General features: G+C 41.6%; 49 protein-coding genes and 1 pseudogene (2 of these 50 only partly in view). 18 read left to right on the top strand and 32 right to left on the bottom strand.

The genetic code is table 11. The features are described from left to right. Positions 1–572: the 5' portion of a DUF6268 family outer membrane beta-barrel protein gene (locus EGC82_RS07480; protein WP_124730208.1), read on the bottom strand. 376 nt of this gene lie to the left of the window's left edge; only the first 572 of its 948 coding nucleotides appear in the window; the start codon lies at positions 570–572; its stop codon lies off the left edge, out of view. 106 nt (positions 573–678) lie between these two features. After that, positions 679–1,329, bottom strand: coding sequence for a TetR/AcrR family transcriptional regulator (locus tag EGC82_RS07475; RefSeq protein ID WP_124730207.1), 651 nt, complete (start codon positions 1,327–1,329; stop codon positions 679–681). Positions 1,330–1,584: 255 nt separating this feature from the next. Between EGC82_RS07475 and EGC82_RS07470 the strand changes: the two genes are divergently transcribed. From EGC82_RS07470 to EGC82_RS07460, 3 genes are all read left to right on the top strand, one after another. Beyond that, positions 1,585–2,706: an efflux RND transporter periplasmic adaptor subunit gene (locus tag EGC82_RS07470; RefSeq protein ID WP_124730206.1), complete on the top strand. Its 1,122-nt coding sequence runs from the start codon at positions 1,585–1,587 to the stop codon at positions 2,704–2,706. Continuing rightward, positions 2,703–5,771, top strand: coding sequence for an efflux RND transporter permease subunit (locus EGC82_RS07465; protein ID WP_124730205.1), 3,069 nt, complete (start codon positions 2,703–2,705; stop codon positions 5,769–5,771). Before EGC82_RS07470 ends, EGC82_RS07465 begins: the two co-directional genes overlap by 4 nt. Positions 5,772–5,952: 181 nt before the next feature. After that, positions 5,953–7,977, top strand: a complete 2,025-nt coding sequence (locus tag EGC82_RS07460) for a methyl-accepting chemotaxis protein (RefSeq protein WP_124730204.1) — start codon at positions 5,953–5,955, stop codon at positions 7,975–7,977. A 467-nt stretch (positions 7,978–8,444) separates the two neighbouring features. On the opposite strand, the gene cydX is transcribed toward EGC82_RS07460, so the two are convergent. From cydX to purL, 4 genes are all read right to left on the bottom strand, one after another. Then, entirely contained in the window at positions 8,445–8,555 is a 111-nt protein-coding gene (gene cydX / locus EGC82_RS07455; RefSeq protein ID WP_124730203.1) for a cytochrome bd-I oxidase subunit CydX, read from the bottom strand. Positions 8,556–8,572: 17 nt separating this feature from the next. Then, positions 8,573–9,712 carry a cytochrome d ubiquinol oxidase subunit II gene (cydB, locus tag EGC82_RS07450; protein ID WP_124730202.1) on the bottom strand — a complete coding sequence of 380 codons (1,140 nt, stop codon included), beginning with the start codon at positions 9,710–9,712 and terminating at the stop codon, positions 8,573–8,575. A gap of 15 nt (positions 9,713–9,727) precedes the next feature. Next, on the bottom strand, positions 9,728–11,284 hold the full coding sequence (locus EGC82_RS07445) for a cytochrome ubiquinol oxidase subunit I (RefSeq protein ID WP_124730201.1): 1,557 nt from the start codon (positions 11,282–11,284) through the stop codon (positions 9,728–9,730). Between the two features lie 1,096 nt (positions 11,285–12,380). Further along, the gene (purL, locus tag EGC82_RS07440; RefSeq protein WP_124732586.1) at positions 12,381–16,262 is read right to left on the bottom strand and encodes a phosphoribosylformylglycinamidine synthase; all 3,882 of its coding nucleotides are present in this window, start codon (positions 16,260–16,262) and stop codon (positions 12,381–12,383) included. 357 nt (positions 16,263–16,619) lie between these two features. Between purL and mltF the strand changes: the two genes are divergently transcribed. After that, positions 16,620–18,050, top strand: a complete 1,431-nt coding sequence (gene mltF / locus EGC82_RS07435) for a membrane-bound lytic murein transglycosylase MltF (RefSeq protein ID WP_124730200.1) — start codon at positions 16,620–16,622, stop codon at positions 18,048–18,050. Positions 18,051–18,419: 369 nt separating this feature from the next. On the opposite strand, the gene tadA is transcribed toward mltF, so the two are convergent. The 5 genes from tadA to guaB form a co-directional block, all read right to left on the bottom strand. Then, a complete protein-coding gene (gene tadA, locus EGC82_RS07430) occupies positions 18,420–18,893 on the bottom strand; it encodes a tRNA adenosine(34) deaminase TadA (protein WP_244212580.1) in 474 nt (157 codons plus the stop codon). Positions 18,894–19,098: 205 nt separating this feature from the next. Beyond that, positions 19,099–19,434 (bottom strand): hypothetical protein, encoded by a 336-nt coding sequence (locus tag EGC82_RS07425; RefSeq protein WP_124730198.1) that lies wholly within the window; start codon positions 19,432–19,434, stop codon positions 19,099–19,101. A 17-nt stretch (positions 19,435–19,451) separates the two neighbouring features. Then, positions 19,452–19,973: a hypothetical protein gene (locus EGC82_RS07420; RefSeq protein WP_124730197.1), complete on the bottom strand. Its 522-nt coding sequence runs from the start codon at positions 19,971–19,973 to the stop codon at positions 19,452–19,454. Between the two features lie 104 nt (positions 19,974–20,077). Beyond that, positions 20,078–21,655, bottom strand: coding sequence for a glutamine-hydrolyzing GMP synthase (gene guaA, locus EGC82_RS07415; protein WP_124730196.1), 1,578 nt, complete (start codon positions 21,653–21,655; stop codon positions 20,078–20,080). A gap of 103 nt (positions 21,656–21,758) precedes the next feature. Beyond that, complete coding sequence (gene guaB, locus EGC82_RS07410) at positions 21,759–23,231, bottom strand: IMP dehydrogenase (protein WP_124730195.1); 1,473 nt, start codon at positions 23,229–23,231, stop codon at positions 21,759–21,761. A 118-nt stretch (positions 23,232–23,349) separates the two neighbouring features. Here guaB and xseA point away from each other — a divergent pair, with 118 nt between their 5' ends. Beyond that, entirely contained in the window at positions 23,350–24,678 is a 1,329-nt protein-coding gene (xseA, locus tag EGC82_RS07405) for an exodeoxyribonuclease VII large subunit (protein WP_124730194.1), read from the top strand. 448 nt (positions 24,679–25,126) lie between these two features. Here the strand turns inward: xseA and EGC82_RS07400 are convergent, their stop codons facing one another. Next, entirely contained in the window at positions 25,127–25,804 is a 678-nt protein-coding gene (locus EGC82_RS07400) for a YiaD family glycine zipper/OmpA-like lipoprotein (protein ID WP_124730193.1), read from the bottom strand. 113 nt (positions 25,805–25,917) lie between these two features. Further along, positions 25,918–26,799, bottom strand: coding sequence for a choice-of-anchor H family protein (locus tag EGC82_RS07395; protein WP_124730192.1), 882 nt, complete (start codon positions 26,797–26,799; stop codon positions 25,918–25,920). Between the two features lie 442 nt (positions 26,800–27,241). Here EGC82_RS07395 and EGC82_RS07390 point away from each other — a divergent pair, with 442 nt between their 5' ends. From EGC82_RS07390 to EGC82_RS07375, 4 genes are all read left to right on the top strand, one after another. After that, positions 27,242–27,595 carry a PepSY domain-containing protein gene (locus tag EGC82_RS07390; protein ID WP_244212550.1) on the top strand — a complete coding sequence of 118 codons (354 nt, stop codon included), beginning with the start codon at positions 27,242–27,244 and terminating at the stop codon, positions 27,593–27,595. A gap of 3 nt (positions 27,596–27,598) precedes the next feature. Next, positions 27,599–28,282, top strand: coding sequence for a response regulator transcription factor (locus EGC82_RS07385; protein WP_124730191.1), 684 nt, complete (start codon positions 27,599–27,601; stop codon positions 28,280–28,282). Beyond that, a complete protein-coding gene (locus EGC82_RS07380; protein ID WP_124730190.1) occupies positions 28,275–29,603 on the top strand; it encodes an ATP-binding protein in 1,329 nt (442 codons plus the stop codon). The genes EGC82_RS07385 and EGC82_RS07380 overlap by 8 nt, the downstream gene beginning before the upstream one ends. A 142-nt stretch (positions 29,604–29,745) precedes the next feature. Then, complete coding sequence (locus EGC82_RS07375) at positions 29,746–31,263, top strand: DUF3300 domain-containing protein (protein ID WP_124730189.1); 1,518 nt, start codon at positions 29,746–29,748, stop codon at positions 31,261–31,263. A 94-nt stretch (positions 31,264–31,357) separates the two neighbouring features. Here EGC82_RS07375 and EGC82_RS07370 read toward each other — a convergent pair whose 3' ends face one another. The 7 genes from EGC82_RS07370 to EGC82_RS07340 form a co-directional block, all read right to left on the bottom strand. Continuing rightward, positions 31,358–32,761 (bottom strand): ATP-binding protein, encoded by a 1,404-nt coding sequence (locus EGC82_RS07370; protein WP_124730188.1) that lies wholly within the window; start codon positions 32,759–32,761, stop codon positions 31,358–31,360. 209 nt (positions 32,762–32,970) lie between these two features. Continuing rightward, positions 32,971–33,630, bottom strand: coding sequence for a response regulator (locus EGC82_RS07365; protein WP_124730187.1), 660 nt, complete (start codon positions 33,628–33,630; stop codon positions 32,971–32,973). Between the two features lie 16 nt (positions 33,631–33,646). Further along, a complete protein-coding gene (locus tag EGC82_RS07360) occupies positions 33,647–34,522 on the bottom strand; it encodes an FAD:protein FMN transferase (protein ID WP_124732584.1) in 876 nt (291 codons plus the stop codon). 92 nt (positions 34,523–34,614) lie between these two features. Then, positions 34,615–35,913 carry a DUF3570 domain-containing protein gene (locus tag EGC82_RS07355; RefSeq protein ID WP_124730186.1) on the bottom strand — a complete coding sequence of 433 codons (1,299 nt, stop codon included), beginning with the start codon at positions 35,911–35,913 and terminating at the stop codon, positions 34,615–34,617. After that, positions 35,904–36,143 carry a DUF4266 domain-containing protein gene (locus EGC82_RS07350; RefSeq protein ID WP_124730185.1) on the bottom strand — a complete coding sequence of 80 codons (240 nt, stop codon included), beginning with the start codon at positions 36,141–36,143 and terminating at the stop codon, positions 35,904–35,906. The genes EGC82_RS07355 and EGC82_RS07350 overlap by 10 nt, the downstream gene beginning before the upstream one ends. Before the next feature lie 4 nt (positions 36,144–36,147). Beyond that, the gene (locus tag EGC82_RS07345) at positions 36,148–36,657 is read right to left on the bottom strand and encodes a TlpA disulfide reductase family protein (protein ID WP_124732583.1); all 510 of its coding nucleotides are present in this window, start codon (positions 36,655–36,657) and stop codon (positions 36,148–36,150) included. A 131-nt stretch (positions 36,658–36,788) separates the two neighbouring features. Then, the gene (locus EGC82_RS07340; RefSeq protein ID WP_124730184.1) at positions 36,789–37,355 is read right to left on the bottom strand and encodes a cytochrome b/b6 domain-containing protein; all 567 of its coding nucleotides are present in this window, start codon (positions 37,353–37,355) and stop codon (positions 36,789–36,791) included. Between the two features lie 136 nt (positions 37,356–37,491). Here EGC82_RS07340 and EGC82_RS07335 point away from each other — a divergent pair, with 136 nt between their 5' ends. Beyond that, complete coding sequence (locus tag EGC82_RS07335) at positions 37,492–37,893, top strand: hypothetical protein (RefSeq protein ID WP_124730183.1); 402 nt, start codon at positions 37,492–37,494, stop codon at positions 37,891–37,893. A 32-nt stretch (positions 37,894–37,925) separates the two neighbouring features. On the opposite strand, the gene EGC82_RS07330 is transcribed toward EGC82_RS07335, so the two are convergent. The 9 genes from EGC82_RS07330 to rlmN all read right to left on the bottom strand — a co-directional run bounded on the left by EGC82_RS07330 (position 37,926) and on the right by rlmN (position 47,197). Next, positions 37,926–38,135 carry a DUF3565 domain-containing protein gene (locus EGC82_RS07330; protein ID WP_124730182.1) on the bottom strand — a complete coding sequence of 70 codons (210 nt, stop codon included), beginning with the start codon at positions 38,133–38,135 and terminating at the stop codon, positions 37,926–37,928. Positions 38,136–38,290: 155 nt separating this feature from the next. Then, positions 38,291–39,757, bottom strand: a complete 1,467-nt coding sequence (gene der / locus EGC82_RS07325) for a ribosome biogenesis GTPase Der (protein ID WP_124730181.1) — start codon at positions 39,755–39,757, stop codon at positions 38,291–38,293. 103 nt (positions 39,758–39,860) lie between these two features. Beyond that, entirely contained in the window at positions 39,861–41,096 is a 1,236-nt protein-coding gene (gene bamB, locus EGC82_RS07320) for an outer membrane protein assembly factor BamB (RefSeq protein WP_124730180.1), read from the bottom strand. A gap of 12 nt (positions 41,097–41,108) precedes the next feature. Continuing rightward, positions 41,109–41,729: a tetratricopeptide repeat protein gene (locus tag EGC82_RS07315; RefSeq protein ID WP_124730179.1), complete on the bottom strand. Its 621-nt coding sequence runs from the start codon at positions 41,727–41,729 to the stop codon at positions 41,109–41,111. A 26-nt stretch (positions 41,730–41,755) separates the two neighbouring features. Then, entirely contained in the window at positions 41,756–43,030 is a 1,275-nt protein-coding gene (gene hisS, locus EGC82_RS07310; RefSeq protein ID WP_124730178.1) for a histidine--tRNA ligase, read from the bottom strand. A 95-nt stretch (positions 43,031–43,125) separates the two neighbouring features. Continuing rightward, a complete protein-coding gene (gene ispG / locus EGC82_RS07305) occupies positions 43,126–44,241 on the bottom strand; it encodes a flavodoxin-dependent (E)-4-hydroxy-3-methylbut-2-enyl-diphosphate synthase (RefSeq protein WP_124730177.1) in 1,116 nt (371 codons plus the stop codon). Between the two features lie 31 nt (positions 44,242–44,272). Then, a complete protein-coding gene (locus tag EGC82_RS07300; RefSeq protein WP_124730176.1) occupies positions 44,273–45,259 on the bottom strand; it encodes a RodZ domain-containing protein in 987 nt (328 codons plus the stop codon). Further along, positions 45,259–46,044, bottom strand: coding sequence for a type IV pilus biogenesis/stability protein PilW (gene pilW, locus EGC82_RS07295; protein ID WP_124730175.1), 786 nt, complete (start codon positions 46,042–46,044; stop codon positions 45,259–45,261). Before pilW ends, EGC82_RS07300 begins: the two co-directional genes overlap by 1 nt. Before the next feature lie 31 nt (positions 46,045–46,075). After that, positions 46,076–47,197 (bottom strand): dual-specificity RNA methyltransferase RlmN, encoded by a 1,122-nt coding sequence (gene rlmN, locus EGC82_RS07290; RefSeq protein WP_124730174.1) that lies wholly within the window; start codon positions 47,195–47,197, stop codon positions 46,076–46,078. 287 nt (positions 47,198–47,484) lie between these two features. On the opposite strand from rlmN, the gene EGC82_RS07285 reads away from it, so the two are divergent. The 4 genes from EGC82_RS07285 (at position 47,485) to EGC82_RS07270 (ending at position 51,490) form a co-directional block, all read left to right on the top strand. Next, complete coding sequence (locus EGC82_RS07285) at positions 47,485–48,543, top strand: CNNM domain-containing protein (protein WP_124730173.1); 1,059 nt, start codon at positions 47,485–47,487, stop codon at positions 48,541–48,543. A gap of 199 nt (positions 48,544–48,742) precedes the next feature. Next, the gene (locus EGC82_RS07280) at positions 48,743–50,479 is read left to right on the top strand and encodes a bifunctional metallophosphatase/5'-nucleotidase (RefSeq protein WP_124730172.1); all 1,737 of its coding nucleotides are present in this window, start codon (positions 48,743–48,745) and stop codon (positions 50,477–50,479) included. 147 nt (positions 50,480–50,626) lie between these two features. Then, entirely contained in the window at positions 50,627–50,929 is a 303-nt protein-coding gene (locus EGC82_RS07275) for an NrfJ (RefSeq protein WP_124730171.1), read from the top strand. A gap of 57 nt (positions 50,930–50,986) precedes the next feature. Continuing rightward, positions 50,987–51,490 carry a GNAT family N-acetyltransferase gene (locus EGC82_RS07270; RefSeq protein ID WP_124730170.1) on the top strand — a complete coding sequence of 168 codons (504 nt, stop codon included), beginning with the start codon at positions 50,987–50,989 and terminating at the stop codon, positions 51,488–51,490. A 157-nt stretch (positions 51,491–51,647) separates the two neighbouring features. Here EGC82_RS07270 and EGC82_RS07265 read toward each other — a convergent pair whose 3' ends face one another. Further along, a complete protein-coding gene (locus EGC82_RS07265; RefSeq protein ID WP_124730169.1) occupies positions 51,648–51,860 on the bottom strand; it encodes a DUF3820 family protein in 213 nt (70 codons plus the stop codon). Between the two features lie 430 nt (positions 51,861–52,290). Here EGC82_RS07265 and EGC82_RS07260 point away from each other — a divergent pair, with 430 nt between their 5' ends. The 4 genes from EGC82_RS07260 (at position 52,291) to EGC82_RS07245 (ending at position 55,231) form a co-directional block, all read left to right on the top strand. Further along, positions 52,291–53,037 carry an AAA family ATPase gene (locus EGC82_RS07260; protein ID WP_124730168.1) on the top strand — a complete coding sequence of 249 codons (747 nt, stop codon included), beginning with the start codon at positions 52,291–52,293 and terminating at the stop codon, positions 53,035–53,037. Next, on the top strand, positions 52,997–53,416 hold the full coding sequence (locus EGC82_RS07255; protein ID WP_124730167.1) for a ribbon-helix-helix domain-containing protein: 420 nt from the start codon (positions 52,997–52,999) through the stop codon (positions 53,414–53,416). The genes EGC82_RS07260 and EGC82_RS07255 overlap by 41 nt, the downstream gene beginning before the upstream one ends. Positions 53,417–53,744: 328 nt before the next feature. Further along, positions 53,745–54,569, top strand: coding sequence for a M90 family metallopeptidase (locus EGC82_RS07250; RefSeq protein ID WP_124730166.1), 825 nt, complete (start codon positions 53,745–53,747; stop codon positions 54,567–54,569). A gap of 56 nt (positions 54,570–54,625) precedes the next feature. Further along, positions 54,626–55,231, top strand: a complete 606-nt coding sequence (locus EGC82_RS07245) for a nuclear transport factor 2 family protein (RefSeq protein WP_124730165.1) — start codon at positions 54,626–54,628, stop codon at positions 55,229–55,231. A 108-nt stretch (positions 55,232–55,339) separates the two neighbouring features. Here EGC82_RS07245 and EGC82_RS07240 read toward each other — a convergent pair whose 3' ends face one another. Further along, the gene (locus tag EGC82_RS07240) at positions 55,340–56,794 is read right to left on the bottom strand and encodes an HDOD domain-containing protein (protein WP_124732582.1); all 1,455 of its coding nucleotides are present in this window, start codon (positions 56,792–56,794) and stop codon (positions 55,340–55,342) included. A gap of 542 nt (positions 56,795–57,336) precedes the next feature. Beyond that, a pseudogene (aceA, locus tag EGC82_RS07235) lies at positions 57,337–57,671 on the bottom strand (isocitrate lyase) (it continues 982 nt past the right edge of the window).

The following is a 57,671-nucleotide window of genomic DNA, read 5'->3' as shown; positions in this document are numbered from 1 at the left end:
GAAATATCATTTAAATAGGCGACACCAAAACCTAACATATTGCCCGAGTCAAAACGGTACATGCCCGAAGCCACTACGCCATAACTTTGTGCATTAGAAGATGATGCAGTATCGGCATAGGCATATTGTAATTTTGGCGCGATGAGAAACATCCAATGATTGTCTAGGCGATATGACAATGATAAACCTGCACTGTACTGATGGATGGTTGACCAAGGTTCAATACTGCTGCGTAACAGAGTGTTTTGGTTCATATCCCAGTCGTAATCGAGATTATCGTAACCTAAGTTTGCCCCAATGGACCACTGCCGATTGAGCGGCATGCTGGCCGAAAAACTGGTCTTCCAAGCATCACGCTGTAACTGATTAGGATTAGTACTATCAGTCCCTATATTAGCAGTGCCGGTTGATGTGCGAGCGACTGTAATTGAAAACGGTGAACGATCCGGTGCAGCTACCGCCTGTTGGCTTAATAGCAGGCCAGATGCACACATTAGCGACAGTACTGACAGATTCAGAGACTTAGAACTAATTACCTTAACATCATCTATCTTAGCGTTATAAAGCGTCATACTAATCTGCTTCCCTTCAAATAATGAGATAAACCGAATATTACCTTAGATTAATTGCACATGTAATACTGTTAAACAGCCAATTAAGTTCAACTTATGTTTGACGTTATTTTACGCCAACTTTGTGGGCGCGTAAAAACATCTCGGCTGTATCTTGCAAGTATTGCTGCCTGGTTGCATGTAAGTCTTCTATTTCTAGGCCTAGCTCTAAGCGCAACTTTAGTTCACCAAATAACATTAAACACAATCTAACGGCACTTTCATGAGGATTTTCAAAAAAGTATTCGCCCAACTCGTTAACCTTTTTTAAATAATTTCGAATCAGTCCTAATACATGCTTGGGCCCTGCATCATAAAATAACCTCGACACCTCAGGGTGAGTTTCGGCTTGCGCAACACAGGTTTTAAACACTGTCATGGCTTCTTTACTAACAATCATCTCACCAAATTGTTGCGCGAACAGTAACATAACCTGTTGTGGTCGGCTTGCGTCGATTAAGGCATTGTCGGTGAGTTGATGCACCACACATTTAGATTCAATCGCAGACACAAATAAATCATCTTTTGAGCCAAAATGAGCATACACAGTTTGTTTTGACACGCCGGCATGCTTGGCCACTTCATCCATGCTGGTATGAGGAAACCCCTGATGGCAAAAAAGCTCAATAGCCGACTCCAGTATTTGAGCTCGCTTTTGTTCACTGCGGCTCAACGGTATCTGTTCGTTGGTATTAAGCGGTGTGTGTTCTTTTGTCATGTTTGTTCCGTAAGTTTACTCATTAAACAACACCAAGACTCAACGTTAGGACTTAGTGTTAGGACTCAGCATTAATGCAATAGTAACCAAAAATAGACTGGACAGTCTAGTTTTATAAAATTAGACTACCGAGTCTAATTAACAATTAAGTTACATTTTGCAGTGTGCTGTTAATGTATGAGCTTATTGCCATTAAAGCCTGCTGAAAAACAAATCCACATTGACACAATATTTTGCTTTGTAAGGAATAAACTTATGTATGCGTCAAAGACATTCACCCCAATCATTCGATACTGGGCGCTAGGTTTAAGCTTACTCGTGTTAAGCAGTTGTGGCTCTGAGGTAAAAGAACATTCGCAAACGATTGCCTATCAAACAGTATTATCACAAACCTTAGTGCTAAAAGACCGCTATCAACACATGCAAACCTACACCGGCACAATTCGCTCGGCAAATACCACCGGCATAGGCTTTGAGCTTGCGGGTAAGCTCAATAATACTTTAGTCGACAGCGGCGATACGGTTAATAAAGGCCAAATACTCGCCCAGCTGGATACCGACTTATTAGTCGCAGAACAGCAACAACTGCAAGCCAGTTTATTACAAACCCAAGCCGATATAGATTTAGCTAAAAGCACCTTAGCGCGCACCCAAAAGTTGAAGCAACAAAACTATGTGTCTGAGCAGCAGCTTGATGAAACCCAGCAACAAGTTATTAGCCTACAAGCCAATCAAAAACGTATAGAAGCCAGCTTAAGTGCCAGCAATTTAAAAATTGAAAAATCGACATTACTGGCCCCTTTTAACGGAACAATTAGTCAACGCTTTCATAATGTTGGTGAAGTGATTGCACTAGGCAGTCCGGTTTTTACCTTAGTCGGTAATAGCCAACCTTTAGCTTATATTGGGGTACCAATTGATATTGCTCAGCAATTAACGGCGCAACAACGAGTAGATGTTCGGGTTGGTAAACAAACCTTTACCGCTAACATTGCCGGAATTAGTGCCGAAGTAAATACCATTAGTCGTACGGTTCAGTTACGTATTAATCTGCCCGACTCTGCTAACGTTATCAATGGTGAAATAGCTTATCTGGCTTATCAACAAGATGTACCCGCATCTGGTTATTGGGTACCGATGTCGGCATTAACCGATGGCGTACGCGGATTATGGAACGTGTTTGCCTTAGTTGAGGCTGAGCAGGGTTTTTATACCATTGAGCGTCGCGATGTAGAAATTATCTATACCAATGAACAACAAGCGTATATTCAGGGTGCTATTAAGCCAACCGATTTAATCGTATCGCAAGGATTACATAAGTTAGTGGTTAACCAAAAAGTAACTCTCGCTCAGGCTGAGCAAGCGGGGACATTATGATTAAAGCCTTTTTAGAAAATGGCCGCCTAACCAGTCTATTTATCGCATTATTAATTGTTGCAGGATTAGGTGCGATTTCAAGCCTACCGCGCACTGAAGATCCACATATTACTAACCGATTTTCATCTGTTATTACTCAATACCCTGGTGCATCTGCTGAGCGAGTTGAAGCGTTAGTGACCGAGGTGTTAGAGAATCAATTACGCCGCTTAGAAGACTTAAAGCTGGTGCAATCGACTTCTCGCCCGGGGATTTCGGTTATCCAGCTAGAATTAAAAGACACGGTAACAGAGACTGATCCGGTGTGGTCGCGCGCACGAGATCTTATTGCCGACAGTAAATCCTTGTTACCGATAGAGGCACAAAACAGTGTACTAGATGATCAGTTAGGATATGCCAACACCGCTATTTTAGGACTTGTTTGGGCCGATGACAGTCCAGTAAGAGCCGATATTCTTAATCGTTACGCCAAAGAATTACAAAGTCGCTTAAGGCTGCTCAGCGGTACTGACTTTGTAAAATTGTATGGTGCTCCTGAAGAAGAAATTTTAGTTGAATTAGATGGTAATAAAATCAGTCAACTGCATTTAACCCCCGCCAGTATCGCGGCTATTTTAAATAATGCCGACAGCAAAATTTCAGCTGGTGAAGTTAATAACAGCCAGTTTAGAGCCTTAGTAGAGGTTTCTGGTGAGTTAGATTCACAAAACCGTATCCGCCAAGTACCGCTCAAAGTAGACGATTATGGTCAAATTATTCGCTTAGGTGATGTCGCCAATATTACTCGCCAAGCTAAAACGCCAGCGTCGAGTATTGCCTTAATCGACAGCCAACAAGGCGTATTAGTGTCTGCGCGCATGCTCAACAATAATAGAGTCGATGTGTGGCAACAGCACGTAAGTAAAGCCATTGACGACTTTTCAGTAAATTTGCCTGCCAATATTAAAGTGCAATGGTTATTCGACCAGCAAAGCTATACCAGTGACCGCTTAGGCGACTTGGTCATTAATCTACTGCAAGGGTTTGTGATTATTTTACTGGTGTTAATGTTAACCTTAGGCCTGCGTAATGCGGTGATTGTGGCTATATCGTTACCGCTCACCGCACTATTTACTCTCACCTGCATGAAATACACTGGGCTACCCATTCATCAAATGTCGGTGACCGGTTTAGTGGTTGCGCTGGGGATTATGGTGGATAATGCTATTGTGGTCGTGGATGCCATTGCGCAGCGGCGCCAACAAGGCATGAGTAAACTGGAAGCCGTGACTAAAACATTGCATCATTTATGGCTGCCGCTTGCAGGCTCAACCATCACCACAATGTTAGCTTTCGCACCTATTGTGCTTATGCCTGGTGCTGCAGGAGAATTCGTTGGTGGTATTGCCATTTCAGTGATGTTCGCTTTACTAGGATCGTATCTTATTTCTCATACGATTATAGCAGGCCTCGCTGGACGTTTTAGTCGCAGTGAAAAGCCAACAGCTTGGTATCAACAAGGGATGGCATTTCCCAAAATAAGCCAAGCATATACTGCCAGCCTCCACTTTGCGTTAACCCGACCAATACTAACGGCGATTGTTATTGGTATATTACCTGTTGCTGGTTTTTTTGCTGCGGGCAAAATGACTGAACAATTTTTCCCACCGTCTGATCGTGATATGTTCCAAATAGAAGTCTACCTGGCACCGCATGTCAGTATTAATAACACTCTCGAGCAGGTCAAACTGATTGATAATAAGCTACAAAAGATTGACGATATTGTTGCAGCCACTTGGGTTGTTGGCGGTAACACGCCCTCTTTTTATTACAATTTAACTCAACGGCAGCAAGGGGCAACCAATTATGCCCAAGCGATGATTAAAGTGACCAACTTCTCTGCCGCCAATCGCTTAATTTTACAACTGCAAAAAGAGTTTGACGTAGCGTTCCCACAAGCGCAGATTCTGGTGCGAAAACTCGAACAAGGCCCGCCCTTTAACGCTCCGGTTGAGCTACGCATTTATGGCCCTAATCTTGATACCTTAAAAACACTGGGTGAACAAGTGCGTGGGATTTTAGTTGCCACACCTGATGTGATCCATACTCGCGCCACCCTCAGTTCAGGCGCGCCAAAAGTGTGGTTACAAGTGAATGAAGACGCCAGCTTAATGAGCGGCTTAAGCCTTAGCGATATTGCCAATCAAATTCAAATGGCAACGACCGGTATTATTGGTGGCAGCATTTTAGAACAAACTGAATCATTGCCAATTCGCGTACGTTTAGGCGATAACAGCCGAGAACAAGCGACGCGTTTAGCGGAGATAAATCTAGTTTCACCGTCGGGTTCAGGTATTCCACTTTCAGCACTATCGTATAATGAAATCAACGTCAGTCGCGGTGCAATACCCCGAAGAAATGGCGAACGAGTGAATACTATAGAAGCTTACATTACTAGTGGAGTACTGCCAGCACAGGTGTTGAACGACGTTAAAGATACCATTGCCCATTTATCTATTCCTGCGGGGTATCATCTTGAAATCGGCGGCGAAAGTGCAAAACGTAATGAAGCTGTGGGTAATTTACTGTCGAATGTGGTGTTAGTCGTTACCTTACTATTAGCCACTGTAGTGTTGTCGTTTAACTCGTTCAGATTAACCGCCATCATTTTATTGAGTGCATTTCAATCGGCAGGTTTAGGCTTGTTGTCTGTGTATGTATTTGGCTATCCGTTTGGGTTTACGGTAATTATCGGACTACTTGGATTGATGGGTTTAGCCATAAATGCTGCCATTGTTATTTTGGCAGAACTTGAGGATATTCCCGAAGCGCGTGATGGTAATTTAACACTAATCATTAGCACTGTGAGCAGTTGTGGACGCCATATTGGCTCAACCACCATTACCACTATAGGTGGTTTTTTACCGCTAATTATCGCCGGAGGCGGCTTTTGGCCACCGTTTGCGATTGCGATTGCCGGCGGCACACTATTGGCAACCATGCTGTCACTAATTTGGGTACCCGTAATGTATACCTTGTTGATGAAATCCAAGAAAAAGGTTAACTTACAACTTACGACTGCCTAATATAGTCCATGATTTATAGAAGGTTAATATTTCTTCATCCCAGCTTTTATGCTGTTTAATGGAGAATGGGTACACTTTATGCTTTCTAACTATGAATCAGTGCATTTCCCCCTGTACATTAAATAATGTCGATCGAACATAAATTATAGATTCATCATCACAACAATTATGAGAAAAGCATATGAACTATAAAAACTGGTCTATATCAAAACAAATAGGCTCTCTAGTTGTACTATCATCTATCGTTATCTATGCTGCTATGTCCTGGTTTTCCTATCTATCTGCAACCACTGTATTACGCGATAAAGCGATTGAAGCGGTCAAATCACAAATGCACAGTAATGCTCATTTAATTGAACTGCAATACGACAGCATGCAATTTTTAGCGAAACAAAATGCCGATATTCTCCGCAACTTATATCCAGGTGATTTTGCATTAACAGGAAGCACGGTTCAAGTAGCAGGTGTTAAAACTCCTGAACTCCTTCATGAAAATGATCAAGTTAATAATTTAAACGTTAATGTCGATCATTTTTCACAGCTCACTGGCGGCGTCGCAACAATATTTGCTCGTGATAACGATGATTTTGTTCGTGTCGCTACTTCACTGAAAAAAGCTGATGGTAACCGTGCATTAGGTACCTATTTAGGCTCTACACATCTAGGTTACAAGATGTTAATTAACGGTGGAGAGTACGAAGGATACTCTAAGCTTTTTGGCAAAGATTACATGACTGTTTATCAACCCGTTAAAGATACTGGTGGCAAAGTCATCGCGATCCTTTTTATTGGTTTCGATATCACTCAATCGGTTAAGCAAATACAAAATTCATTTAAACAAATGACGCTCGAAGAATCTGGTTCTTATGTGATTATCCGCAATGCAGATAAACAGGTTATTTCTCATCAAAAATTGGAAACAGAAGCTCCCTTTAGTGAAGCATTATTTGATGGGCTATCTCTTGAAAAAGCACTTACCGACAAAAGTAGTTGGGTTTATACCTCGCTTTCTAATCAAGTCATGTATTCTTATTCTGTCAATATTCCTGGTTGGGATTGGACTTTGGTCGGTTTTGTACCCGAAAGTGAATTGAGTAACGAAAGCATTGGAATGCTAAAAAATAACGCTATATTGGCCGTACTGGGTATAGTGCTTATTTCTATTTTACTTTTTATTGTTATTAATCGAGCAATTAAGCCATTAAAAGTTCTACAGGTTCAAATTGCTAATTTGGGCCGAGGAGATCTTTCACAGAATTTTGTCCCATGTCCCGAAGACAGTCTTAATGAAGTTGATAGTATCACTGTAAGTGTTACCAAGATGGCCGCTAATTTAGCCGGATTAATTGAATCCTTAAAGCAATCTGTCATCACCTTAGAAAACCAAGCAAACTTGAGTCAAGAAACATCAAGGTTAAATGGTCACGAGGCAAAAGCACTGCTAAACCAAACGGAACAAATTGCGACCGCTATTGAAGAGATGTCATCTTCTATTAAAGATGTGGCGCAAAATGCCAGTCAAGGAGCCCTACAAGCACAAGAAGTTGATAGTGCATCCCATCAAGGGCACACTCAATTAACTCAAGTGGTTATGGAGCTACAATCCTTGAGTGAGCAACTTATTCAAAGCGAAAAAAATATTGAGAGTGTGAGCAGTGAAACCCAAGCCATCAGCCAAGTTACGGAGGTCATCAATGGCATAGCTGACCAAACTAATTTACTGGCACTGAATGCTGCTATTGAAGCGGCTAGAGCGGGTGAACAAGGTCGAGGATTTGCGGTTGTGGCTGATGAAGTCCGCTCATTGGCGCAAAGAACACAAGATTCATTAAGTCAAATAAACTCAACAATTAATAAATTACAACAGCAAGTCAATCATACTTCTACACAAATGGTTCAGTGCCAGCAATTGGGTGTATCTTCAGCGGAACAAGCTGATACCGTCAATAATCAACTGAGTCAGATTAATCAAAATATTGCTGAAATGGCATTATTTTCATCCAGTATAGCCAGTGCTACCAAACAACAAAGCACCGTCGCAGATGAAGTCTCACACAGCTTACATACTATATCGACACTGGCGCAAAATAGTGATGAACGAGCCACAAAAGCGGTGACAGACGCAGAGCAATTAACCGCACTTGCCGTGAGTATTAAACAACAAATAGGTATATTTAACCTTCGTTCAGCTAAAGATGATAAATAGCTTGTAAGCACAGCCCATAGTCTGGTCATCACTTAATATCATCTTGCTAAAGCCAAGCGTGATATTGATGGCCGGAAATGGGCTTTTTACTATCAAAAAACTACCTTTTCTCACATCCTGAACTAGGCTCCAGCCACTAACCCTAACCAATTGAATTTATTACTTATTCCCAAGCCTGGCAATTGAGTTGGTTGGATTAATCATATCGCTTAGGTAAACTTCAATAATCGCTAATTGAACATTCTACCAAATATGAGTGACTAGCAAGTATCATGAATGTCTCATCATAAATCCTAGGTATGTTATTACTCTCACAACACCTTAATTCTTATTAGCAGGCTGTTTAATAGAAATTTAATTTACGATGACCTCCTTTACAGTATCTACATTGCCAATGCAGGAAGATTACAGCCAATAAAAAAACCGCCTTGTTACCAAGGCGGTTTTTTCTATTAGAGATGTCTCGACTAGTTGTCGTTATTTCGATCCATATTTTCAGTATTCTCAAGCCACAAAGCGTTGATAATTCCGAATGAACACGCTAACAATACCCCTAAAATCCACGCAAAATACCACATAGATGTTGCTCCTTAATTTAGTAAAGTGACGTCTTATTGTTTTCAATAAACTCACGATTTAAACGGCCAAACATCTTGTAATAAGTCCAAGCTGTATAACACAGTATTGTTGGTACAAAGATAGCGGCAACAAAGGTCATCACTGTTAAGGTCATTTTACTCGCGGTAGCATCCCACATGGTCAAGCTAATATTAGGCTCTAATGACGAAGGCATAACAAATGGGAACATTGCAGCACCACAAGTCAGAATAACGCCAGCTACAGCAAGTGAACTAAATAAGAATGCAAAACCACAACGATTTAAGCGACTGGCTAAAACCACTAATATTGGCATTAATAACCCTAATGCTGGAAACAGCATAGTAATAGGGTATTTGTCATAGTTAGTTAACCAAGCACCCGCTTCAATCGCAACTGTTTTAACGGCTGGATTTGACGGACCAGCAAGATCGAGTGTCGAGGTAATAACAAAACCATCAATACCATTAGCTAACCAAACGCCTGCTGCACCAAAGAATACAAATAATAAAGCGCCACAAATTTGCGATACCTTAACACTGCGTACCCTTAACTCGCCTTCGGTCTTCATTTGTAACCATGAAGCACCCTGCATAACAAACATAGTGACACTGACTAGACCGACTAATAAACCAAACGGATTTAATAAACCAAAAAATCCACCATGATAAGTCGCACGCAAGTATTCATCAAAGTTAAATGGAACACCTTGAAGCAAGTTGCCAAATGCTACACCAATGATTAATGGTGGTACAAAACTGCCGACAAATAATGCATAGTCCCATGATTTACGCCATCTTGGGTCTTCAATTTTAGAGCGGTAATCAAATCCAACTGGGCGTAAATACAATGCAAATAACACGAGCATCATCGCCACATAAAAGCCGGAAAACGATACCGCATACACCATAGGCCAAGCAGCAAACAATGCACCAGCAGCGGTAACCAACCATACTTGGTTGCCGTCCCAGTGCGGTGCGATAGTGTTAATCATAATACGGCGTTCAGTATCGTCTTTACCAATAATGGGTAATAGCATACCCACGCCCATGTCAAAACCATCAGCAACAGCAAAACCAATAAGTAGCACACCAATTAGTGCCCACCAGATAAATCTTAATACTTCATAATCAAACATAATCAGGTCCTCCGCTTAAGCATCTTGGTTTTCAAAATGGTAACGACCGGTTTTTAGACTGCTTGGGCCAAGACGAGCAAACTTGAACATCAAGTAAGCCTCTATCACCAACAGAATAGTGTAGAAAACCGTAATCGAAATAATACTGAACCATAAATCGCCAGGCGTTAAACTCGATGCAGACATAAAGGTGGGTAATACTTCTGAGATGGTCCACGGTTGGCGACCAAACTCTGACACAAACCAACCACATTCAATAGCAACCCAAGGTAAAGGCAAACTGTAAAGTGCTGCGCGCAGTACCCATTTTTTCTCAGCGATTTGATGACGTGTGCTTTGCCAAAAGGCAGCGGCAAATACAAATAACATAATCACCCCGGCACCAACCATAATACGGAAGGTCCAGAACATAGGTGCTACCGTTGGAATAGAGTCATAAGATGCAGCGATAATTTGCTCTTCAGTCGCATCAACCACTTTATCGGTATAACGCTTAAGCAAGAAGCCATAGCCTAAATCGTCTTTAGTTGCTTCAAATTGTGCTCTTACCTCTGGCGTTTCATCACCTGCGCGCAGTTTTTCAAGTAATCCATAAGCGACTATACCGTTACGAATACGCACTTCATGCTCTTTAATAAGATCTTTAAGGCCAGTCACTTCTTCATCTAAAGAACGTGTAGCAATAATCCCCATTAAATACGGTATTTTAACTGCGTAATCTGTATGCATGGTTTCTTGATTAGGAAAACCAATTGCAGTAAAGGCTGCTGGAGCAGGCTCTGTGTGCCACTCAGCTTCAATTGCAGCTAATTTAACGCGTTGAACTTCACCGACTTCATAGCCAGATTCATCACCCAGTACAATAACCGATAAGATTGAAGCTAAACCGAAACTGGCAGCAATCGCAAATGAGCGACGAGCAAACGGTAAATCACGACCTTTTAATATGTAATACGCGCTAATCGCAAGCACAAACATGGCGCCGGCTACATAGCCAGAAGCAACGGTATGAACAAACTTAACTTGCGCTACAGGGTTAAATACCAAGGCAGCAAAGTCGACCATTTCCATGCGCATGGTTTCATAGTTAAACACCGAACCTACAGGGTTTTGCATCCAACCGTTGGCGATCAAAATCCATAATGCAGACATATTAGAGCCAATGGCGACAAGCCATGTGACCGCTAAGTGTTGGCGCTTGCTGAAACGATCCCAACCAAAAAAGAACATCCCGACTAAGGTCGATTCAAGGAAGAAAGCCATCAAAGCTTCAATCGCCAGAGGTGCACCAAAAATGTCACCTACATAATGAGAATAGTAAGACCAGTTAGTACCAAACTGGAACTCCATTGCTAAACCCGTTGCGACACCTAATGCAAAGTTAATCCCGAAAAGTTTACCCCAGAATTTAGTCATGTCTTTATATATCTGATTATTTGTCATCACATACAGTGATTCCATAATCGCCAGAATAAAGGCTAACCCCAGGGTAAGTGGAACAAATAGAAAATGGTACATAGCTGTAAACGCAAATTGATAACGCGATAGCTCAACGACCTCTTCGATAATCATTGGCGACTCCTTACTTCAGTACAACCAAATACGACATAGCAACACTCGGTTACCATAATGATGATGTTATACCTGAAAACGGTAATATTGAAGCAGTGGACAACTCACCAAAGTGTAAAAAATGATAAATTAATCTATTTGCCTGTGTTTTCAAGTCCAGTCCTAAACGCCCTATATCTTACGGCATAATAGCTTAGTAGATCATATTTTTTAATCAAAAATGTGATAACTATTAGATTTTTTGCATGCATAATTTTTTGAGTTAAGAAATCAGTTCTTTACCGTCGAACTCGTATCTATTTGATACACTTTTGATGTCAGATGGATCACAACTCAACAAGAAACTTGTGGTATTCGTTGTAAGAAAACTTGTACAACCATCGCCCCCTCTCTCGAGGTATTGACAAAAACGAACCAATTGCTAGGAATAAAAAGTGACTAACGATAAGTCATCTTAAAACACCCTATTCACCTTCATTGTTAATAGAAAGTAGATAAATCGACAGATAAAAGATGTTAAATAAATTAATTTAATGACAAATAATTTAACAAATAACTTTAATACTTTAAAATCAACACATTAGTTAACATTAAATAACCAAATAAATAATAAAATAAAATCAATCATTAGATTAGCTAATGGCAAAAATCATTTTTTCTCATTTGAGTACGCAATAGTACAACTGTATAATTTGCACACAGTTAAGAACACGAACAGTGGTTGTGCGATGAGTCGTCGTCTTAATTCCAATGACCTAACCTAAAGAGACTTCTGCTATGACTCAATTATTCGAACATATTGCCAATTTATACATACGTGTTTTTACTGAAATGTTTACGGCTAAAGAAGTGAAATAAGCTAGCTCACTTATTTATACCGTGTTTAGTGAATGTTTTTGTTAGCGCAGAAATGATATTAAGCAGTAATCGTTATTATTCAATGATAACGGATCAAAAACCCCACAGAGTAAATCTATGGGGTTTTTCTTTATGGCGACAACATCGAGTAATAACCTAATAAAAGAATTATCTTCATAAAAAAGGCGATTCAACTGAATCGCCTTTTCTTTAACTAAGTGAACAATTAAATCTAAGATTAACCAATCTTCACTCGTGCATTACGGAACATGCGCATCCATGGGCTATCTTCACCCCAATTATCTGGGTGCCATGAATTGGCAACCGTTCTAAATACTCGTTCAGGATGCGGCATCATAATTGTTACGCGACCATCAGTGGTACAAATACCCGTTAAGCCGTTAGCAGAACCATTTGGATTTTCTGGGTACTGGGTCGCAATTTGACCATGGCCATCAACATAACGCAGTGCAATAGTGCCAGATGCTTCTGCATTTGCTAACGCTTGAGCGTTAGCAAATTCAACTAGACCTTCACCATGAGATACTGCAATAGGCATACGTGAACCAACCATGCCCTCAAAGAATACCGATGGATTTTGTTGCACTTCAACCAAACTGAATCGCGCTTCAAAACGCTCAGAACGGTTACGCACAAAGCGCGGCCAATGCTCACTACCAGGAATAATTTCTTTCAGGTTAGATAACATCTGACAACCATTACACACGCCAAGGGCGATACTGGAATCACGTTCGAAGAAACGGCTAAACTCATCACGAGCACGATCATTAAATAGAATCGATTTAGCCCAACCTTCACCAGCGCCTAATACGTCACCGTAAGAGAATCCGCCACAAGCCACTAGGCCTTGGAACTCTTCAAGGCTAATACGGCCAGATAAGATATCTGACATGTGCACGTCACGGCTTTCAAAACCAGCACGGTCAAAAGCGGCTGCCATTTCAACATGAGAGTTAACGCCCTGCTCACGTAAAATAGCCATTTTGGGTGCCACGCCTTTAAGAATATAAGGTGCAGCTACATCTTCACTTGGGTTAAAGCCTAACTTAACGGTTAAACCAGGTGCATCAGCTTGTTGTTTAAGCTCAAACTCTTCACGGGCACATTCTGGGTTGTCACGTAGTGCTTGCATGCGATAGGTGGTTTCTGACCACAAGGTGCGTAATGCCGTACGACTATCAGCAAAGATCACTCGCTCGCCATCATAAATACTAATCTGGTCAGCCGCTTGTAGGCCACCAATGTGATGACAGGTTACGCCTTTAGCTTCAAATTGCGCTGCGATGGCTTTGGCATCAACAACATTGACTTGAATAACCGCACCAATTTCTTCATTAAATAAACGCTCTAAATCGGTACCATTCAAACTGGCTAAATCAATATTTAACCCGGTGTTACCGGCAAATGCCATTTCCACCAATGTGGTAAATAAACCACCATCACTGCGGTCGTGATATGCCATAACCGCTTGATCGGCGACTAATTGCTGCATCACTTCAAAAAAGCCAGCTAAGTTAGCGGTTTTATCTAATGTTGGCGCAATGTCACCTAACTCACTGTAAACCTGCGCTAAACAAGAACCGCCTAAACGGTTTTGACCATTGCTTAAGTCGAGCATTAATAAAGCACTGTCACCTTTATCACTGCGAAGTTGCGGCGTTACCGTTTTACGAATGTCTTGCACTACACCAAAAGCGGTGATGACTAACGACATAGGCGAGGTGACGGTTTTCTGAGTGCCGTTATCTTCCCATGCTGTTTTCATCGACATAGAGTCTTTACCGACAGGGATTGTAATGCCAAGCTCTGGACAAAGGTCTTCACCAATGGCTTTAACGGCTTGGTATAAACCGGCATCCTCACCAGGGTGACCCGCAGGTGACATCCAGTTAGCAGAAAGCTTAATACGTTTGAACGAGCCAATATCCGTTCCGGCAATGTTCATAATTGACTCAGCAACCGCCATACGGGCTGAGGCGTCAAAATCGAGTAAGGCTAACGGAGTGCGCTCACCCATCGACATTGCTTCACCGCAGTAACTGTCATAACTTGATGCAGTTACTGCACAGTCGGCAACTGGAACCTGCCATGGGCCCACCATTTGATCGCGATTCACTAAACCAGTAACGGAGCGATCACCAATAGTAATAAGGAAGCTTTTATCTGCAACCGTTGGCAAGCTTAAAATACGTTTAACAGCTTCGTTTAATTCGATCTTAGTTTGATCTAACGCAGGTGATACCGCTTTTGCCGACACCACATCACGGCTCATCTTAGGTGCTTTACCTAATAAAACTTCAAGCGGCAAATCAATTGGCTTGTTGTTAAAGTGACTGTCTGCAAGGGTTAATTGCATCTCTGCCGTCGCTTCACCTACCACTGCAAATGGCGCGCGTTCGCGGTTACAAATATCAGTAAACTGCTGTAAATTTTCTGGTGCAACTGATAACACATAACGCTCTTGGGATTCGTTACACCAAATTTCAAGTGGGCTCATGCCTGGCTCGTCAGAGGGAACATTACGTAAATTGAATACCCCGCCGCGATTAGCATCATTGACTAACTCAGGGAACGCATTCGATAATCCGCCTGCACCCACATCGTGAATAAATTGAATTGGATTGGTGTCACCTAACTGCCAGCAGCGATCAATCACTTCCTGACAACGACGTTCCATTTCTGGGTTTTCACGTTGTACAGAAGCAAAATCTAAATCTTCGCTAGATTGACCTGACGCCATTGAAGATGCAGCACCGCCACCTAAGCCAATGTTCATTGCCGGTCCGCCAAGCACAATGAGCTTAGCACCAATGGTGATTTCGCCTTTTTGAACATGATCTTCACGGATATTGCCTAAGCCACCAGCTATCATAATCGGCTTATGATACCCACGTACTTCAACACCATTATGGCTCGAGACTAATTGCTCGTAAGTACGGAAATAACCGGTAATAGCAGGACGACCAAACTCGTTGTTAAATGCTGCGCCGCCAAGTGGGCCTTCGAGCATAATTTCAAGCGGGGTAACAATACGATCTGGCTTGCCGTAATCCGCTTCCCATGGATGCACAAAACCAGGGATTTTTAAATTAGATACCGTAAAACCAGACAAACCCGCTTTAGGTTTAGAACCTCGGCCAGTAGCGCCTTCATCGCGAATTTCACCACCAGAACCGGTAGCCGCACCAGGATAAGGACTAATTGCAGTAGGATGATTGTGCGTTTCTACTTTCATCAATATATGCATTGGTTCGGTGTGATAATTATAAACACCATCTGGATCGGGGAAAAAGCGTCCCGCAATAGGCCCGGTCATCACTGCGGCATTGTCTTTATAAGCTGACAATACGAAATCAGGTGTCACCTCAAAAGTATTCTTAATCATTTTGAATAGTGATTTTGGCTGTACTTCGCCATCGATAGTCCAATCTGCATTGAAAATTTTGTGGCGACAATGTTCCGAGTTTGCTTGAGCAAACATCATTAATTCGATGTCGTTAGGGTTACGCTTTAAACGCACAAAATTTTCAATTAAATAGTCTATTTCATCATCGGCAAGGGCTAAGCCTAACTTCACGTTGGCCACTTCTAACGCGCGGCGACCTTCAGCAAGAATATTCACACTGCTAAATTTTGCTGGCGTTGTGCGGGCAAATAATACGTCTGCAGCATCAAACGCAGGTAGCATCACTTCGACCATACGGTCATGTAATAACCCTTGCAGTAGTTTTTGTTGTTCTGCGGTTAATACTGATGCTTCAACATAATAAGCAATACCCCGTTCAAGGCGGGTCAATTTACCTAAACCACAGTTATGGGCAATGTCAGTTGCTTTAGAAGACCAAGGAGAAATAGTACCAGGACGTGGGGTGACAAATAACAGGGTACCTTGTGGAGCATGGGACTCAATGGCAGGTCCGTAGGTAAGAATGGTTTCTAACTGTAGACGCTCATTATCATCTAGTGGTTCACTCAAATTGGCTAGATGGACATATTCAGCATAAATTTGCGATACTGGAAGCGCTGCATTTTCGCAAGCCTCCATGAGTTTTTGAACTCTAAATGCAGATAGTGCTGGGGCTCCGCGAATGATCTCAATCACGTCTATTCACCTTAATAAAGTATATTGGGTCAGAATTGGCGCTATTATAGGGAATTGCACGGTACAAATCACCTTTAAGGACCCGTGAAAACAGTGTTTCCTGATAGGGAAAATATCAACAATTAGGCTCACTCATATTTCATTAGTGACAACTTAACTACGGTATGAAAAAAAAACCTAAATAGAAGGTTTTTTGTACAACTATAGGCGTTTAGGAAAACTCCTGATAAAGTAAGCAAAAAAACACGCTCACCCCCTACATATTTAAAGGCTATTCAACCGGTATTACATTCGTTTATTACGTATTACTCTCGTGACATCAACGAAATAACTTAAGCTAACCAGTTAATAAATATGATCAAAACCTTATTCATCATTTTACTTTGCGGAATATTATCTTCCTGCGAACCTATTGATATCCAACAAATTGATATCGCATCATCTGCACCCAAGCGTACCGTTCTAAAGGTAGGGACTTTATATGGGCCACAGATTTATCTAAATTCAGACCAAGGTGAAAGCGGATTCGACTTTGAAATGGCGCAGCGCTTTGCTGACTATTTAGCCGTGCCTCTAGAGATGATCCCGTACACTAATCGCAAGCAATTATTTGCCGCATTAAAAGAAAACAAGATTGATATTATCGCCGCCGGTATTGCAAAAACCCCAAACCGGGGTCAACAATTTAAACTCGGGCCGACATTATATAAAGTCAATCAAGTATTGGTTTATAAGGAAGGCACTCCAGAGCCTAAAGACATAGGCACTTTGTCGGGTGAAATTACCGTCATGGCTAACTCATCTTCTGTCAATATCTTAACTAAGTTACAAAAAGACTACCCTGAGTTGATGTGGAACCAGGTTAACGATAAAGATAATGAAGAATTGTTTGCCTTAATTGCTAATGGTGAACTGAATTACACTATTTCAGATTCAAATAGCCTATTGATTAACCAACGTTTTTTGCCAGAATTACGCGCAGGAATGATTTTAGAAGAAAAAGTTGAAGTGATGTGGCTTTTGCCGCCTAAAAACAGCGATAGGTTAATGAGTCAACTGCTGGCTTTTTGGCATAAAGAAAGGCGTGCTGGCACACTTGAGCATTTAAACGAAAAATATTTTGGCCATGTAAAACGTTTTGATTATGTTGATACCCGTGCCTTTATCCGCGCGATTGATAATATTTTGCCGGAGTACCGCAGTTTTTTCGAACAATATGCCGGAGAGTTAGATTGGCGTAAATTAGCCGCTGCCAGTTATCAAGAGTCACACTGGAACCCTAGTGCTCGATCACCTACTGGGGTTAGGGGCATGATGATGTTAACCCAACCCACTGCGACTTATGTTGGAGTTGATGACCGCTTAGATGCAGAGCAAAGCATACGTGGTGGTGCATTTTATTTAAAAGACATGATGGAACGGTTGCCAGACACTATCCCTGAAGTTCAACGAATTTGGTTTGCATTGGCTTCTTATAATATCGGTTTGGGTCATGTTGAAGATGCGCGCCGGTTAACTGAATCTATGGGAATGGATCCAAGCGCCTGGCGTGATGTTAAAAAAGTATTACCTTTGCTACAACAAGCTAAATATTACAAACAAACACGTTATGGTTATGCTCGTGGTAGTGAAGCCGTTCATTATGTCGACAGCATTCGTCGTTACTACGACACTTTAGTTTGGATAGATCTTCAAACCAAGAATATAGATGTTATTGAAGATCATGAAAAAATTGAAGTTATTGCCGAAGAAGTGTCAGACAATCTCCGCGGATCAGAACAGTAAAAATTGCCGCGATTATTTATGGTCATCACCTGACAGATAATCGTTACCAATATAAGGTACTATAGCGTTGGATATATCGTTAAAAAGCATGCAGCTAAGGTGTGTTATTTATCAATAGCCTCATTGAGGTTAGCCAATATTAAGGGATCACGGAATGAGAAGAAGATCTATAAGCAATACCATGTCACGTCGTCGTGTCATGCTTAAAGTACATAAAAACCGCATTCAAAATCGCCAGCGAGCTCATTTTTTATTGATTAACAATGAGATATAAGCTCATTGTTCTTTAATAGAATATGTGGCTATCAATCGCATCATTTACGTTGAAGCATTGATATCGATTTAACATCGTTCGCGACAAAAATACACTCAATCTATTAGCTTACTGGCTAACTGCTTGAGTGCTTTTTTTTCTGCTCTACGGCGCTTAAAAAAAGCACTTAGTTGCGCGCCACACTCACCAGCCAACACCCCGGCACTGACATCAAGCTGATGATTAAATGCAGGATGTTGCAGTAAATTAATTACGCTACCCGCAGCACCGGTTTTTAAATCATCGGCACCATAAACAACCCGCGCAATACGACTATGCACCATAGCACCAGCACACATAGTGCAAGGTTCTAACGTGACATATAAGGTAGTGTTGAGCATTCGATAGTTTTCTAATACCTTACCAGCTTGACGAATACATTCCATCTCGGCATGAGCGCTTGGATCGTGATTTACAATACTTAAATTACAGCCACTGGCAATTAACACATCGTCTTTAACCAGTACAGCACCCACTGGGACTTCGCCTTTAAGCTCTGCTTGTTCGGCAAGTTGCATCGCTAAACGCATCCACTTTTCATCAATAATTTGCTGCGCGTTATTAACGTTAACATCTGCAATGCTCTTATCAACAGTTGGAGATGGACAATGGTTGGCTAAAACATCTGCCTTTGGGGGATTTGTCACTCTATAAACCTAGGTTATTTCATGCGAAATTATAATAATCTGAATTTTGAATCATTAATGGTTATCAAACAAGCCTTTATCCCGCTATCTACTTGCTATTATTAGTTGTAGGTTCGACGAACCGCCACCAGATAAAAACAGCAACGCTACCCAACAGACCGAGGATCATTATCCATGCACCCAGCCCTGCTTGTGGCGGCATTTCGCCATTGCTCTCAGAGGTAAATGGCGCTATGACCATAATAAGCGTGCCAATAATGATTGATGCAGCGCAAGCAATACAGTAAAAACGGCCCTGAGCGTTACGGACAGCCTTCCAGAGTGTCAATACCAGGCAGCTGAGATAGAGTGTCGCAAATAGACCAATATTGATTATTTCACCTACCGCCCAAGCATTTGGGTTAATGACGGTGTCTGGATGCATTCATTTATCCTGTATCTTTATTCTTGTGGGCGGATGATTGCATTGGTGGTATTGAACGTGCCCTCAGCCCAACTATAGGCAGCAAAACAGGCACTTGGGGCAAGTAAATTACAGCTGGTTCCATGATGCTTGAGCAACAACACAGGCGAGCTACCAAGTGATATAACCGTACTGTCCTGCGCAAGAAACTCAAACCGTTTATAGCTATTGTCATCGTTTGAAACGAATACATTGATGTAATGACCACCGGTTCCACCGTCAAACAGGGTGGCAGAACTTGAGCAACTGAATACGCGAGTATCGATGATGGGATCAGTAATACCGTCCTGATTAAAATCAGTAGTAAAATAAATACCACCATCAGTGACCTCTAATATGCCCTTATCCAACGTTGCACAATCCAATTTAGCCGCCGCAACAAAAGTAGCCAGAGTGGGTTTAAAACGCGTTGAAATATCTTGTGCTGACGCCATCGCAGGGATGATTAAAACCAAAGAGACCGCTGTCGTTATTATGCTTTGCTTTATGATTGAATACATAGGTTTTGATTTCCAGCTCGGGAACATAAACAAAAAAAGCCCATAAAATATGGGCTTAAATATGGCTTATTGCAAGTTAATACCCGCTATTATCTAGCGCGAGATTACTCCCATTCGATCGTTGCTGGTGGCTTACCTGAAATATCATAAACGACTCGTGAAATACCATCGACTTCATTGATGATGCGGTTTGAAACGCGACCTAAGAAATCATACGGCAAATGTGCCCAATGCGCGGTCATAAAGTCGATAGTTTCTACCGCGCGAAGCGATACAACCCAATCATATTTACGTCCATCACCCATTACGCCCACTGAACGAACGGGTAAAAATACCGTGAATGCTTGGCTGACTTTATTATATAAATCGGCTTTATGTAGCTCTTCAATAAAAATAGCATCGGCACTGCGCAGTAAATCACAATATTCTTTTTTCACCTCGCCCAGTACACGCACACCTAAACCTGGTCCTGGGAACGGATGACGATAAAGCATATTGTAAGGCAGGCCTAACTCTAAACCAATCTTACGCACTTCATCTTTAAATAACTCACGCAGTGGCTCAACTAAACCCATCTTCATATCGGCAGGTAAACCGCCAACATTGTGGTGCGACTTAATCACATGGGCTTTACCGGTTGCACTGCCTGCTGATTCAATCACATCAGGATAAATAGTACCTTGCGCTAACCATTTAGCATTAGCACATTTCTTTGATTCTTCATCAAAAATTTCAACAAAAACCCGTCCAATAATCTTCCGCTTTGCTTCAGGTTCTGCTTCGCCAGCCATCGCATCTAAGAAACGATTTTCAGCATCTACATGAACAATCTTGAGCCCAAAATGATCACCAAACATTTCTAACACTTGCTCGGCTTCATTTAATCGTAGTAAACCGTTATCAACAAACACACAAGTCAGTTTGTCGCCAATAGCGCGATGCAATAGCATAGCAACTACAGATGAATCTACCCCGCCAGACAACCCCAGAATAACTTCGTCATCACCAATTTGTTTTTTAAGACGTTCAATGGCATCTTCAATAATTGATGATGGTTTCCAATTGGCTTTACAACCACAAATGTCTAAGGCGAAATGCTCTAGTATGCGCTGACCTTGGCGAGTATGGGTCACTTCTGGGTGAAACTGTACACCGTAAAAACCTTTGTCTTCATTCGCCATAGCGGCAAATGGACAGGTCGCCGTTTTAGCAATGGTCACAAATCCTTCAGGAATAGCAGACACTTTATCGCCATGGCTCATCCACACGTCAAGCAATGGTTTGCCCTCGGCACTAACTGCATCTTCAATACTTTTAAACAAGGCTGACGTAGTTTGTAGCTCAATTTGGGCATAGCCAAATTCGCCTTCACCCACACCTTTAATCACTTTGCCACCGAGTTGTTCTGACATGGTTTGCATGCCGTAACAAATACCTAATACTGGTACACCAGCTGTAAATACATATTCAGGAGCGCGAGGAGAATTTTCCTCGGTCACACTTTCAGGGCCGCCCGCTAAAATAATACCATTTGGCGCAAACTCACGAATTTGCGCTTCGCTCACATCCCAAGCCCATAACTCACAATACACACCAATTTCACGGATACGACGCGCAATAAGCTGAGTGTATTGAGAACCAAAATCGAGGATTAGAATCTTATGATCGTGAATATTACTCATGGATAACCTTTACATATTGATTAAGTGTAATAACCCGCATCAAATCAATGCGGGCAAATTAACGCTAATAACAGAAGGGCGACAATTGTCGCCCTCATTGAAATTATGAACCAGAACGGTAGTTTGGCGCTTCTTTGGTAATAATCACATCATGAACATGCGATTCACCCATACCTGCAGATGTCACTTTCACAAACTGTGCTTTTTCATTTAAATCTTTAATAGTGGCACAACCTGTTAACCCCATGCATGAACGTAAGCCGCCCATATGTTGGTGAATAATTTCTTTCAACTTACCTTTGTACGGTACGCGACCTTCAATACCTTCAGGGACTAATTTGTCTGCAGCATTGTCACTTTGGAAGTAACGGTCTGATGAACCTTGAGTCTGGCCCATTGCACCAAGTGAACCCATGCCGCGATAGGATTTATAAGCACGACCTTGGTAAAGTTCAGTTTCGCCAGGTGCTTCATCAGTACCAGCAAACATAGAACCCGCCATAATACATGATGCGCCAGCAGCTAATGCTTTAGCCAAGTCGCCAGAGAAACGAATACCGCCATCAGCAATCACCGGAATGCCTAACGCAAGTACAGCTTCAGCAGCATCAGATACTGCGGTAATTTGTGGCACGCCAACACCGGTCACGATACGAGTCGTACAAATTGAACCAGGGCCGATACCGACTTTAACCGCGTTAACGCCCGCTTCCACTAACGCTAATGCGCCAGAAGCCGTTGCTACGTTGCCGCCAACAATTTGTAAGTCTGGATATTTAGCGCGCGTGTCACGAATACGTTGTAACACGCCTTCAGAGTGACCATGAGATGAGTCGATTAATAATACGTCAACACCGGCCTTTACAAGTGCGTCAACACGCTCTTCATTACCAGGACCTGCGCCCACTGCTGCACCAACACGTAAACGACCTAACTCGTCTTTACATGCGTTGGGTTTGCGCTCAGCTTTTTCGAAATCTTTAACGGTGACTAAGCCTTTAAGCTTAAAGTTACTGTCGACCACTAAGACTTTTTCAATACGATGAGAATGCATTAATTTTTGCACTTCATCTAATTTAGTCCCTTCTGTCACGGTGACCAAACGATCTTTTGGGGTCATCATGTCGGCAACGGTTTTGCTCCAGTCAGTCACAAAACGCACGTCACGACCAGTAATAATACCCACAAGTTCGTGTGCATCATTCACCACAGGGTAACCAGCAAAACCATTACGTTCAGTTAATAAACGTAAATCAGTTAAGGTTGTTGATGGGGTAACGGTAACGGGGTCTTGAACAATACCGGCTTCATAACTTTTAACTTTACGGACTTCTTCGGCTTGTTGCTCAATACTCATGTTTTTATGAATAAATCCTAAACCACCTTCTTGCGCCATTGCGATAGCAAGACGAGATTCAGTCACGGTGTCCATAGCAGCAGACACGAGTGGAATATTTAATTCGATTTTAGTCGTTAAACGAGTTTTAAGAACAGCGGTATTAGGGAGTACGGTCGAGTGGGCAGGAACCAACAAAACATCATCAAAGGTTAGTGCATCTTTCAGTAAACGTAGCATGGCAACATCTCCCTAGTAGGTAGGATTTTGATTGAAATATTGCGGCGAGATTATACCTTGCATATTGCAGTTGGTAAATGGAAAATAGATATTTATTAACGTTAGAATGAGAACTCTCATGAGTGCCACAAAAAACAATGTTTACAGTGTTTCGCAATTGAACAGCGAAGTGAGGCATATTCTTGAAGGTCAAATTGGCAAAATCTGGCTTAATGGTGAAATATCAAATTTTTCGGCTCCCAGCTCAGGGCATTGGTACCTCACGTTAAAAGATGCTCATTCACAAGTTCGTTGCGCGATGTTTAAAGGCCGTAATCAATCGGTACGCTTTAAACCTGTTAATGGCCAGCAAGTATTAATTAAAGCGGCAATAAGTGTGTACGAGCCTCGTGGCGACTACCAATTACTGCTTGAGTCGATGTTACCCGCCGGTGATGGATTGCTGGCACAAGAGTTTGAAACACTAAAACTGAAACTAGCCGCAGACGGCTTATTTGCCCTAGAAACCAAACGCCCTATTCCAGACAACATTCAACGCATTGGGGTTATCACTTCGGCAACCGGTGCGGCGCTGCGAGATATTCTGCATGTGTTAGCGCGTCGCGATCCCTCTATTGAAGTGGTGGTGTACCCCACTCAAGTTCAAGGTGCAGCGGCCAGCCAACTAATCTGCCAAGCTATTGTCACTGCAAACCAACGCATGGAAGTTGATGTTTTACTGCTTACCCGTGGCGGTGGTTCGTTAGAAGATTTATGGTGTTTCAACAGTGAACACCTAGCTCATGCTATTTACAACAGCGCCTTACCGATTATCAGTGCTGTCGGCCATGAAGTAGATACCACTATCAGCGACTACGTAGCTGATGTGCGCGCACCGACGCCATCTGCTGGTGCAGAATTACTGTCAAAAGATAAGGGCAATAAAGCAGAAAAACTAGCATTATTGTTATCGCGTTTACAACAGGGTATGAAACATTACCAATTGCAGCAATATGGTCGATTAACTCAGTTATCCCATCAACTGCAACGTCATGAACCACAACGTAAACTACAGCAATTTGAACAACGGTTTGACGAAATACAAATGCGCCTAGAAAATGCCTTACAGCATAAACTCAGCCGCTTAACGTTACGCCACCAGCAATTGCATAATCGCTTGCAACAGCGCTCACCAATTAATACCCTAAAGCTAGAAACTAATCGATTATCTTATCTGCACACTCGTTTAACGGATGCCATGCAGCACAAATTAACTCAGTCAGAACAAAAGTTATTTAACGCAGCACATCAGCTTGATACTGTGAGTCCGCTAGCAACCTTAAGTCGTGGCTATTCGATAACCAAAGATATTGATGGCAAGGTATTATTTGATAGTGCAAACATAAAGTCGGGTGATGAAATCCACACTCAATTTGCACAAGGTAATATCGCCTCAATAGTGAAATAACCTTAACGCGAAATAATAACCTGTGAGCAAACTTAAGCATAAAGTGCCAAAGGGTATCTTAGGGCCTGTTGATCTTTCAAGGTTATTTTTGCAGCGAATTGTTGGCCATTTGTACAAGGCAGAGACTTTGAGGTGTAGTTATTCTACATAAAAAGTCGATAACACAGTAAAAATGGCCAACAAACGCTGCCCGAAGGGTTCGGCTAAAAACGTTTTACTCTTTGTTGAATGCATTTTGCTTAGATGACTAGGCATCAATCCATTCGCCTCGATTAAAACGTTTTTAACTCGAACAAAATTCAACCAGCAAAGATCAACAGGCCCTAGTACCAGGATTATGTTGAGCGATAAAAAATGGCACTAAGTGATTATTTCACTTAGTGCCATTTTTGTATTACATCATATAAATCAATTAAAAAGACTTTATCGATTTATGGCTGACTATTGACTACTTACCGATTGGCGTGAGTACAATTTCAACACGACGATTTTGTGAGCGACCTTGCTCAGTTGAATTACTTGCAATCGGGCTTGACTCACCCATACCAGTGGATGACACGCGTGCGCCACTGACTTTTTTACTGGTAAGATACTGAGCCACTTCGCTAGCTCGAACTTGTGACAAACGTAAATTGTAAGAATCTGAACCTGAACTGTCGGTATAACCAATTACATTTAAGCGGGTATCATCGTATTCTTTAGCCACTAATACCACACTGTCTAACACTGATTTAGCACGTCCACTTAATACTGTTTGATCAACCGCAAAAGTCACTTCATTAGGCATATTCAGTACAATGGTGTCACCATTACGAGTGACACTCACACCAGTTGATTTTAGCTGTTTGCGCAATTCAGCTTCTTGCACATCCATGTAATAACCAATACCACCACCAACAGCTGCACCAGATGCGGCACCAATTAATGCACCTTTACCGCGGTCGCTTTTGCTTGACGAGAGCACGCCGATGGCTGCGCCAGAAAGGGCTCCAATCATTGCACCATTAGTCGCTTTAGCATTTTCTGATTCGCCCGTATAAGGATTAGGTAATTGGCAACCTGATAACAACAGTACCGAACCCATTAATGAACCGCATAACAATGATGCATTTAACTTTACTAACATACACACTCCTAACTACTTATCCCTGATGGATAAGTAAAAACTGACAAAATCGACAACAAATTAAATCCACTCAAAAAAGGGTTATTGTAACGTACATAAGCATAAATCTTACGTTATATTTTATTAATCATCCGTCTACGCAGGCCAATAAACCCAGCGAGAAAACTGATACTTAACCAAGATAACGATCCACCAGAATGCTCATTTTCGATATAAACTTCTTCCACATAAACCGCGTCACGGTCGCTACTTTCAAGTGGCAACGCATACAATGCATTTGATTCATCGCTGCTGATTGTGGCTACCGGATCGGCATAACCTAACTCATATAAATCGATCAACACATCGTAATGATCGGTTTGATAACCATTAGCCAATGTGGTGAGGACTTCGTAATCGTCGTTGCTAGAATCGGCATGTAAAGTGAATACGTCGGTTGAGTAATAGTGAACCCATGGACCACCGTCTTGACTTAAATATAATTCAGCAAATACATCGGCCTGTATATCGCCCGCACTACTATTAATATCGGCATCAAAAGTCACACTAAATGTTTGATAAAACCCGTCGTAATCATAATCTTCCAATAAACGAGAATCAGCGCCGTAGAATGAAAAGTCGTAATAAACAACTTGGTTTTGCAGTGCTAATGCTCGCTGCTGTTTGTTGGCGACTGTGGCGGCGGCCTTCTTATTTTTAGCCATCACCTGCTCACGAGTGACCTTTTGAATTGCACTGCTCGCATTACTTGGCAACTTAACTTGCTCATGTAAGGCATTCATCCTGGCCTGCTTATCTGTATCAGATTCGGTTACTTGGCTATTAATCACTCTTGCTTGGCTGTATGTGCCTAAACCTTGTTCAGATATCCGTTCGGCAGCTTGTACTGTTGGCGAGCTTAACCACAGTGCACTGGCAACGCATAAGCTTATTCCCAATTTTACTTGGTTATTGATTGACGATACGTTGGCTGTCTTTGCAGTATTATGTTTCATGTTAATTCCTCACAGTCTTGATATTGATGCCATTAAAGCCTAATCAAAATGAACATAAGCTGAACATGACCTTTAAGGTGACGGCCAATAATCCTTTAAAATAAACCGATACACTGAATAGTTAGCTTAAACTTATTCCCAAACGGCCTCGATATGCGGTCTGCTAGAGTCGCGGTGCTTTTATAGGCTCCTAGGCTCTTGTTATAGTATTTTATAGAACCTAGAACTGAGAACTGCAGAGGTTTGGGCATATATCATTCAGCTAATGTTCATCTGCTAAAACATATACTGCACTCACAAATCATCCAGATAGTTATTTTATCTATACCTTACGGGCGCTTATTATACCTTATGGGTATTTACTCAATTAAGTTAAGTAGATGTTTCTATATAGAAAGGGATCTTTTACACTGACAATAATGAGGTTATTAAGGATCACAATATGCCGCGTATGCTCAACGTAAATACCATAATGTTAGGCCTGATATTAGTGATACTGTCACTATCTTGCCCAGTACAGTCTTATGCTGCCGCATTGGATTCATCTGTCGCTGTTAACCTCTCTCCCGGCCCTAATAATAATCGTCAAAATAGTAATCAAAACAGTAGTCTCACGGTAACTAGCGCACAACAAGCTGTACAAATAGCCCAAAGTCGCTATTCAGGTAAAGTATTAAAAGTGCAATCAGCTAACGTCAATGGCCATCCTGGTTATCGGATTAAACTACTCACCAATGATGGGGTGATTTTTTATGTCTCAGTCGATGCCACCAATGGCTCTGTGTCAAGGAACTAGCCCATGAGATTATTACTGGTAGAAGACGATCTAGCCCTGCAAGCTAATATCAAACAGCATCTTATCGAGGCGCAATATACTGTTGATGTCGCCAGCGATGGTGAAGAAGGCTTATTTCAAGCTCAAGAATATCAATATGATGTGGCGATTATTGACGTGGGCTTACCTAAGCTTGATGGTTTGTCATTAATCAGTAAGCTACGTGAGCAAGACATTAGCTATCCGATCATTATTTTAACTGCTCGAGACAGTTGGCAAGATAAAGTGGTTGGTTTAGATGCTGGTGCAGATGACTACTTAAGTAAACCCTTTCAGTTAGAAGAACTCGTTGCCCGTATCAATGCATTAATTCGTCGTTCGGCAGGTAAAGCCAGCCCAGTCATCCAAAATGGGCCCTTTAGTATTAATACTCGCAGTTTAGAAATTAAAAAAAGCCAGCAAATAATTAACCTGAGCGGTTCTGAATACAAACTATTTGAATACCTGATGTTACATCCCGGTTCAGTGCATTCAAAAAGCAGCTTAATTGAACATATTTACGATCAAGATTTTGATTTAGATTCCAATGTTATTGAAGTCTTTATTCGTCGTTTACGTAAAAAACTCGACCCAGACAATCAATATCAATTGATCGAAACCTTACGCGGCCAAGGCTATCGATTACGTCAGTTAGAACCAGATGCATAAACTACTTAACTCGCTTAAAGTCCGCATTGTTGTCAGTGCATTACTACTGATTTTAGTGCTATTGCCTATTATCGGTATGACCGTTAACAAGGCCTTTGAAACTCAAATAAATGTTGCTGCAAAAAACCAGTTAAAGGCCTATGTGTATTCTGTTTTGGCCATGGCTGAAGTCGAAGATAACCAATTACAAATGCCGTCTCATTTACTTGAAAACCAATTCAATGTCATTGGATCGGGCCTTTATGCCTTAATCACCACTAAAGATAACCAGTTACTGTGGACCTCCAACTCATTTCTCGGTCTCAATACACCTATTAACTTACCTAAACCCGCTACCGGTAGAAGCACGTTCGACACGATAATGATTAATGATAAACCTCAATTGATCTTTAGTTTTAGCGTTAGCTTTGCCACCAGTGAACAACCTTTTACCATGACGTTACACATCATAAAAAATCAACAAGAATACCTACAACAAATACAAAAGTTCTCCAATACCTTATGGACTTGGTTACTGATCTTAACGGCCTTATTGGTTATCGTGCAGCTAAGCTGGTTATTGTGGACGCTAAAGCCTTTAGGTAAATTAAGCCAAGAACTCAGCGCCGTAGAACAAGGTACCTCAATGCAGCTAAGTACTCACTATCCTGTTGAACTGCAAAAAGTAGCCAAGCAATTAAATACCCTATTGCAAACTGAACAAAATCAACGTAAACGCTACCGTAATGCTTTAGCCGATTTAGCCCACAGCTTAAAAACGCCTTTGGCGGTAATGCAAACACAAGCGGATTTAAGCGACGCCTCGATGGAACAAATTAATCGCATAAACCAGATTATTGCCTATCAACTTAGACGAGCACAAAGTGCTGCTGGTAGTGCTTGGCACTTAGGAATTGGTGTCGACGATATCGCCGTACGCTTAGTGCGCACTCTGGGTAAAATTTACCAACAGCAACAACTTAATATTGATTATCAAGGCGACCACAATGCACGCTTTAAAGGTGATGAAGCCGATTTAACAGAAATGCTCGGTAATGTGTTAGACAACGCCTGTAAAGCCGCAAGTACCCAGGTAAGGCTAACCGTTATACAAGGGCCCGACAGCCTACGTATTGCTGTAGAAGATAACGGCGCAGGTGTTCCGAAAGACAAACAACAGCAAATTTTCGAACGCGGCATGCGCGCTGATACTTATGAGCAAGGTCATGGTATTGGTTTAGCGATTGTGCGTGACCTCGTCGATAGCTATCACGGTAAGCTTACCGTTGGCCAATCAACATCATTGGGCGGCGCCAAATTTGAGTTTGAATTTACTCATTAATCGCTAACGTTTAATCAATAGATAGCTCGTTGTTAACTCAACTTCACGATAAACGGCTACATCTCTCGTGTAGCCTTCAGCTTATGTTCATCTTCGACTCGTTATCATCAAGCTAACAGTCATCAATGACACTGGAGATAACATGAAAAAAGCCATTCTAGCACCCGCTCAGGCGCTACTTGCCTTAGCGTTGGTCTGTACACCATTAACAAGTGTACAAGCGGCGCAGCCAGCTAATACGTACACTTATACCGCCGAAGATGAAGTGGTCAGTGATGCTGAGTTAGCACAGATGCTCGCGCCGATTGCGCTATATCCAGACAGTTTATTAACTCATATATTAATTGCATCTACCTATCCGTTAGAAATAGTACAAGCTAAGCGTTGGTTATCAAATCAAGGTAATCGTAGCACCAACCAAATCATGACCGAGATAGAGTCACAAGACTGGGACCCAAGCGTTAAAGCTTTGGTTGCCTTCCCTAACGTACTCGAACGTTTAAATAATGATTTAGCCTGGACACAAAGTGTAGGTGATGCCTTTTTACAAGATGAAGGCCGCATGCTAGATACGATTCAGGCCCTCCGACAACAAGCCGATGCAGCCAATAACCTGGCCGACCTTGAGCAAGTAAAAGTATCAAGGGTTGAGCGTCGAATTATTATTGAATCGGTTCGTCCAGAAATTGTCTATGTACCTTATTACGACAGCCGCATTGTTTACGGAGACTGGCGCTGGAATCGTTACCCACCGGTTTATTGGAATGCGCCAGCTTATGTGCATTACCGCCCTAACCACAGTGCCATTTATTGGGACAGCGGAGTGCGGATTAGTTTCAACTTCTTTTTTAGTGGTTTTCATTGGCATGACCGCCGCGTAATTGCGGTGCCAGTACATCAAAATTACCGTTACTACACACCACGAAAAATTAGTTATAGCCATGGAGCACAGCATTGGCAACATAAGCCTAAGCATCGTAAAGGCGTGGCTTATCACAGCCGAGTGATCAGTAAGCGTTATAATGGCCATTATGAAAAACGTAACCCACAGGTAAGTTATTCTCGTGAGCCTAAACGTCAGTTAGCTAATGAGCCTCGTCATAACTCAAGCAAAGTAAACGATCAACGTAAACAGGTAAATTACAGTAATCAGGTTAAGCATAGTAACCAAGATAAACACCGCGAGAAATCAGCCGTTAGAAACGTAAACCGTAATGAGCCAGTTGAACACAGAAGTAACCAGCTAAAACGCGAGCTAAGTCAGCAACGTCAACCTGCGACACAAGTAAAGTCGTTTGACCGTAAAGGCGAGCCAACGAAGTCAAACTACAGTCGTCAACGCGACGTGGCGCAAACGGGGCCTAAATATGAGGCAAAGCCGGTAACAAATGTGAGCAGTAAGCCACGTAATCAGCAGTTACAACAAGCTCAAGGTAATACCCGAGTTGATAAAGCACGCCAACCGCAAGTTAACTCAATGCATAATCAACAACAGCAGGTAAAGCAAACTAGAAGAAGTGAGCCACAGAAACAACAAGTTCGTGAAACAACTCGATCAGCGCCTCAACAATCTTCACGATCTGTGAGTCAGCAACGTGATAATTCATCACGCCATGCAAGCCAATCAAGAGAGATTAAGCCCTCAAGAGAAAGGCAGTAGGCGGTTAACGGCTCGATAAAAACAACATGAACATAATGAGTCTGGCATGTTGTTTTTATCGATTAGACATCATGACAACAGAAAAAGAGCCTAATTAAACCTGAGTTTGAGGTAATACAATACGCACATTAAGCCCATGAGGTTCTACCTGACTAAAGGTCAGCTCACCGTGATGCAAACTGATAATATGCTGACAAATAGATAAGCCTAAACCCGCCCCTTGGGATGCATTTTCATCTACACGATAAAATCGATTCTTGGCTAAGCCTATTTCCTCATCGGACATACCGCGTCCTTGATCCATAACACAAATCATCGCCTGATTATTATCCTGTGAAGCCTCAATGGTAATTAATGATTCAACCGGGCTATATTTACAGGCATTCTCGATAATGTTTTTCAGTACTAATTCGAGGTAAAACGGATCGGCATTGATGGTCATTTCAGCTGGAATATCGATATGCCATTCGTAATCGGCAATCACGTGCAAAAGCTGATTTATTACGTTCTCAATAATATTAACTAATTTACAATCGGTTTGATTTAGCGCCTCAATAGCATCAACACGCGACAACAGTAACAATTGCTCTACGGTATGATTAATCCGATTGACTCCCTCACCTATCGCCTCTATGTACGCTAAGGTAGCAAGCTGAATCTCTGGCGCCTGGCTCGACAATAAATCATTCAAGCCGTCACTGTGCAGCTTAATAATCGCTAACGGAGTTTTAAGCTCGTGCGCGGCATCGGCACTAAAGCGGCGCTCACGGATGATGGTATCGGCAATGCGCAGCAAATAACTGTTAAGGGCTTTTTGGATTGACGCTAATTCAGTTGGCAAAGTGAAATTTATTGGGGTTAGATCTTGGGCGGGACGCTTATTTAAATGGCGCTCGAGTAATTTCACTGGTTTGAATAAGTAGTAGGTCAATAGCAACATAAAAAACATCATGATGGGAGCAATGATTAATGGCGATCGCCAAGTATTACTAATAATTAACGACACTAACTCTTGCCTAACGTCATCACGCTGTGCGGTAACAATCCACACCTGATGCGACAACGAGAAAAAACTGTACACATGCCATAACTCATTACCGATGCTTCGAGTATCATACCCTTGAGTGAAATTGGTTAATAGCTGTTCGCCGGAGCTGTCGGAGTATGCCAGTAATTGCCCAGCACTGGACAGTAATTGAAATGATAACTTGTGCTCATAAGATAAGGTGATGGGATTAGCTTGATCGGCAAAGGTTTCGATTTTTGAATCTGAAACATGAAACAAGATAGGACGCTGGGCCAATTGTACTAGTTGCTCTTCGGTCAGCTGTTCCACATAAAATTGTTCAAGCATTTTGGCGGTTTGAACCATTTGTGCATCAAACAACTCTTCAACTTCATGCATGGCATCACGAGTGCTTAATATACTCGAAAACGTCACCGTAAGAACAATCCCCACCAGCATCAGTAAACTTAATAATAACCGTAATGAAAACATAATATCCTTATTTTATTAAGTATCATCAATCTGATACTGAGCGGGTCGCGATTTGTAGGGTGTTGGATTTACGGTGTGTTTGGCGGGCTAATTTAACTAACCTGCAAGAGTAATAATCGGTTATCAAACGGGTGAGATAGAATAGGTTAAATATTCTGATTTGAATGACCTAGCCTGCACTTAACTCAAGTTGCCTGGTACCAATGGAATTATACCGTTTCAGTTAAAATATAACCGATACCACGTACAGTTTTGATTATTTCGCTAGCGGTTTTTTTTCGTAAATGATGGATATGCACTTCAATCGAATTGCTGCCCACTTCATCCCAACCATAAGTTAACTGCTCGAGTTGATTACGGGTTAATACTCGTCCTGCAGATTGAGCAAATTCCAGCAATAATTGATATTCACGTCGGGATAACAATACTAACTCACCACGAAAATGAACCTCGCAGCGCGCAAAATCGATGTCGAGTGCACCGTAACTAAATTGGTTGTTATCTAGGCCATGTTGGCGACGAATGATCGCTTTGAGTCTAGCAATTAACTCTCTTACATCAAAAGGTTTACTTAAATAATCATCAGCGCCAATATCCAAACACATTAAGCGCATGTCAAAATCAGCGTTTGCAGTCAACACGATAATAGGTAATGAGATACCATTTTTACGCCACTGCTTTAATAAGTCAGCACCATTACCGTCGGGCAAACCCAAATCGAGAATAATGGCACTAAAATCTTCATTTTCTAAGGCGATTTGTGCTTGATTATAAGATGCTAAATGGTCAACCTGAATGCCTTCTTTGGCCAAGCTCATCACGATACCTTGGGCTAACAGCTTATTATCTTCTACTAATAATACCCGCATTCATTATCCTTAATCATTAACGAAACACCTTAAAATCGACACCTTGTTGTTGTAAAAAATCTTCCGCAACCGCTCCTTTGAGCATCGACATAGTGGCTAACATGCCTGCCATCACACAATTTGGCGCCAATACAGTGACAGACAATGGCGCATGCTCTATGGGATAACCTGTTTTAGGGTTAATAATATGCCCATAACGCTTACCGTTTACTTCAATATAACGCCGAGTATTACCACTGGTAGCTAATGCACCTTGGCGAATGGTTAACAGGGCCGCAGCATTATCGAGCTTGTGCGGGTTTTCAATGCCCACCTGCCAGCCATCAGTTTTGATGATTGGACAAGCAATATCGCCCCCAAAATTAACAAGTACCGATTGATTTGGCCAACGTTGCGCCAATATTTTCGCAGTGCGATCAACTGCATACTCTTTACCAATACCACCAAAATCGACACTCATGCCTGCTGGCATATAAATGCTGTTGCCAGTTAATTCAATAGAAGCAAAACCAACATGACGCAGAGCGTTATCGATATTAGATTGAGCGGGCACATTATGGCTGCCATCGAAGCGCCATAATGCCATTAATGGGCAGGCACTAATATCAAACGCAGCCTCACTTAATTGAAAACATTGCTCAGCAAAGGTAAGTAAATGCAGCGTTTCGGCATCAATCGGTATTATTTCTCCTTGGGCATGATTTAACTGCCACAGTACGTTACCTTCAATAAAACGACTAAATTTATGCTCTATACGCTTTGCTTCATCATAAGCAATATTGAGCATTTGCCTAGCTATGTGCTCGTCATCTACCGCCATTAACAACTCACATGGGCTTGCCATGGCGTTAAATGAACCCAAAAAACCCCAAGAACGAGTGCGTAAGCTCATCACTTTTGGGGCTTTTGATGCTGTCGTTAGCCGTTTATACACGTTAAATAACTCTGCTTAAAGATGATTGTATATCGAATAATATATTCATCTTAAAACGAATAACTCACTTGAGCTACTATCGCTTTTACCGCAGGGAATAAATCGTAGTTTTGTAACTGACCAGGTAACTCTGTACCGTTATTTTCAGGATTTTGCTGGTAATACTCAATACGATAACTCAATTCATGGCCACCTGATAAACGCTGACCAAACTTAAGCCCTATGGTATAAGCCGTCATATCACCAATACGGTAATCAGCACTGGCAAACTCAGGTATTGCATCACCACTCATTAAGAATGGTTGATAAAACTCGGCCGCCTGCTGCTGGTAATAACGCAAATGCAATTGTCCGTACATGCTTGGACTAAAATAATAGCGATAATGAGTTTCCAAAGTATGCGATTGTATATCCCAATCGTCAGTGCTGTAACGATACGAGAAATCGACTACACCTGAATCCAAAGCACCTTTAGTGAGTAAAAACACACTATGCTTCAAACGTGAATCTGGACGATTTTCATAGCGGTAAGCTTGTGTTTGACCGTTAACATCGACTTCACTGAGAATTTTATACGGGTCAGTCATGTAACCAGACACACTTGATAAACCGTAGTTAGCTTGCATAAGCCAATTGCGATTAATAATCTGCGTCACACCAAACATAATATCACTGGTTTGTTTCGTATCATCACCGTCTAAACGAGTTTGATCGAACGCAGCTTGATAATCGGTATCTGTGGCATAATTGCCACGAAAGACCATTTGTGACATGGCGACTGGACGACCGCCAACAGGGTCAACCACATCGTTGCTAAAAGCACCCGATAACGCCAAGGTCGTGTTGTTTTTATTAAAGCTACGTTCAAGGCCAGCATTAATACCCATCGATAGATAATCGAACTCTTTAGAGCCATATACCCCGACATTGCCGGTCCAATCTTGATTAAGTACTTCTTGCCAATTAGCGCTTAACTGTACTCGAGTATCATGAAACGTATCGTCGAGCGGCGTTTCGCCTACGTCAACAGTATATTGACCATCACCAGAAGGACGAGTAAACGTTTGGCTTTCATCTTGTGCAACAGCACCAGATGCCGATGCACCAGTCAAACTGTCGACCACAATTTTCAGGTCCAATAATGAACTGTCGCCAAAGGCTTTTTGCACATTACCGATGACTTCAGCAGCTTGAACTCTGTCTTGTTCGCCATAATACATAATGGCAGCATCAACTTTCCAATCATCATTAGTAGGTGTCATTTCAACAGCACTAACCTGTTGGCTCAATAGACTGCAGCTTGCTAATGCCAATGCACTGGCAATACTTTGCTTCGATGTTAGTTGCATCCACAACCTCCACCCGCTAATGAACGACCGCCACTGGTACCTTCTTTACTGAAATAAATATGATCATCTAACGCCAGATCAAGTTTCTCACTGTTTAATGCCATATCTGCACGAGCAAGTTGATCTTTTTCCCAGGGTTGCACACCCAGACTTGAGCAGCCAGCCAAAATATTGACAATGGCTAACGCCACAGCCGCCTTCGCTAAGGGTTTATAAAACGCTTTAGTCATGAGTTTATTCCTGTAACAGTATTTGGATTTCTTGTTCGTAGGCGGGGATGTTTTCGGTAAAAAATCCCATGTGAGTTTGTACTAGTTCACCTTTGCGATTAAACAAAAAGCTACTTGGCATACCTTGTAACTCAAAGGCTCGCGCAATATCACCCTCGGGGTCAAAACGAAGATTAAATTGTCCCGGCAGCTTACTCAAAAACTCACGAGCTAATGCGGTGTCAACATCAAGGTTAATCGCTACAACCTCTAAACCTTGCTGTTGATATTTCGCTTGCATGGCATTCATCCAAGGAAACGATTTACGACATGGACCACACCATGAAGCCCAAAAATCAACATAAACAACCTTACCGGCAAATTGTTGTAAACTAACCGACTGGCCTTGCAGATCCATCACCTTATTATCTAATGACGGTGCGGCTTGAGCCGTTATACTTAGCCCAAGCCCTAACGCCAAACTTAGTACGGCAATGTTTAACTTACTTAAGCGTGAAAATAACTTTTTTGACATCATATTTTTGCCTACAGACTTGATAGCAGACAAAATAAGTCACCAATCTTAAGGTTTACTTAAGCAATGAAACCAAGCAAGTTAAATAGCTGAATAGGGTAAATATCGCCCAGTTCAATAAACCGTACAGGCTAGCCACCAATCATTTTCGACACTAAGCCTTTATCATGACCAGACTCTGCCACTAAAATCCCTGCTAGATGTAAGCTAATGAAAGGGATGAAATACCACAATGCCAGCTTATGGATTGTTTCAGCCTGTTCCTCTATTGCTTCAGGACCAAACTTAAGTAGCAACCCGGTTATGACCGATAATGCTACGCCAGCATAAAAGACCCAATACACCCATGCCTGAAACTTTTGCTTTGTGGTAGCTTGGCGTGAAAAAGGTGATAGGTAATGCAAACCAAATTTAGCCATATAGATAAAACGAGCCAACACAAATACCCCGACGGCATAACCAAAATAAATATGCCATTGGAACATCACGCCACGGATGCTTTTAGCAATGCTCACCGATTGCTGGTCAGTAATCATCACATCTATTTTTGTTAGGCCTTGATGAATAATGGCAGCCATATGGTTTTTCTCCATCCAACCAAGCCTTAATAATATCGTTAATAACATCACCATCATGGTCAATGCTAGTCCCCAATGAATAAGACGATGGAGCAGCGGATAAGTTGTCTGTGTTTGCATAAAAACCTCGATAGGATTGCAGTGATGGGGCTATTATCACGCCGAATTCTTAACAATCACTTATGAATGACAATAATCGAAAAATAATCTAAAACATGACATTATAATGATAAAATAACAATGAACGGACTCACAGATGACTCATTTTCTGCACAAGACTCGACAACTAGCGTTATTCCTTGCAGGTTTTGGCACTTCATTGGGCGGACTTTATACCTTATTCCCACAATGGGCTGTCGAAAATCTTAACCAGTTAGCCTATCACTCCAGTGATTCGATATTTATTCAGCATTGGGGATTAATGGTATTAATGGTGGGATGTAGTTTTTTTATTGCTATGGTCCGTTCAACTTGGGTAAAACCGTTGTTTTGTATTGCGCTAATTGAAAAACTATTTTTTATCAGCCTTGTTCTCAGCAATGCCAATCAACCCTTTATTGATGGGTTTTGGTTATCAATGACGATGGACAGCATAATATGTATTTATATCATTGGGTACTTATGGTTCTGTCGTACCTCTGCAGACATAAGCTCTTAAGATAATCAACTATAATTTAATCAGCTGAACTTTTAATCAATAATATCTCTCGGTGCAGCAACATCGCATTTTTTGCAGATCAAGATCGTCCCCAGTTGTTGCTGCCGACCTTCAACCGTTATTACCCAAGGGCGAACGGTCCAAGGAGGATTATGACGCACATGTTGAAAATGGCCACAAGCTAATTCCGCAACCCAATGTTGCTCCTCGTCTACATGATAACCAACAATTTTTTGCTGCATACCCGTTCAACCCACCATTGATATTTTGCCGTATTACAGAATAAAGATGCTTTATTGAAGTTCAATAAATAGCCCACACTGTGGTGGTAATAGCCACAAAAAAGCCTGAACAAGTCAGGCTTTTTGAGTCATAAATAACTTAATACAACGCTAAGTTATTTAGTACGATCGCGAATGTGGCTCATTGCACGCTTACGACGACGCTCTTGACCGATAGTCAACTTTTCCGTTTTACCTTCAAACGGGTTAGCACCTTCATGGAAACGTAATTGGATTGGCGTACCCACTACTTTTAATGAACGACGGAAGTAGTTCATCATATAGCGTTTATATGAATCAGGCAGTTTCTTAACCTGGTTACCGTGGATCACAACAATTGGAGGGTTATAACCGCCAGCATGAGCATATTTCAGTTTCACACGACGACCATTGACCAATGGTGGCTGGTGATCATCTTGAGACATTTGCATAACGCGAGTTAGCATTGAAGTACTCACACGGCGTGTAGCACTGTCGTATGCTTCTTCAATTGACTCATATAAATGGCCGACACCTGTGCCATGTAATGCGGAGATAAAGTGAATCCGGGCAAAATCGATAAATCCTAGGCGGCGATCAAGCTCACTTTTAACACGGTCTTTGATTTTTTGATCAATACCGTCCCACTTGTTTATCGCAATAACCAAAGCACGACCCGCGTTTAAGGTAAAACCTAATAAACCCAGATCTTGCTCTGCAATACCTTCACGAGCATCGATCACTAATAGTACAACGTTAGCATCTTCAACCGCTTTCAAGGTTTTAATCACCGAGAACTTCTCGATAACTTCATGTACTTTACTGCGGCGACGAACACCAGCAGTATCAATTAATACGTACTCTCTACCTTCACGTGACATTGGAATGTAAATACTGTCACGGGTTGTGCCTGGTTCGTCATAAACCACTACGCGCTCTTCACCTAGAATACGGTTAATGAGCGTTGACTTACCCACGTTAGGCTTACCAATAATAGCGAGCTTAATCGGTAAGTTCTGTAGGCGAGTTTGTTCTGCTTCAGCTTCTTCTTCAGTATATTCACGCTCAATCTGCTCGCCTTCTTCGTCTAATTCACGAACAATACCCATGGCTTCAGCATAAGGCGTTAATGCATAGTCAATCATGTTGGTGACGCCACGGCCTTGTGACGCAGCCATTTGATACACTTCACCTAGACCAAGAGACCAAAATTCACCACATGCTGAATCAGCATCAATACCATCAACTTTATTGGCCACCACAAAGGTAACCTTGTCGCGGCTACGTAAATGCTGAGCAATGGCTAAATCTGCCGCCGTTAGGCCGGCACGAGCATCGGTCATAAATAATACGACATCAGCTTCTTCAATCGCGGCCAATGACTGTTCAGCCATTTTAGTTTCGATCCCCTCTTCGGTGCCATCAATACCGCCAGTATCAACAACAATAAACTCGTAGCCAGCTAAAAATGCACGGCCGTATTTACGGTCACGTGTTAAGCCAGGGAAATCAGCGACTAACGCATCACGAGTACGAGTAAGACGGTTAAATAATGTCGATTTGCCGACATTCGGTCGCCCTACAAGGGCCACAACAGGGATCATGATTTTGCCTCTAAAAAACTTTTCAATAAAAAGCCCCCGGAACGCTTCCAGGGGCTCTAGTAAGGATATTATACCTTAATTAACGCAAAAAGAGTGCTACGACTTATTCTGCATCAGTTTCAGTATCTTCCTCTACATTCATTTGCTCTTGTTTGTTCAACGAGACAATAGCTACTTTACCGCTACGACCTTGAACATAAATTTTATCGCCTACCACTAACGGTTGACCATATAATCCATCACTATCAACCTCAATGCGGCCAACTACATCGCCACTATTACGGTCAATAAAATGCAAGTAACCTTCAAAATCACCGACTACAATATAATTATCAATTACTGCAGGTGCCGTTAACTCGCGATTTTTAAGGACTGAATTACTCCATAACTCTAAACCATTGCGACGATCGACTGAATAAATGCGGCTATGATCGTCGACTAAATACAGGCTTATGCCAGCTGCAGCTAAATCATTAAAACTTGAGTATTTACGTGACCAAACAGTACGCCCGCTGCGCAACTCCATAGACACTAAATTACCGTTGTAACTAGCAACATACAGATTTTCGCCCAGTATTAATGGGGTCATATCAATATCTGCCATCCGAGTAAACTCATTAGCACCGGTTGGACTAAAAACAGCTTGTTCCCAAGCAGCTTGACCATTACTTTTAACCACAACAGCAACTTTGCCATCTGCCGTGCCTAAAAAGAAACCGCCCGCTTCATAAGCAGCAGAACCTGTGCCTCGTAAAGTAAGGTTGGGGAGTTGCATTTCATAAGACCACAGCTTTTTGCCAGTATCGATATTGAACGCTTCAAATACACCTTTACTGGTATTCACCGCAACAACATCTTCTGCCACTGTAGGTGCCGACAACAACTCGCCATTAGCTTGTGTTGACCATACAACGTCACCCGTTGCTTCATCAAGCGCAACCAATAAACCCGTTTCGCCACCAACAAAAACTTTGTTACGTGCAGCGGTTACACCAGCAGCTAAACGAATACCTTTGGTTTTGATTTCAAGTCTATCTTCAAAGACGTCATTAAAGTCTTGTTTCCATAGCTCATCACCACTGGTTTCATCAAAGGCAACCACAACACCGCTACGATCGGCTACAAACACCTTGCCATATCGAACTGTAGGACGAAGCTGCGAGTAATAATCACCTACACCATCACCTACACTGGTGTTCCAAATAATCTCTGGAAACACAGTTGCTTGTATATCAACTAATTCACTCACTGGCTCTTCTTCAACATCACTTGAAGAACAAGCAGACAGAAGAGCGACACTTAACCCAACGGCAAGTAGATTTTTACACCAAGACTTCATTGGCTAAATTCCTTATGCCTTGTTTAGATTGTCTAACTTCATGGTCAACGCTGGACTGGCTAACGCGCCACCATTATCCACTGCTGCTTGATAAGCTGATTTGGCTTTATCCAAATCACCTTGACGCACTAAAAAGTCGCCTTTTAATTCTTCACGTTGTGAAGCAAATGCTTTATCAGTCACTTGCTCCAGCGTGGCTAGCGCCATGCCTAAATTGTTTTGTTCAGCCTGGATACGCGCTAAACGGATCATCGCCACCATGCCCAAACCAGAACCAGGTTGCGCAGCAATTATCTTAGTAAATGAGGCTTCAGCTTTGGCTAAATCACCTGCTTCAACCGCCGACTTTGCTACCATCAACTCAAGCAATGCTTGATAACCTTGCTGATCATGTTCTGCTGTAAAGCTTTCTGCCTGAACTAATAACGCTGCAGGGTTAGCAGACTGTGTCACGATAGACTGAAATGACTCTGAGGCTTTTTCAGCCGCAGTCACTTTCATGTCAGAATAAGTATTCCAACCGTATAGACCACCAAGGCCTACTACGGCACCCACGACAATTGAGGTACCATAATCTTTCCAGAACTGCTTGATAGCATCTACTTGTTGTTCTTCTGTGCTATAAATTTCCACTTGCACTTCCCCTTTAAAATCAATTCTTAAATCAGTTCTGCAATTTTAGCTACGAGTTCACTACGCGTAACCAATTGTTGTTCATCGTTTGTTCTTAACGGCTTAATAGCAACTTGGCTATTGGCCATTTCGTTTTCACCAATAATTAACGCAAACTGAGCACCGCTTTTATCGGCACGTTTCATTTGCTTTTTAAAGTTGCCACCACCGCAATGGCTCATGACTTTAAGTGTTGGTAACTGTTGACGCAACTCTTGAGCCACTTTAATAGCTTCAACGACGCAATTATCGCCCATAGCAGTGACATAAATGTCCACTTCAGCAGCAATATCGCTAGTTAACTCAAGCGTTTCAAGTAATAGTACAATACGCTCAAGGCCCATTGCAAAACCAACAGCAGGGGTATCTTTACCACCCAGTTGGCCAACTAAACCATCGTAGCGTCCACCCGCCAATACGGTACCTTGAGAGCCCAAACTAGTGGTAACCCATTCAAATACAGTACGGTTATAATAATCTAAACCACGCACTAAACGTGGATTGATGGTGTATTGGATACCAACGGCGTCTAAGAGTTCACACAAAGTTGAAAAATGTGTCTTAGTCTCTTCACCAAGGTAGTCCATCAATGCAGGGGCATCAGCTAAAAGAGCCTGTACCTGCTGATCTTTACTATCTAGTACGCGTAATGGATTTGAATACATCCGACGTTGGCTATCTTCATCTAACTTATCTTTGTGTTGCTCTAAAAAAGCAATTAACGCATCGCGATAGGCAGCACGTTCAGCCGGATCGCCTAAAGTATTTAGCTCTAGTGCTACGTGTTCTTTAATGCCTAACAAGTCCCATAAACGGGCAGATAACATTAATACTTCAGCATCAATATCGGCGCTACCAATACCGTAAACTTCAACACCAAACTGATGAAATTGGCGGTAACGACCTTTCTGCGGGCGCTCATGGCGAAACATGGGTCCCATATACCATAAACGTTGTTCTTGATTGTAAAGCAGACCATGTTCGTTACCTGCACGCACTGTTGAAGCAGTGCCTTCTGGACGTAACGTTAAACTGTCACTGTTACGATCTTCAAAGGTGTACATTTCCTTTTCAACTATATCGGTCACTTCACCAATAGAGCGTTTAAAAAGATCGGTACTTTCTACGATAGGAGTACGAATTTCACTGTAACCAAATGCACTGACTGATGAGCGCAATACTGCTTCAACTTTTTGCCATAAAGGACTTTGTGTAGGCAGAATATCATTCATTCCACGAATAGCTTGGATTTGCTTTGCCACGGTTAACTTGTCCACTTCTTGATTAGCTTGCGCTAATAAAATGTAAATATACCCTCAACATCAACAACTCTTGGTTGCCATGCACAGGATTAAGATTATTCTGTTTTATCGATTATCGCGATGCGATTAGCCATCATGCTGGCTTTAGCGCGGATTTTTGCTTCTAAACCATCGACAATACTTTTATTGTCAAAGCGCTCTTTTTGACGCACTCCGTCATCATAATAACCGCTCTTAGCATGGCCGCCAGTTAAGCCGATATCAGCCACTAACGCTTCGCCTGGACCATTGACTACGCAACCGATAATAGATACATCCATTGCAGTAGTAATGTCTTCAAGACGACGTTCAAGTTCATTGACGGTACTAATCACATCAAACTCTTGGCGCGAACAAGAAGGACAAGCAATAAAATTAATGCCGCGACTACGAATACGTAGCGACTTTAAAATATCAAAGCCAACTTTAATTTCTTCAACCGGATCGGCCGCTAACGAAATACGTAAAGTATCACCAATGCCTTCGGCTAATAACATGCCTAAACCAACAGCTGATTTGACTGAACCTGCGCGCATACCGCCGGCTTCAGTAATACCTAAATGTAACGGTTGGCGAATTTGTTTAGCCAGCAAACGATATGATGCGACAGCGAGGAATACATCTGATGCTTTTACGCTGACTTTAAATTGATCAAAATTCAAACGGTCCAAAATATCCACATGACGCATTGCCGACTCAAACAATGCCTCCGGGGTAGGTTCGCGATATTTGTCCATTAAATCTTTTTCAAGCGAACCACCATTCACTCCGATACGGATGGGAATGTTTTTATCACGCGCACACTCAACTACGCTGCGAATGCGTGCTTCATTGCCAATATTGCCTGGATTAATACGCAGACAATCTGCACCGTATTCGGCCACTTTAAGTGCGATACGATAATCGAAATGAATATCGGCTATTAACGGTATATTCACTGACTGTTTGATAATTTTAAAGGCTTCAGCATCATCCATTGTCGGTACTGAAATACGTACAATATCAGCACCCACTTTTTCTAATGCTAGAATTTGCGCCACGGTGGCCGCTACATCGGTAGTTTTAGTATTCGTCATCGATTGAACAGCAATCGGCGCACCATCTCCAATAGGGACATTGCCCACATAGATACGTGTAGATGGTCTGCGAATAATTGGGGATTCGTTATACATGCAAATATGCTCTATTGCTGGTGCTAAAGCATTATGACGCTTTAGGCAGGGTTAATCTTGCTACTCGACCGTTGGCAAACTCAGCTAAACTGATGTTATTGCCATCGAGGCTGATACTGGCTACTTGAGGTGCACCCAGAATCACTTTAAAAGGTTTAAGACCACGGACTTCAATTCGTTGTGCCGCATTTTTCACGCCATCAACCATCACTTTACCATTAGCATCAGTCACATTAACCCAGCAGTCACCTGAGAGTTCAATGGTCAATACACTTTCTGTACCGGCTATAATTGTGTTTGTTGACTCTGTAGCTATAGCTGCAGAGTCAGTATTTGCACCCGCGCTATTAACAGCAGGTAATTGCTGTGCCGCATTGGCAGAATCTTGTGCAGATTGGATTAGCTTATCTTCAGCGGCTATTGCAGCCTTATTGGCTAAATCTGTTGCACTATCGTAACCTTCGCTACCTTGCTCATTACCACTAGATTGTGATGATTCGCTTCTAATAATCTGCTGTGGTTCCGGCATGTTGCTTACAGCAGCTATCTCTTCAACTGTTGGCTGTGATAAGTCAACACTTGTGAGTAGCGATGACTTTTGCACCCACCACAACACTAGCATTGCAATCAATACAGCAATAATAAGATAAGTCACAAAATTAAGTCGACTATTACGGGCTTGATGAGTTGTTTTACGTGAGAAACTTTGCATTACAGGTGCAACAATCTCAGGCAACTGATGGCTTAAGCATAGTTGAATTTGGCTAATATCAGCATTCACTACGCGGGCATAATTTTTAATGTAACCTCTAACATAAGTGGTAGAAGCTATATTAACAAAAATGTCATTTTCAAGATCATTGATGATCTTAGGACGTAAATGCAATTGGGTTGCTACGGTCTCAATTGAGATCCCCTTTGCTTCGCGAGCCGCTTTTAAAATGGCGCCGGCAGTAACAACATCCTTTAACAATGACGCTTTTTCTACGTCTTGTTCTACTTCGAATTCATTAGTCATTAATTCAGGTTAGCTCTATAATTTTTGGCTTGTGGTGATGCAGGAAATTTCGCAATAAGTAAAATGCCAAATCGTTTTACGGCTTCTACATCGTTTGCCGCCCGCTCAATCTTAATCCCTAAGGCTAAACTTTCTGCTGATTCGCTAGCAACTCGATGGTATCTTGCGAGTTGTTCGCGCGCACTGCCGTAGTCAGCATCTTCCATGGCTAACTCGGTTAACTCTAAAAACGTTACTTGACGTCTTTGATCATACTTTAACGCCATATTAAAATACTGTCGCGCTTTTTCTTTATCACCCGCTTTGCGACTGCATACGCCCAGGTTTTCATAGCTCGATGCTGTACGGGTATATTTAGGTGTATCAATTGCCGCAAGAAACATTTTTTCAGACTCGACAAACTTGTTTTGCTGACACAAAAATACCCCGAAATTATTCCGAGCATCTCCGGTTACATCATCAAGGCTAATCGCTTTGTTATATGACTCTTCCGTACGCTCTATATCACCAACCGTCTGATAATAATAAGCCATTGCCATATGAACTTCACTGATATTCGGCGCATATTCAACTGCTTTGTTTAAATTATACTTCGCTTGTTCACTATTACCACGATTTAGATACGTTAGCCCAAGTTGCATACGTTCTCTAGCAGCCCCCTGCTTATTAAACTTACGTTCAGCTACAGGGGTATCAGTCCCCGTATAAGTACGCTCAGTCACACAAGCAGTGACAGATAAGGCAACTAAACTAATCAGAATAACCTTTTGCATTCCTTGCTTCATTTATAAGCCTATTATCTATGCAAACAACGAGTTATTCCATTGTGACTGAAATCTGATTCTGTTGCATTTGTTTTTTTGCTAAACGCTTTGTTCTATCACGGATATCACCCGCTAATTGACCACAAGCAGCATCAATATCATCACCACGTGTTTTACGCACTATCACTGTTAGACCGTGTTCCATCAACACTTTAGAGAAACGATCTATACGAGAGTTAGATGAACGACCGTAAGGAGAACCAGGATACGGGTTAAACGGAATTAAGTTAATCTTACATGGAGTATCTTTCATTAACATGGCCAGTTCATGCGCTTGATCTGTGCTGTCATTGATATGATCAAGCATCACATACTCAACCGTCACTCGGCCACGATTTGCATTAGATTTTTCTAAATAACGACGAATAGCCGCTAAAAATTCTTGCAGCGGATATTTTTTATTAACGGGAACTAACACATCACGCAGTTCATCATTAGGCGCATGAATACTAACCGCTAAAGCAACGTCTATTGAGTCACCTAATTTATCAAGCGCTGGTACTACGCCAGAGGTTGATAATGTCACGCGGCGTTTAGATAAACTAAAGCCAAAGTCATCTAGCATGATATCCATTGCAGGGATCACATTAGCAAGGTTAAGCAAAGGCTCGCCCATACCCATCATCACCACGTTAGAAATAGGTCTATCGCCAGTGTCTTTATGGAAACCTAAAAATTGCGATACTCTCCAGACTTGGCCAACGATCTCCGATACTGTTAGATTACGGTTAAAACCTTGTTGGCCGGTAGAACAGAAGGTACACTCTAATGCGCAACCCACTTGCGAGGATACACATAATGTCGCGCGGTCTTCTTCCGGAATGTATACCGTTTCGACTTCTTGGCCCTGGCCAACATCGATAGCAAATTTAATTGTGCCATCAGCAGACTTTTGAAAATTAGAAATTTCAGGTGCAACAATTTCGCATTTCGCAGCTAATTTACCACGTAATACTTTGTTTATATTGTTCATTTCTTCAAAGTCAGTGACGCCAAAGTGATAAATCCACTTCATTAACTGATCGGCACGAAACGGTTTTTCGCCCATATCACTGAACAATGCTCGCAGTCCTTTACGATCAAGATTTAATAAATTGATTTTCTTTTCGCTCATCAGCCTAACCTCAAACACCAAAACCTTTAACACGGCGGCGAATTGTACAGGTAGCATAAGGTTTTAGCCAGTATATCTGCATTTAGCTTATAGTGGATTTTAGTCTTAACAACAAACTCACTTATTTACACAATATACAGTACCGTTTTGATAATTTTTGTACCTTTAATATACAAGGAAAGACTCATTATTCTACTTCTTAAAAATTCAGATTAGATTAACAATTATTATGATATTCTTTCACTGGGCTATGTGGCCTCTTATGAGTCAGTATTTACTTTTATCTTATGATAACCCTTCTGTTTATCGTTATTGCTGCTATTTCAATCTCGTTTTTATGTAGTGTATTTGAATCGGTATTGCTATCCGTTACTCCCAGTTATATCGCAAATCTTAAACAACACCATCCTCATGTTGCTGCTAGGCTTAATAAACAAAAGCAGAACATTGATTCTCCCTTGGTTTCTATTCTGACACTCAATACCATTTCGCACACCATGGGTGCATCTGTTGCTGGCGCACAAGCTGCAATAGTGTTTGGCAGTGAAATGCTCGGTGTATTTTCTGCGGTACTGACTTTTTTAATTCTATTCTTATCAGAAATCATTCCAAAAATATTGGGTGCAAACTATTGGCGTAAATTGGCACCCGCAGTATCGATATGTCTTTATTGGATGGAAAAAGCCACCTTGCCTTTAATTTGGTTATCAAGAAAAGTCACCAGCGTGTTTGGTAAGGGTGATACGAACCTTTATATTCGCCAAGAATTAAGCGCCATGAACCAAATGGGTAAAGACAGTGGCGAGCTTAGTGCGCAAGAGTCACAAATAATAACCCAAATGTTAGCCATGAAAGATATGTGTGTTACTGACATCATGACACCACGAACAGTAATTTTTAAATTACCGACCACCATGACAAATGAGCAATTTATAGAGCAACATTTAAGCAGCCCATTTACACGCTTTCCCGTTTATCTCGATGAACGAGACAACGTGGTGGGTTATGTAAATCGTAACGACATTATTCTTCAAGCTCGCCAGGCACCAAATACAGTCATTGGTGACTATTTGAAACCTTTGTTGGTTGTGCCCTCTTCTGTCAAGGTATTGCCTTTATTTCAAACTATCATCAAGCGTAATGGCAAAATGGCCCTGGTGGTTGATGAATATGGTTCAAGTGAAGGTATTGTCACTATTGAAGATATTATTGAAACATTAATAGGTTTAGAAATTGTCGACTCAAAAGATTTAGCACCAGACATGCAAGCTCTTGCGCGTAAGCTATGGCAACGACGAATAGAAAGTAAAGGTCTCGTCATTTACAACGAAACTGAAACAAACTAGTGTTGTTCATCCCCGCTAAATAACGTCTTTTTGGTATTAATTAATTCTGTTTGCAACGTTCATATTGAGCCTGCAAACAGACTGCTGACCTCGTAGCGTCATATCAAATCAATATAAGCAATCATCACTATTATCATTGTTGCTGGTGACATAATAACGGCAAATACGCTAAGATAGCGGCATTATATTGAGGAAACTAATGCTAAATTCTTATCGCTTATCCATAGCCCATATCAACGACACTCATTCTAATTTTGAACCTAGCCCAGTCCAGTTTAACTTAAGTGCTAACCAGCAACAGTTCACACTTGAAGCGCATTCAGGTGGCTATGCACGTTTAGGTTATCAAATAGAACAAGCCAGGCAACAAGCAGCAGCTAAGCAGTCACCTTTTATATTTTTACATGGCGGTGATAGTTTTCAAGGCACGTTGTATTTTAGAGAGTTTAAAGGTGCCGCTAACGCTCACCTGCTAAACTTGCTAAGGCCCGACGCTATGGTATTGGGCAATCACGAGGTCGATGCTGGTAACACCCCAGTACAAGCCTTTTTAAATCGTATCGATTTTCCGGTATTAGCCGGTAACATGGACTTAAGTCAAGAAGACCGCCACAAAACAGGTCGGCTTTATGGTCATCCCATGCTATACGATTTTGATGACTCAACAGAAACGGCCAAAGTGTTAATTAAACCGTTTCACGACACTAAGTTAGCGATAATTGGTATTACATTAGATCAAATGCGCTTAATTGCCCGCCCAGATCCAGATACCTATTTTGTTAATGCCATCGAAACCACCCGACGCACAATACAACGCTTACATCAACAAGGTATTCGCCACATAATCGTACTTAGCCATTTAGGCTTAGATCAAGATAGAGAACTAGCGGCAAAGGTTGACGGAATAAGCTTAATTGTAGGTGGACACTCACATACTCTTCAAGGTGAACTGAGTGATATTGGTTGGAGTGATATTCCTTATGCCGAGACGATAAATTCAACACCCATTTTACATGCAGGTAAATATGCAGAAACGATCGGCTTAGCAGAAATATGTTTTGACCAGCACGGTAAAATAGTGGAATTGATCGGCAATAACTATTTTATGGTTGATAAAAATATCACTGTAACCACCAAAGACGGAAGTAGTGCCGACAGTAATACTGCAGCAATGTTAGTCGAACAACTTTTTGCTCACCCCTGCGTAAGAGGTGCACAACATGATGAAGAGATCCACGCTGTTATCCATACTCAATATAGACCCTCATTAGATGCGATAGAAAATCAAATCCTTGGCCATATTCCGCGCGACTTTGTCCATACACGCCTACCCAGTAAGCACTTACCTCATGGAAGTGAAATAGCCCCTTGGGTCAGTCGTAGTATGTATAAGGCGGCTAAAAATATTGAACCGACGATAGATTTTGCATTACATAATGCCGGAGGTGTTAGGCAGTCGTTAAACAAAGGTCAATTGTCATTAGCCGATGTTGTTGGGCGTATTTTACCATTTGAGCTGCCGCTTACCTTATATAGAATTCAGGGTAAATTTATTATTGAAGCACTAGAGTCCGCCATCAATTCCGCCACAAACAATGGCATTATGGGCACAGGGGCTGGCAGTTTCCCCTATCCTTATGGTTTGCGTTACTTCTATGATGGTAAGCAAGCAAAAGGCTTACGGATAACTCAAATTGATATCTACAAACACGATCATTGGCAAACACTAGAACCTAATAAGTCATATCTCGGTGTATCAAGCTCTTACACTGCTTCAGGTAAAGAAGGGTATGAAGCCTTATTACATGCTCTTTGGCAGCACCCCATTAATAACCAAACGCTACCAGAAGCCTTTATCGACTTTGTTAGCCAACATGGTCATCTTATCACTGGACAACTGTTTGCCAATGTCCACTATATTAGCCACCGCGATTAAACGATGGTTTCATAATACCTAACAGCTGATAGACAACAATAATTCGCGGTAGATCACAGACCACAATCAGCAGAGATGGTTAAATAGCATAAAGTTGAGCCAATCTCGTTATCCACTATCATCTGTAGATAAAATAGGAATACATACATGAAAGCTAAATTAATCGCATTTGCTGCCGCAGCCACTTTGGCTTTAGGCGTTTCTTCTGTGTGGGCACAAGGTGCTTTGCATCAAGCTGAAGTACTCGATACCATGAACGGCGGCGGTTATACCTATGTTCAATTAAAAGAAGCAGATAAAACTTACTGGGCCGCGGGTCCGCAAACTGAAGTGGCTAAAGGCGACAAGGTTGAAGTGTCTGAGCAAATGTGGATGAATGACTTTAAAAGTTCAAGCCTAAACAGAACATTTGATAAAATCATGTTTGTTGGCGATATTAGTAAAAAGTAGTACGTTTTATCGCAAAAACCTTACATAATTGACCAATCTTATCGATTGGTCTTTTTTATGAAAAACTCAATAAATCAACCTTATCAAATCGTTGATTTCTCTTCGCGATACGCAACTCAAATAAGCCAGTTATACCATACTGCTGTGCAAGGTATTACTCACCCAAGATACCCACAACAAAAACTCAATGCATGGTCATCAGCGCCGCGCTCTGCAAAATTCTGGCAACTACAATACAAACGAAATAAGGCATGGCTCGCGCTTGATAACCATCAGGTTATCGGTTTTATTAGTTTAGAAACCCATTTTAAGCACCAAGGTTATATTGATTGCTTATACGTGCATCCCGACTACCAAAAACAAGGCATTGCCAGCGCGCTGTTTCAACACCTTCAACATTGGGCACTGCAGCAACAATATCCATTTATCAGCGTCGATGCATCGTACTTATCTAAGCCGTTATTTGAAAAAAAAGGCTTTACCTTGCAGCAAACAAGCTACCAACAAAAATGTGGTCAAACGTTTACCGGCTTTTACATGAAAAAATGGTTAATAGACTAGATACTAGGGCGGACTTCGTCCTGTGAGAACGCTATAAAAGCGATAACGAGCGTTAAAAGCCTAGATGCTAGGACGATAACGATTGAACGTTTTGACCGCTTTATTTAGACGCAGTCCGCTCTAGGCTATTACGTTCGTTATCGCTTGCTACCTAGCTTCACCTCTTTAATAGCGGTTGCAACATTTCTTCCAATCCATTGAGTTTCACTTCATACATTAATGCGAGCTGTTCACCTAGCTTGCCTTCGGGAAAGCCTTTTGAATGAAACCACACTAAGTATGGCTCTGGTAACTGTAATAATTTACGTCCCGCATATTTACCAAATGGCATGGTTTGATTAATCGCGTCTAATAATTGTTGCTCATTCATTCTGCAAATCCCACTACCTTATTTTCTAAGTAAGAGTGTATCACGCTGTCACCAGCAAACATGCGCCCTTTAAATAGCCACTCCACTTATATCAATTTAAAATATCCAGCCTAAAAATAGAACATTAAATGCATATAGAGTTAGCGCATGAATACAATTTGTCATTTAAGCGTATCTGGAATAAGGCATATTCTTATAATAAATATACCTTAAGTGGTTATAAGGTTTAACTTTTTAATAACATTGACGTACCTAATATCGAGTTGTCAATTTTTTGCCATAAGAGCCATTTTAGTCAATTAAATATCTAGGTGACATTTATAAAAAACTGCCAATAATCAGCTAATTGACCAAACCTAAATGATTACTTACAGTGAGGTTAAGGATTATATTTTGTTGACCAAGTAGCCTGATCTGGAGGGCGGTATAGATGATCATATTAGTGGGTGGTGAAAAAGGGGGAAGCGGCAAAAGCTGTCTTGCGCAAAATATTGCAGTATTCCTGACCCAAGAGGTCGATGCTAGTGTGATTATGGTCGATTGCGATCCGCAAAGAACAACATCAGACTGGATCCAAGCCCGTAACAACAACCCCAAATTATCTGCCATTAGCTGTGTGCAACTTTATGGTAAAATTCGTAATGACTTACTCAGCCTAGAGCAGCATTACGATTACGTTATTGTCGATTGTGGTGGCCAGGACAATCTTGCCTTGCGAGCATCGATGTCTGTTGCATCGCACGTATTAATGCCGTTAAGACCTAAACGTCGTGACTTAAAAACCGTCAGCCACATGGACGATATCGTTTCTACTTGTTTAATGATCAACCCAAAAATGAAAGCGTCATTTGTGATAACGCAATGTCCAAGTCTGCCTAACCAGGCAAGCAGAATAACCGAAGCAAAAGATGTCTGTCGTACCTATGACATTAACGTATTAGACGCCGTTAATTACAGCCGCAATATTTATGATGACAGTGAAGAATCAGGTTTATCTGTATTTGAATTAGAACCCAAGGGAAAAGCAGCAGAAGAGATGCGCAGTATTGCCTGCGAATTACTCGAGATTACCGATGCAAAGCAACTTATTGAACAGCGTAATACTGCATCGAATGTAACTACATTGAGAGGAAATTATGGGACTAGCCGATCTCAAGAAAAACGCTTCGTTATGTAATAACACCAATAACATTGCGGTATCGATTGATGACTTTATTGCTGCTGCGGATCTGTATGCCACTGGCCAAGATCGTCCTCGACAAGTATCAACACCATTGCTGAGTGCAACTGATACTGATATCCAGACAAATATAATCGACTTTTTACAGCATAAATATCCACAGCATATAGAGCCAGTAACGTTAGCCAGCAAGGGGGAGAAGCAACCTTATAAACGTTGTACTTATACCTTAAATGAAACGGCAATGAGTCAGCTAGCATTACTAAGCCAGCAAGGGGGTATCGCAAAATCAAAACTCATTAGGCAGTTGATTTCACAATATTTCAGTTTAACGCCACAGCAGCAAAAAATATTAGGCACTAACTTTACAGATTAATAGTTCGTTTATTTTTGATTTGAATAGTCAATATATACCTCTTTATCCCCGCCCTTTCACTGGCAGCCAATATGATATTAATATTGGCTAGCCAGTGCTTTTAGTTACCCTAAAGTTTAACCAACAATATAAACAGGCTAAAATAACACTTGCCGCTGCTATTTAGTTTTCACCAAAGCTTGAATTTGTTTACAAACTACCCCATTAATCTCTTATGTAATGAAAACAGCTATCGAAAAAATGACTGATTCATGCTCAAACTTATAAACTTATACATAAGGTTGGGATTGCAATCTTATCGCCCTCTTTGAACTATCAGGACACATCTATGATTGCGATTATAATATTGCTCATTATATCTATGACCGCTGTGGGATGGATTACTAGTAGCCAATGGCGTCTCAACCGACAACGCAACATAGTCAGCCGTCAGCCATTCCCGACACTGTGGCGTAACATATTAAAAAAGCGATTTCCTTATTTTAAAGCCATGCCGACTGACTTGCAGCTTCAACTCAAAAAACATATTCAAATATTTATTGATGAAAAACAGTTTGTCGGTTGTGACGGATTCGAGATTAATGACGAAGTGAAGGTCACCATCGCAGCCCAAGCTTGCTTATTACTACTCAACCGCAAAACCAACTATTATCCCAAGTTAACACAAATATTAGTCTACCCGAGCGCGTTTATTGTTAAGCAAAACAGAACAGATATCGCTGGTGTACAATCGTCCCAACGTAATGTATTACTGGGGGAATCTTGGGAATATGGTAAAGTTGTTTTATCATGGAATAGTACAGTAGAAGGCGCAGCCGACCCGTTTGATGGCAGTAATGTGGTCATCCATGAATTTGCTCACCAGCTTGATCAAGAAGATGGTAGTGCTAATGGAGCACCGCCGCTGCGTGATATCACTTCATATCGTTCATGGTCTGACATATTGGGACAAGAATTTAAGCAACTTCAGCATTGCGCTCAACATCATATCCCGTCATTATTCAACTATTACGGCGCAACGAATCCAGCAGAGTTTTTTGCGGTGATAAGTGAAACGTTTTTTGAACGCCCAACGGAGTTTTACCAACAGCATCAACAATTGTATAAAGAATTAAGCCAGTTTTATCAGCTAGACCCCATAAATTGGCATTAGTGACATAATCAACACCAAAAATCATAATAATAATTCACCATATAAAAAGGGATACTATGCAATCAATTATTCACCGACTCGGATTTATTGCCGTGTTAATGACCACCGTGGCAGCGTTTGACTTACACGCCACAGAAGCCGATGAGACAACTCTTGGTCAAAGCCAAACTGAACCAAAGAGCAAGCAGGTAAGCCAACAAATAAGCTCAGAAAGCGAAGCTGTCATTAAAGATATTAGCCAGTCACATGAAATAATTGATAGCCAAGGTTTATCAGAAAAAGACAGCCAAACCGTAAGTTCCCTTTTAAATCAATTACATGAAAGCGCAGCGGCTGCTGATTGGGCGACTTATTTTAGCCTTTATCACCCACAAGCAGTGTTTATCGGTACCGATCAGTCAGAGCGTTGGAATATGGTTGAATTTGAGGGTTATGCCAAACCGACTCAAGGGTGGCGCTACGATGTGAAATCTCGTCACTTGTTACAAATTGACGATACCATTGTATTTGACGAGCTACTTTATAGTCCAGAATACGGCATCAGTCGGGGTACTGGTGCACTAGTGCAAACTGCGGAAGGTTGGAAAATAGCGCAATACCATTTGAGCTTCCCCATTCCAAACGATAAAGCCAAACGAATTACCAGCTTAATAATGCAATAGCAGTTAACTGATAGGTGGCCATTGTCGAGTACGATGACCACCCTATGAGCCAAATCTACTTTTAATTTTAAGAGCTGGTCCATAATTATTCGATATTTAATAATCGTTCTATGTCATTGATACCTTAAAACATACATTGGCTAGTTCACTAAAGTGAGTAAAACTGTCAAAGTCTTGTTGCTCAAAATGACGTCCAGACCCTTGCCTATCTGCATAAAACAACCCTAATACTTTATGGCCTATACACAGCGGTGCTAATAGAAAACCATTTTGAGAAAAGCGTTCAACTAGCTCATCATCTATTTGCACTTTGCATTCATTACTGGTTGGGGCATTCACCCAAAGGCTCTTTTTTTGTCCTATACACTGAGTGAAGACCGATTGAGGATCATCAAGCTCAATCACAAAAGCTTGTTTTAATAACTCAGCACCATCTCCCATCATCACTCTTGGTTGTAATAATTTACGGCTCGGTGATAGTAACAACACACCACAACGGTCTAAGCCAACTCCCGTTAACATCCCCTCTAATGTTGTGTGCATGATGTGATTAAAATCAGTTTTAACCACCGCATAATGAGTTAATTGTCTCAGTTTACTCAGCTGATAACCTTGGTTAGTTTGCCGTATTTCGGTAGGCTCAATCGGCGAATCAATATGTTCTAATACATCTGCTGTATGAGGCAAATAAGTCACGATCGCTTTGGCACCATACTCAATGGCCAACTTATGAGTAATTTCGCTGCAACCAATAAATTTTTCAGTAAACTCATCGACACTGATGTCTAACATCTCTGCTGCTTGGGATAAGCGCTTATGTAACTCTTCGGCATTAACTTTGGGTTGTGAAATAATCTCTGACAACTTGTCGGCTAAAAAAATACAACGGATCTCAGGCATGCGCTCATCAGGTTGCGCTAAAGACTTAAGCAATACTTCACCTAAACCCCAACTCCTAGCAATACTCTGGGTGAGTTGAACAAAGGAGGTGCCAAGTTCAGCACGGATCAATGAGTTTTGTGTGATTTTATCCTCTATTTTGAGTAATTTTTTATCCAGTTGTTCGGTCAACTCACCACCCATACTCCAAAATGCACTTTCACCGATGCGGTACAGTAATGAGGCAATAAAGACTTCTTCACGCAATGATTCCCCCTTGTCGCTCATCATCATTCGAGCCAACATAGCCGCTTGAAATGACTGTGCCATCAGCTTTAATAAACGCTGGTAAACCCCCTCTGAAAGATGCTTATTTTCTAGCAAGCTGGTAAGTAATTTAGCGGTAAGGCAAATATTGCGGATAGTATCAAAACCAAGTACCACAGCAGCACGGCTAACGGTTGATACTTGATTAATGCCTTTATTATAAATAGCACTGTTGGCGACGCGTAAAATACGCGAAGTTAATGCGTTATCGTGCATCACACTACGCCCGAGTAAAGCTAACGAAGAGACATCATCTTTTGCCAGCTGCTCTAAATCTCGTACAGTTGAACATAATGCAGGCATTTCTTGATCACTGATACGCTTGGTCCAGTAATCTGCTCCCTTTTGCTGAGTCATCGTCTTCAAGATTAACCTAAGTGTAACAAATGTTGTTTTTAGTATACTCAGTTTCATCACAGTGTCTTGCAGATATTGTCTTTAGCCCAAGCTAGCTCACGTATCAACATATAATAACAACACTCTCTACCTTGCGCCGATATAGGCTATATGAATTAACCATATTGATGTTAGTAAGTGTCACAAATGACATTTTACATTCCTAACGGCATCACGTTTATTTAGAGATTACGAATGTTTTTATTAATAGTAATGGGAGGCGGATCCACATCATGCGTGGCGCCTGAGAGGGGAAAAGGTCATGTTATAAAAAGGACATAAAAAATAAATAAAAAAAACGGCTCACAAGGAGCCGCAATCACAAATAATGTGGTTGGAAAAGCTTACGGGTAGGAAGCACCCAAACAATCAGGATCAACTACTAAGCATTTGCTTATAATCCAACATACTTGGATAAAAATCCCGTGCTGCCTGTAGGTGAGCTGCACGGGGTTACAACAGTCACAAAGTGACTAAACATGTAAAACGGTTGAGACTAACGATTAAAACTGTTCTTCTTCAGTAGAACCCGTTAGCGCTGTTACTGACGATTTTACGCCTTGAATACACGTTGTTACTTGGTCAAAGTAACCTGTACCCACTTCTTGCTGATGCGATACGAAAGTATAACCTTTCTTAGCCGCAGCAAATTCAAGTTCTTGTACTTTTTCAACATAGTGCTTCATGCCTTCGCCACGTGCATAGTCATAAGCTAAATCGAACATGTTGTACCACATGTTATGAATGCCTGCTAACGTGATGAACTGGTACTTGTAGCCCATGTTTGACAACTCTTGCTGGAACTTAGCAATCGTAACGTCATCCAAGTTCTTCTTCC

Source organism: Shewanella livingstonensis, from assembly GCF_003855395.1.
In the GTDB taxonomy this organism is placed as follows: Bacteria; Pseudomonadota; Gammaproteobacteria; order Enterobacterales; family Shewanellaceae; genus Shewanella; species Shewanella livingstonensis.
Note: the sequence above shows the minus strand (reverse complement) of the source record. Positions and strands in the feature narration are given on the sequence as shown.

Bases quoted from the DNA above. Each gene is read 5' to 3' on its own strand.
- cydX (WP_124730203.1), bottom strand. From the start codon at position 8,555: ATGTGGTATTTTGCGTGGATTTTAGGGGTATTGTTAGCGTGTTCATTC.
- EGC82_RS07425 (WP_124730198.1), bottom strand. From the start codon at position 19,434: ATGCATCCAGACACCGTCATTAACCCAAATGCTTGGGCGGTAGGTGAA.
- EGC82_RS07300 (WP_124730176.1), bottom strand. From the start codon at position 45,259: ATGACTAATGAATTCGAAGTAGAACAAGACGTAGAAAAAGCGTCATTG.
- rlmN (WP_124730174.1), bottom strand. From the start codon at position 47,197: ATGAGCGAAAAGAAAATCAATTTATTAAATCTTGATCGTAAAGGACTG.
- EGC82_RS07470 (WP_124730206.1), top strand. From the start codon at position 1,585: ATGTATGCGTCAAAGACATTCACCCCAATCATTCGATACTGGGCGCTA.
- mltF (WP_124730200.1), top strand. From the start codon at position 16,620: ATGATCAAAACCTTATTCATCATTTTACTTTGCGGAATATTATCTTCC.
- EGC82_RS07240 (WP_124732582.1), bottom strand. From the start codon at position 56,794: ATGACTCAGCAAAAGGGAGCAGATTACTGGACCAAGCGTATCAGTGAT.
- EGC82_RS07275 (WP_124730171.1), top strand. From the start codon at position 50,627: ATGAAAGCTAAATTAATCGCATTTGCTGCCGCAGCCACTTTGGCTTTA.
- EGC82_RS07270 (WP_124730170.1), top strand. From the start codon at position 50,987: ATGAAAAACTCAATAAATCAACCTTATCAAATCGTTGATTTCTCTTCG.
- EGC82_RS07370 (WP_124730188.1), bottom strand. From the start codon at position 32,761: ATGTTTTCATTACGGTTATTATTAAGTTTACTGATGCTGGTGGGGATT.
- ispG (WP_124730177.1), bottom strand. From the start codon at position 44,241: ATGTATAACGAATCCCCAATTATTCGCAGACCATCTACACGTATCTAT.
- EGC82_RS07445 (WP_124730201.1), bottom strand. From the start codon at position 11,284: ATGATTATCGAAGAGGTCGTTGAGCTATCGCGTTATCAATTTGCGTTT.
- EGC82_RS07250 (WP_124730166.1), top strand. From the start codon at position 53,745: ATGATTGCGATTATAATATTGCTCATTATATCTATGACCGCTGTGGGA.
- EGC82_RS07260 (WP_124730168.1), top strand. From the start codon at position 52,291: ATGATCATATTAGTGGGTGGTGAAAAAGGGGGAAGCGGCAAAAGCTGT.
- xseA (WP_124730194.1), top strand. From the start codon at position 23,350: ATGAGTGCCACAAAAAACAATGTTTACAGTGTTTCGCAATTGAACAGC.
- EGC82_RS07475 (WP_124730207.1), bottom strand. From the start codon at position 1,329: ATGACAAAAGAACACACACCGCTTAATACCAACGAACAGATACCGTTG.
- EGC82_RS07245 (WP_124730165.1), top strand. From the start codon at position 54,626: ATGCAATCAATTATTCACCGACTCGGATTTATTGCCGTGTTAATGACC.
- EGC82_RS07340 (WP_124730184.1), bottom strand. From the start codon at position 37,355: ATGCAAACACAGACAACTTATCCGCTGCTCCATCGTCTTATTCATTGG.
- EGC82_RS07355 (WP_124730186.1), bottom strand. From the start codon at position 35,913: ATGCAACTAACATCGAAGCAAAGTATTGCCAGTGCATTGGCATTAGCA.
- der (WP_124730181.1), bottom strand. From the start codon at position 39,757: ATGATCCCTGTTGTGGCCCTTGTAGGGCGACCGAATGTCGGCAAATCG.
- EGC82_RS07375 (WP_124730189.1), top strand. From the start codon at position 29,746: ATGAAAAAAGCCATTCTAGCACCCGCTCAGGCGCTACTTGCCTTAGCG.
- EGC82_RS07420 (WP_124730197.1), bottom strand. From the start codon at position 19,973: ATGTATTCAATCATAAAGCAAAGCATAATAACGACAGCGGTCTCTTTG.
- EGC82_RS07350 (WP_124730185.1), bottom strand. From the start codon at position 36,143: ATGACTAAAGCGTTTTATAAACCCTTAGCGAAGGCGGCTGTGGCGTTA.
- EGC82_RS07380 (WP_124730190.1), top strand. From the start codon at position 28,275: ATGCATAAACTACTTAACTCGCTTAAAGTCCGCATTGTTGTCAGTGCA.
- EGC82_RS07265 (WP_124730169.1), bottom strand. From the start codon at position 51,860: ATGAATGAGCAACAATTATTAGACGCGATTAATCAAACCATGCCATTT.
- guaA (WP_124730196.1), bottom strand. From the start codon at position 21,655: ATGAGTAATATTCACGATCATAAGATTCTAATCCTCGATTTTGGTTCT.
- EGC82_RS07460 (WP_124730204.1), top strand. From the start codon at position 5,953: ATGAACTATAAAAACTGGTCTATATCAAAACAAATAGGCTCTCTAGTT.
- EGC82_RS07280 (WP_124730172.1), top strand. From the start codon at position 48,743: ATGCTAAATTCTTATCGCTTATCCATAGCCCATATCAACGACACTCAT.
- bamB (WP_124730180.1), bottom strand. From the start codon at position 41,096: ATGAAGTCTTGGTGTAAAAATCTACTTGCCGTTGGGTTAAGTGTCGCT.
- EGC82_RS07330 (WP_124730182.1), bottom strand. From the start codon at position 38,135: ATGCAGCAAAAAATTGTTGGTTATCATGTAGACGAGGAGCAACATTGG.
- EGC82_RS07360 (WP_124732584.1), bottom strand. From the start codon at position 34,522: ATGAGCTTACGCACTCGTTCTTGGGGTTTTTTGGGTTCATTTAACGCC.
- EGC82_RS07395 (WP_124730192.1), bottom strand. From the start codon at position 26,799: ATGAAACATAATACTGCAAAGACAGCCAACGTATCGTCAATCAATAAC.
- guaB (WP_124730195.1), bottom strand. From the start codon at position 23,231: ATGCTACGTTTACTGAAAGATGCACTAACCTTTGATGATGTTTTGTTG.
- tadA (WP_244212580.1), bottom strand. From the start codon at position 18,893: ATGCGTTTAGCGATGCAACTTGCCGAACAAGCAGAGCTTAAAGGCGAA.
- EGC82_RS07345 (WP_124732583.1), bottom strand. From the start codon at position 36,657: ATGTCAAAAAAGTTATTTTCACGCTTAAGTAAGTTAAACATTGCCGTA.
- EGC82_RS07365 (WP_124730187.1), bottom strand. From the start codon at position 33,630: ATGCGGGTATTATTAGTAGAAGATAATAAGCTGTTAGCCCAAGGTATC.
- EGC82_RS07400 (WP_124730193.1), bottom strand. From the start codon at position 25,804: ATGTTAGTAAAGTTAAATGCATCATTGTTATGCGGTTCATTAATGGGT.
- EGC82_RS07285 (WP_124730173.1), top strand. From the start codon at position 47,485: ATGATAACCCTTCTGTTTATCGTTATTGCTGCTATTTCAATCTCGTTT.
- cydB (WP_124730202.1), bottom strand. From the start codon at position 9,712: ATGTTTGATTATGAAGTATTAAGATTTATCTGGTGGGCACTAATTGGT.
- EGC82_RS07390 (WP_244212550.1), top strand. From the start codon at position 27,242: ATGCCGCGTATGCTCAACGTAAATACCATAATGTTAGGCCTGATATTA.
- pilW (WP_124730175.1), bottom strand. From the start codon at position 46,044: ATGAAGCAAGGAATGCAAAAGGTTATTCTGATTAGTTTAGTTGCCTTA.
- EGC82_RS07335 (WP_124730183.1), top strand. From the start codon at position 37,492: ATGACTCATTTTCTGCACAAGACTCGACAACTAGCGTTATTCCTTGCA.
- EGC82_RS07255 (WP_124730167.1), top strand. From the start codon at position 52,997: ATGGGACTAGCCGATCTCAAGAAAAACGCTTCGTTATGTAATAACACC.
- EGC82_RS07385 (WP_124730191.1), top strand. From the start codon at position 27,599: ATGAGATTATTACTGGTAGAAGACGATCTAGCCCTGCAAGCTAATATC.
- EGC82_RS07465 (WP_124730205.1), top strand. From the start codon at position 2,703: ATGATTAAAGCCTTTTTAGAAAATGGCCGCCTAACCAGTCTATTTATC.